We start from the raw sequence: 55769 nt of genomic DNA on the forward strand, positions 1-55769 counted from the left end.
GATGCCGTGAAAGGTGCCGATCCACAGGGGCGCGCTCGGCACGCCGAGCATGGTTTCGATGCGCGCACGCATCTCGCCGGCGGCCTTGTTGGTAAAGGTCACCGCCAGAATGCTGTGCGGGGAGGAGCCTTCGACCTGCACCAGCCAGGCGACGCGGTGGGTGAGCACCCGCGTTTTGCCGCTGCCGGCACCCGCCAGGACCAGAGTCGGCGCCAGCGGAGCCGCGACGGCGGAGCGCTGAGCGTCGTTAAGTCCTTCAAGTAAATCAGAAACGTCCAGAGCAAAACCTCATGACTGGCCGCCGCCCCAGAGTGGGGCAAGAGCCGTGAAACCGAGGCCGCGCATTCTAGCAGGCCGGCCGTTTCTATATGCTGTGCCACCAGGGTGGTTCGCCGGGAGGCGTGCATGCGTGTTTGGCGCGGGATGTTACTTTCCCATTGCGCGGTTTTGCTGACCTTGGCGGGATGCTCCCAGGCGCCGGAGCCCGTGGCTCCAGCTGCGGCGCCCGCGGCGGACACGGATACGTCCAGTTTTCCGTCTGACCCCTCCGCGACCTCCGAGGCACCCGCGGAATCGGGCCTCGCCATCAAGCGCGGCATCGTCACGCTGTCCGCCGACCGAAGCAGCTTCCGTCCGTGCGGCGAGCAGAGCGACTTGCTGTTGGTCGATCAGACCGACGGCGTGCTCAAGCGCGAGTTCGCCGGCGAGAAAAATGCAGAGGGCGCCGATGCGGCGTTGAAGCTGTACATCGAGGCGTACGGCGAACGTTCTATCGATCAACCCGCGCCTGCGGGCTTCGCGGGCAGCTTCATGTTGGAAGAAGCCCTGTACGCAGCACCCGACGGACAGACGCGCGGATGCGATGCGCCGGCGCAGGATTACATCGTCGCCGCCCGTGGCAACGAGCCGTTCTGGAGCGCCGAGGTCACCGAAGCGGCGTTGGTCTGGCGTCAGACCGACGAGCCCAAAGAGATCTCCATCGCCGCGCCGCAGACGCAGGATGCGGAAGGTGCCGTCAGTTACACGGCCGCCAACAACGATCATAAGATCGAATTGTTGATCGAAGCTCAGGCGTGTCGCGATGACATGTCGGGCGAGTACTTTGCGTACGCCGCCAAGGCGCTGCTGGACGGCAAGCAACATACCGGTTGCGCCCGCGTCGGCAGCCGGACCTTCTGATCTACCGTTCCCGCAAGGAAAGATCGTTGGTCGCGCCCGCGAAGCGTCGCGGGCGATGCCGTCGATATAACGAACGAAACACCAGGCCGATGGTCAGCGCGAGCAGCGGATCGGTGATGGACGCATGTTCGGCCGGCAGCCAGATTTGCAGCACCTCGACGACAGTGGCGATGGTGAGCATCACGCCGAATGCAAAGTCGGTGGATGCGCCCCACTCACGCACCACCCACAGCAAGGCGCCATAAAGAAACAATTTGCCGAACACCGGCACCCAGTCCACCGTGGTCAGGTCCCAGCCGGAGTCGACCAGCGCCAGGAACGGCCAGAAATCGAACTGCGCGGCGTGCGGCGAGAAGTTGAAGGGCGCCAGCTCTTCGATGATCAGTAATGCGACGACGGCCAGAACCAGCGACGCGCGCCTCGGCCGCGGCCGCAGGCGATGCATGAGCACGACCATCGGCAGCAACAACAACAGCGCCAGCAATTCGGCGGGCACGAACGCCTGATTCGCGACGATCAGTCGGCCGATCAGCACCGCGGCCATCAGCAACAACAATGTTTCCAAGCGCCGCGGACGGCTCACCATCGCCGCGACCGCCTGATTCACGACCAGCCAGCAGGTGAGAAAGATCAGTACGGTGACGAAGTCGAACGTGGGATTGAACAGCGGCCGGAGCGCCGCTTTCAATTTACCCAGATCGAACTGAGGCACGAACGGCGCGAAGCGCCACGCGAGCCACAAGCCGATCAACAGCATCGCGCCCGGATCGCGCGTTTGTTTCTCGACCCGCGAGGGTATGTGCATCAGATGACTGAGCGCAGTCCAGCCCATGCCGCCAATGGCGCCGAGCAACGTTCCGCCGGAATTCAACGCGAGATCGGTGAGGCTCGGCACGCGCTTCGAGACGTACACCTGCGCGACCTCGATCGCCAGCGACAACAGCGTGCCCAGTGCCCACGCGATCGTCACGGACGGGCCCCGCCGCAACCGTTCGCTCAGCCACAAATACAGACAGAAGCCGAGTGGCAGATACAGCAGCACATTGGAGATGCGATCGCCGCGTCCGGCGCGGGCCCATGACAACTGACCGAGCGCGCCGAGCAGGTCGCTCTGCACCTCGGGCTTGAGATTGAAGGGATACAGCGAGCCGTACAGGATCAGCGCGATGACCGCTGCCGTCAGCCAGGGAATCGAGCTTCGTGGTGTGCGCGCCGGAGCCACGATGCGAGGGTAGGACTAAGTCAGCCGGATAGTCACATAGTGATCGATCAGCAACGCAGCGAATAGCAGTGCCAGGTAGGTGATCGAATAACCGAAAGTCTGCATGGGCAGACGGGCGTCCTGACGCACCTTCAACTGCAAGGCGCGGAACAGGAACAATGCGCCGAGGATCAGCGCCGCCGCGAGATAGATCAGGCCGCTCATGCCGGTGAGGTAGGGCAGCAGCGTCACGATCACGAGCAGGATCGTGTACAGCAGAATATGCAGCCGCGTGAAGTCGCTGCTGTAGGCAACGGGCAGCATCGGAATGCCGGCCTTCGCATATTCATCGCGCCGTGCGATCGCCAGCGCCCAGAAGTGCGGCGGCGTCCAGGTAAAGATGATCAGGAACAACAGCAGCGCGTGCGGATCGACGGAGCCCGTGACAGCGGTCCAACCGAGCACCGGCGGAGCTGCACCGGCGGCGCCACCGATGACGATGTTCTGCGGAGTCGCGTGCTTGAGCCAGACCGTGTAGATCACCGCGTAGCCGATCAGCGAGCAGAACGTGAGCACGGCTGTCAGCGCATTCACACAGCCCCACAACAGGACCATCGACAGGACCGCGAGCACCAGCGCGTAGCTCAAGGCCTGACGTTCAGTGACATGGCCCGTGGGCAGCGGCCGATTACGGGTGCGTGCCATTTGTTCGTCGAAACGACGATCCAGCACATGATTGATCGCGGCCGCCGCGGACGCCGCCAGGGCAATGCCCAGCGTACCGAAAATCAGCGCACTGGCCGGCGGCCAGCTCGGTGCCGCCAGGAACATGCCGGCAATGGCCGTGAACATGATCAGCATCACCACGCGGGGCTTGCCCAGCTCGTAGTAATCGCGCCAGGAGGCGGCAGGCTGAAATGACGAGGTTTGCACGGCGGACATAGGCGAGACGGCGGTGACCAGCGGCCGATTCTACAGGCAACCGATCGGCTGTGCGTCGAGTGTGCTGGGCAGGATGCCGCTACCGTAACAATCTGTTCATGCGAACTGTCGCAAGCAGCAACAGCGCGGCCACACCGTTATGTGCAGTGGCCAGCGGCAGCGGCAACGCCCGCATGACCATGACCGGGCCGAGGATGAGCTGCGCGATCAGCACCAATCCAAGCAATAGGCCGCCAGTACGCACCGCCGGCGTGGTGCCCCGTCGCCAGGCGAGGAAGCTCAACCCACCCAGAATGATCGCCGCGGCAATCGCGCCCAGCCGATGCACGAAGTGGATAGCCACGCGCGCCGGGTGATCCAGCACACCGCCTTCGTAGTCGATGCCCAGCCCTCGCCACAGCACGAACGCGTCCTTCACGTCCATGTGGGGCCAGTAGCTGTTCTGGCAGGTCGGAAAATCCGGGCAGGCGAGGGCGGCGTAATTACTGCTCGTCCAGCCGCCGAGCATGATCTGCAGCGCCAGCACCGCCAGGCCGATGCCGGCCAGCTTGCGCAATCCGGCGCTGGCGGGGCTCCACCGCTCGGGCGCCGTGCTCGGCGACATCGCCAGCCACGCCAGCAGCGACAGCGTCGACAAGCCACCGATCAGATGGAGCACGACGATCAGCGGCTTGAGCAGCAGGGTCACCGTCCACATGCCGAGCAGCCCTTGGAAAATCACCAAAGCCACCAGCGCGAGCGGCAGTGCCACGGGTTGCTGAGGGTCCTTGCGATTGGCAATCGCGAGGCCGGCCAGCACCAGAATCAGAAAGCCCAGGCCCGAGGCGAAGTATCGGTGCACCATCTCCTTGATGGCCTTGTGATACTCGAGCGGCCGGTGCGGGAACGCCTCGTTGACGGTGTCGATGTTCTCGGCCGCGCTGCCGGCACTCCAGTGGCCGTAACAGCCCGGCCAGTCCGGGCAGCCGAGGCCCGCGGCACTCAGACGCACCCAGGCGCCGAGTACCACCACAACCAGCGCGAGCAGCACGCCGGCCAGCGCCAGGCGGCGAAACAGAAGCAAACGAGGAGTCATGAATCTGCTGAGATCCAGGCGTATTTGAGCGGGGCGCAATCATAAGCGAAACCATCGCTGGCGAGTGCCACCCCGGGTACAGGGATGTACCCCGCGCCGGAGGCGGCGAGCGAGCAGGCAAAAGTCGCGCCTTTTGCCTGCTCGCACGAGGGTCGTGGCAGGATGCCCGATCCCGAGTTAGTCGAGCATTACTTGACGAACGAGGCAAGCCTCGTGAGGAAAGTGTAGTCGCCTTCGATGGCCATCAACCCGATCAGGATCAGTAGCGCCAGGGGCGGGACCAGGATGGCCAGCTTCAATGCCAGTCGCTCCCAGGCCATGTGCATGAAGATCGCGACGATGAAGCTCGCCTTGATCAGCATGAACACGATGATCAATGTCCAGCGCAGCGCGCCCTGCAGCCGGAAGTAATCGACCATGTAGGAAAACGCGCTGAACACGAACAGCAGCGCCCAGATCCACAAATACAACTTGATGGGGTGCTGCTGACCTTCCGCATGGGTGCCCTGCGCAGCTGCGTGCGCAGGCGAATGATCCGCGGGTAGGTCCGCCGCCTGAATATCGTGCTGTCTTACCGCCATGCCGCTCTCCATCACCACAAGTAGAAGAACGCGAAAATGAATACCCACACCAGATCGACGAAGTGCCAGTACAGGCCGGCGATCTCGACGGTCTCGTAAGTGCCCTTGCGATCGTAGAAGCCGCTCAACACGCGGGACGCGACCACGCTGAGATAAATCACGCCGCCGGTCACGTGCATGCCGTGAAAGCCGGTGATCATGAAGAACGACGAGCCGAACTGCGCCGCGCCCATCGGGTTGGCCCAGGGCCGCACGCCTTCGTCGACGATCAGCTTGGTCCATTCGAAGGCCTGCATGCCGACGAAACACAGTCCCAGTGCCGCCGTTGCAAACATCAGTTGCGCCGTGCGTTTGCGATCGCGCCGATAGCCGAAGTTCACCGCCATCGCCATCGTGCCGCTGCTGGTGATCAGCACCATGGTCATGATGGCGATCAGCAGCAACGGAATGTCTTGACCGCCGACGTGGAGCGCGAACACTTCGCTGGGGTTCGGCCAGGTCGCGGTGGTCGACATGCGCACGTTCATGTACGACGTGAGGAAGCACGTGAAAATGAACGTGTCCGAGAGCAGGAAGATCCACATCATCGCCTTGCCCCAAGGCACCGGGAAGGCCTGCTTGTCCGCGGACCAGTCGGCGGTCACGCCTTTGAAGCCGGGTTCCAATGTGGCGGGCTCGTGGCTCATGCTTTTCTCTCGCTCACGTTGATAACAACACCGCGAACAATCCCAGCCAGACCAGCAACAGGTAGTGCCAGTAGACCGAGGTGAGCTCGACGCTCAAACGCACGTCGATCAGCTCCACGTCTTTACGCAACGAGCGCGTCAGGGTGCGCGCCCAGACAAACAATCCGCCCAGCAGGTGCAGGCCGTGCACGGCGGTGAGGACATAGAAAAATGCGACCGCTGGGTTCAGCGGCGAGAACAATGGCGAATAACGAATCTCTCGCCAGGCGAGGAATTGCCCGATGAGGAAGGCGAACGTCAGCAAGCCCGCTGCAAACAACCGCACTCGAGTTTGCTGGACCTGACTGCTAGCCACCGCTGAACGCGCCGATTGCATGGCGACGCTGCCGAAGATCAGCAGCACAGTGTTGAACCAGAGAATGGAGGGATCGCGAATCGACTGCCAATCGGCGGCAGCCAGCGTGCCGTGGCCTGCATGCTCGCCCATCCGCATGTAGTAGGCGGAGAGGAACAAACAGAACAGCGATGTAACGACCGCGAGGAAGATCCACAAGCCGATGCGCTTCGCCGAAACGTTGAAGCCCGTTCCACCAGCCGCCGTGGCGGCCGTCGCCTCCCACGGCTTCGCGCGCAACTTCATCACGAGCACCGCCCAAACAGCGATGCCCGTAGCGAGCGCGGCGTACGCGACGGTCAGACTCATGGCCGCAGCCTCCCAGAGTGCTGCCGCACTTGCGGGCTATCGCTTCGCGATGCCCGCGCTACACATGCGCCGCGGCTCGAGCGGGCGCCGGTCACGCCGGTAAGGCGGACGCGGCTCGCGTCGAGACTGGCGTGGATGCGGTTCACGTCGGCACCCCATGCTCACGACCGACCGGCGTCTTCTCCGAATGCGGCACGTTCTGCGGAATGAAGTCTTCCGGCGCCCCGGGCACGCTGTAGTCGTAGGCCCAGCGGTGCACTTCAGGCAGATCCTTGCCCCAGTTGCCGTGCTTCGGTGGCGTATCCGGTGTTTGCCATTCCAGCGTCGTTGCCTTCCACGGATTCGGATCGGCGACCGGGCCTTTGAAGTACGAGTGGATCAGGTTGTAGAGGAACACGAGCTGGGTGGCCGCGACGAGCATGGCCGAGATCGAGATCCATTCGTTGGCCTCATGCACCGACGGGGGGATGAACTGAATGGCATCGGTATAGCCGTAGTAACGACGCGGCACGCCGAGGATGCCCATGTAGTGCATCGGCAAGAAGATCGCGTACGCGCCGAGGAACGTCATCCAGAAGTGAAACTTGCCAAGCCGCTCATCGAACATGCGCCCGGTGATTTTCGGGTACCAGTGATAGATGGACCCGAACACCACCAGAATCGGCGACACACCCATCACCATATGGAAGTGCGCGACCACGAAGTACGTGCCCGACAGCGGCACGTCGACAGTCACATTGCCAAGAAACAATCCGGTCAGACCGCCATTGATGAACGTAAAGATGAACCCGATGGCGAACAGCATCGGCACGGTGAGATGCACGTCGCCGCGCCAGATGGTCAGCACCCAGTTGTAGACCTTGATGGCCGTCGGCACCGCGATGATCAGCGTCGTGGTCGCGAAGAAGAAGCCGAAGTACGGGTTCATGCCGCTCACATACATGTGGTGCGCCCACACGACGAAGCTCAGACAGCCGATGGCGAGAATCGCCCACACCATCATGCGATAGCCGAAGATGTTACGACGGGCATGCGTGCTGAGCAGATCGGACACGATGCCGAACGCCGGCAGCGCGACGATATAAACCTCGGGATGACCGAAGAACCAGAACAGATGCTGGAACAGCAGCGGGCTGCCGCCGGTGTGCACAGTGTTCTGGCCCATCGACGACACGGCGGGCATGAAGAAGCTGGTGCCGATCAGCGAGTCCAGCGCCATCATGATCGCGGAAACAAACAGCGCCGGGAACGCCAGCAAGCCGAGGATCGAGGCCATGAAGATGCCCCACACCGACAGCGGCATGCGCATGAACGTCATGCCTCGGCAGCGGGCTTGCAGCACCGTCGTCACATAGTTGAGGCCGCCCATGGTGAACGCGACGATGAAGATCGCGAGCGACGCGAGCATACAAATGATGCCCCAGCTGGCGCCCGGTGTACCTGGTAGCACCGCTTGCGGTGGATACAGCGTCCATCCTGCGCCGGTCGGACCGCCGGGCACGAAGAAGCCGGCGCATAACACGATCACCGCGAGCAGGTAGAACCAGAAGCTGAGCATGTTTAGATACGGGAACACCATGTCCCGCGCGCCCAGCATCAGCGGAATGAGATAGTTGCCGAAGCCGCCGAGGAACAGCGCCGTCAGCAGATAAATCACCATGATCATGCCGTGCATGGTGATGTACTGGTAATAGTCCTGCGGCGCGATGATATGAAACGTATCCGGAAAGCCCAGCTGCAGCCGCATCAGGATGGACATCGTCAGCGCCACCAGGCCGATGGAGATCGCCACCAGGGCGTACTGCACGGCGATGACTTTGTGGTCCTGGCTCCAGATGTACTTACGAATAAAACTCTGCGGATCGTGCAGGGCGTGCTCGTGATCGCGATCGGCGATTGCTACAAAGGCCATCGACACACACTCCTTCTACATGTTCTAGAGAGCCTTCTATAAGGTCCGTATGTAATCGAGAACGTCGGCGACGGCCTGATCGTCGGCGAGCACCTTGGCCATCGAGCGCATCTGTGCGCCGTGGAAGTCTTGTGGATGACCGCCGCGAATGCCGGCGCGGAAGTGCTCGAGCTGGCGCGCCATGTACCAGTCGCTCATGTTCGACAGGCGCGGCGCGTTGGTCGACCAGACGCCCTTTGCATTGGCGCCGTGGCAGGCCGTGCAGGTTTCATAAAGTTTCTTGCCGCGAACCGGATCGCCGACCACGCTGGCCGCCGGCCGGACTTCGGGCAGGGTCTTGATATAAGCAACGACGTTTCGAATGGCGGTGTCGTCGGCGAGCATGGACGCGAACGGAATCATCTGTTTCGCGAACGTGTCCTGGTCGTTCGAGCCGCGCACGCCGCCTTTGAAACTCTGGATCTGGCGCATCAGATACCAGTCGGACTGTCCGCTGAGCTTCGGTGCATTCAGCTCGCGATTGCCTTCGGCCTGCGCGCCGTGACAGGCGCTACATGCGGTGAACAACGCCTGGCCGGCAGCAGGATCGCCCTTAGTCGCGGCGAGCGTTTTCTCGAAAGTCGGCTGTGCGCTGAGCCACTTATCGAAGTCCTCTTGCGTATCGACCACGACGCGGCCGCGCATGGCGAAATGAGCGATGCCACACAGCTGCTCGCAAAGCACGTCGAACTCACCGGTGCGCGTGGGCGTGAGCCAGAAATGCGTGACCATGCCCGGCACCATGTCCATCTTCACGCGAAACTGCGGCACGGCGAATTGATGATTCACATCCTTCGCGCGCAATAACATCTTCACCGGCTTGTCGATGGGCAGATGCAGCTGTGGATTCTGAATCAGCACATCGTCCTGACCGACCGGATCGTTCGGGTCCATGCCGAACGGATTGTCGACGCTGATCAGATTGGCGGCGGACGCGCCGAGCTGACCGTCTTTACCGGGGAATCGATAAGCCCACGCCCATTGCTGGGCGAGCACTTCGACCGCCGAGGCATCGTCGGGCACGGTGACGAACTTGGCCCACACCGACAGGCCCGGTGCGAGCATCGCCGCGATGCCGACGGAGGTGATGCCCGTCAGCCACCATTCGAGCTTCTTGTTCTCCGGCTCGTAGTGAGCTTTATTGCCCTTGCGGTGCCGGTAACGAATGAGGCAGTAGGCCAGGAACAGATTCACTGCGACGAACACGATGCCCGTCACCCAAAACGTCACATCCACGGTCGAGTCGACCATGGTCCAGTTGGATGCGATGGGCGTGAACCACCACGGACTCAAGAAATGAAACAACACGGTGGCCACTACGAGCACGATTAGCGCGATCGCTATCACCATGGGCGAGTCCCCTCTTCGATTCCCTGAAGCGCACTTATTGTTGTTGTGACTTCAGGTTCTGGTTGCGGCTCTTTGTGCTACCCGGTCGACTCCGGTGAATGGGTTGACGCAATGGGAATCGATGGCGACCATGTCGGCGTCCGAATGACGCTCGTCCATCATCTTGCGCACCGTTGCTTCCTGGTTCTTACCGACATACACCAGGATGAGATATTTGCCCGCCGCGATATCGTCGTGGAACCGGGCCAGCTTTTTGTTCTCGGTGGCGATGCCGGTGAGGCCGCCTTCCCACGCACCGAACAAGGTCGCCGCTCCAACCAGCAGCGCGTACACCAGCGTGGGTATTTCGAAGTCGGCACCCAGGGGTTTGAAGTACATCAGCAGCGAGATGCCGATCAAGCCGGCCACGCATCCGATCGCGGCGCCGATGAAACCGTCGCGGACAATGTCCAGGGTTTCTAAATAGTTCGAGGAATGGATGTGCTGTTTCTTGAGGCCGCACTCGTCCTTGGAGATCACGTGCAGATAGAAATCTTCGACGCCCACTTCATGCAGATCATCGGACACGTCCTGAGTGCTCTTCAGCGTCGACGTCAGATAGTAGATGCATTTCATGGCAAATCCCCCGGGGGCTGCAGAACTAATCAACCGTTACGCAATACCTCTTTATTCAAATCCAGTCTGCATGCGATGAAATGCCGTGGCGCACTCCTTCGCTAGCGGCACGAGTGTGTCACAGTTAGCCGATATGCGACAGCTTCAGTAATTTCTTCAGGTCTTCGAATAATCCTTTCTGCGGCGCACCAGGCTCGTACTTCATCATCAGATTGCCCAGCGGATCGACCAGATAAATACGCCCGAGCCCGGCGGCCTGCGTTGTATCCGGAAATGTTTCTAATAATGTCTGGCCCGCGGGATTGTCGATGCGTCCGAGCAACAGGCCGTCGTGTTCAGCTTCCAGATAAGCCTGGTCACAGCAGTTGCCGGTGACTAGAAACACGCGCTGGACTCGTTCCATCTTGTCGCCGAGCGCCAGTCTCGTTTGACGCATCAACGTAAGGGCTTCCCGACATCGCGCATCGCAGGCGCCATCGCCGATGAACACCATGCTCCATTTGCCGCGGAGGGCATTGGCCGCAAGCGTTTGATCCGTCGCGCCGGGCAGCTCTACTTCAGGCAGCGGGACCGCGGGACTGATGAGATCGCCCTTATTGGTGGTGCCGGTCGGCCGAATGCCCATGCCGTAATAGAGCAGGAACGCTAACGCGAGCGGCGCGAAGAACGCGCCGATCAGAATCCAGATTTGTTTCCGCGACCGGGGGCCCTGGGATGTTTGTTCAACGGGGCGATTCATCTGTTGCCTTCCTGGTACGGAAACTGGTGATGACGAAAAGAATCACGGCAGCGACCGCGAACGCGAACCACTGCACGGCGTAGCCGATGTGTCGTTCCGGCATGAAGCCGAGATGAGCTTCCCAGACGCGCTCGTAACCGTCGGGTTGTGAAGCATCGAGTAACAACAATCCGGCAATGAGCGGGCGCCCCAACTGCTGTTCCAGGGCCGGCCGCTCCGGGAAACTGAGCACACGGGGCCAGGGCGTCTTCGGGTCGACGGGCGGTGTGGCCAACTGGATGCCGGCTCGAGGCAGCTCATCAATGGTGCCGGTGATCGTGCGCTCGTCATTTCCCACGGAGATGTCCGGCAACTGAGTGCGCGTGCTGCCCATGGGCAACCAGCCGCGGTCGACCAGCAACCAGCCGGCCGATGTTCCAAAAGGCGTGAGCACCCGATAGCCGGGCTGGCCCGCATGCGACGGCATGTTATCGAGCAATATCTGATGAGCCGGATCGAAGCGACCGGACACTGTGGCCCGTTGATAGCGCGGCAGGTTCGCGGCGTTCTGCGTGGTGATTTCTACCTGCGTCTGCTGCGCGGTGGCGTACTGGTCCAGCAGCGCCTGCTTTTGCTCGGCCCGACCCAGTTGCCAGAATCCGAGCCAGATAAAGAATGTCACGCCGAACACGGTCAGCGCGGCGCCGAACATGCTCGGGCGCCAAACGCGGGTTCGCGGCGTTGTCTGGGAAGGGCTCACGATATACTGCCTACGATCCGCGAGGCGCCGGATCAGGAGAGTCCCATGGTCAAATTCGTCATCATCGCTTGCCTGGTCGCCATCGTGCTCAGCATGGCGTCCGGTCTGTTCTATCTGGTCACCGACAAGGGCTCGTCGAAGAAGATGGTCAACGCGCTGTCCGTGCGCGTCGGTCTGTCCATCTTGTTGTTCGTGCTCCTGCTGCTGGCCTGGTCGCAGGGCTTGATCACGCCGAAGGGCATGTAAAGCAAAAGGGCCGCCGCTTCATCTGACGCGGCGGCCCCGGGAAGTCGCGGTACGACTGTCGATTGCTTACAGCCAGTACACGAACACGAACAGGCCCAGCCACACCACGTCGACGAAGTGCCAGTACCAGGCCACGCCTTCGAATGCGAAGTGATGCGTCGGCGTGAAGTGACCCTTCAAGCAGCGGAACCAGATCACCGCCAGCATGATGGCGCCCATGGTCACGTGGAAACCGTGGAAGCCGGTCAACATGAAGAAGGTCGAGCCGTAGATGCCCGAGGTCAGCTTCAAGTTGTAGTGCTGATACGCCTCGATGTACTCGTGCGCCTGCAGGTACACGAACAGGAAGCCCAGCAGGAAGGTCGCTGCCAGGAAGATGTTCAGGACGGCGCGATTGCCCGCCTTGATCGCGTGGTGCGCGATGGTGATGGTCACACCCGAGGTCAGCAGGATCGCGGTGTTGATGGCCGGCAGGCCGAACGCCGGAATCACGTCGAAATCGCCACCCACGTCGCCCGGGCCGTCGGTCGGCCACGCCGCTTCGTAGTTATCGCCACGGATGATCTTGGTCAGCGCGCGGGTGCCTTCGCCGCCCAGCCAGGGCACTGAGAAGTTACGTGCGTACCACAGCGCGCCGAAGAACGCCGCGAAGAACATGACTTCGGAGAAGATGAACCACATCATGCCCATGCGGAACGAGCGGTCCACCGCGTCGTTGTAGAAGCGCTCTTCGCTCTCCTTGATCACGGCGCCGAACCATCCGGCGAACATGAACAGCAGGATGCCGAAACCGACCGTCATCACCCACGGGCCGGACTGGGAATGGTTGAGCCACAGCGCCGCCCCGCCCACGGTGGTGAACAGCGCGATCGAGCCGACGAGCGGCCACGGGCTACTGTGTGGGACGTAATACTTCTCGGACGGCGCGTGCGTGGTCTGTGCGTGGGCCATAGTTATCTGCCACTCAGTTCGAAACAGTTCAGTTCAAATAAAATCAGCTGGTGCTCTTCGCGTCGTACATGACGTACGAGAGCGTCAAGCGATCGATGTTCACGGGCAGCTTCGGGTCGACGATGAAGCGCACCGTGAGCTCTCGCTCCTGTTGCGCGTCGAACGGCTGCGGCGTGAAACAGAAACATTCGGTCTTGTGGAAGTACTTGGTCGCTTGCAACGGAGCGATGCTGGGGATGGCCTGCGCCACCACCGCCTGCGTGCGCAAGTTGCGCGCGTAGAACTTCGCTTCGGTCAGCTTGCCGGGATGCACTTCGATCGATCCGACTTCGGGCCGGAACTCCCAATCGCCGATCGACGGCGCATCCCCCATCAGCTCGATGGTCACGACCCGGTTCACGTCTTCCGGCGCGGTGAAGTTGCTCGCCTGCACCAGCTTGGTCTTGTCGCCATAGCCGGTGACGTCGCAAATCACGTTGTACAGAGGCACCAGCGCGAAGCCGAACGCGAAGCTGCCGGCAGCAAAGATCCACAGCTGCCGGGTCAGCGAGCGATTCGCCTTCTTGAGGGTTGCCTCTTCCATATCAGTGCGAGCGCATCACCGCCATGGCGATGAAACCGAAATAGAACGTCGCGGCCAGCAGCACGCACCAGATGACGGTGCGTGTAATGCCGCGTTTACGGTCCGAATCCGAAATCTCGGTAGCCATTACTTCACTTCGGGAGCGGTTTCGAAGCTGTGATACGGCGGCGGCGAGCTCAGCGTCCATTCCAGGCCATGCGGACGGCCGCTGTCCCAAACCTTATCGGTCGCCTTCTCACCGCCACGGATGCAGGAGAACACGATGTAAGCGAACAGCAGCTGCGACAGACCGAAGCCGAAACCGCCGATCGAGGAAATCATGTTCCAGTCGGCGAACTGCGTGGAGTAGTCCGGGATACGACGCGGCATGCCGGCCAGACCCAGGAAGTGCTGCGGGAAGAACAGCACGTTCACGAAGATGGTCGACAGCCAGAAGTGCGCCTTGGCCAGCTTCATGTTGTACATGTGACCGGTCCACTTCGGCAGCCAGTAGTACGCGGCGGCCATCAGCGAGAACACGGCGCCCGGCACCAGCACGTAGTGGAAGTGCGCCACCACGAAGTAAGTGTCGTGATACTGGAAGTCCGCCGGCACGATCGCGAGCATCAGGCCCGAGAAACCGCCGAGGGTGAACAGGAACAGGAACGAGATCGCGAACAACATCGGCGGCTCGAAGCTGATCGAGCCCTTGAACATGGTCGCGGTCCAGTTGAACACCTTCACGCCGGTCGGCACCGCGATCAGCATGGTCGCGAGCATGAAGAACATCTGACCGGCCAGCGGCATGCCCACCGTGAACATGTGGTGCGCCCACACGATGAACGACAGGAAGGCGATCGAAGCGGTCGCGTACACCATCGCGTCATAACCGAACAGCGGCTTGCGCGAGAACGTCGGGATGATCTCCGAGACGATGCCGAAGGCCGGCAGAATCATGATGTACACCTCGGGATGACCGAAGAACCAGAAGATGTGCTGGAACATCACCGGGTCGCCACCGCCGGCCGCCTCGAAGAAGGTCGTGCCGAAGTAGTGGTCGGTCAGCAGCATGGTCACGGCGCCCGCGAGCACCGGCATCACCGCAATCAGCAGGTACGCCGTGATCAGCCAGGTCCACACGAAGATCGGCATCTTCAACAAGGACATGCCCGGGGCGCGCATGTTCATGATCGTCACGATCACGTTGATGGCGCCCATGATGGAAGAAGCACCCATCAAGTGAACGGCGAAGATCAGCATCGGGAACGCTTCGCCGGTCTGCTGCGACAACGGTGGATACATCGTCCAGCCGCCGGCGGGCGAGCCGCCCGGCACGAACAGCGTGCCGATCAGCATCGTGAACGCGAACGGCAGGATCCAGAAGCTGAAGTTGTTCATACGCGGCAGCGCCATGTCCGGCGCGCCGACCTGCAGCGGGATCATCCAGTTCGCCAGACCGACGAACGCCGGCATGACGGCGCCGAAGATCATGATCAGCGCGTGCATGGTGGTCATCTGATTGAAGAACATCGGATCGACCAGCTGCATGCCCGGCTTGAACAGCTCGGCGCGAATCACCATCGCCATCGCGCCGCCGATGAAGAACATCAGCAGGCTGAACAGCATGTACATCGTGCCGATGTCTTTATGATTGGTCGCGAACAGCCAGCGGCCAATACCCTTGGCCGGGCCGTGATCGTCGTGGTGATCGTGACCAGCGTGATCGTGAGCGTGTGCGTTTGCCATGGTCTCTTTACTCCGCGGCAGCGGCCGTTACCGGCGCTGCATTCTCAACTGGGGCGGCAGCGGCGGCGGGAGCACCGCCCCCTTGCTGCTCGGCGAGCCAAGTGTCGTACTCGGCCTGCGGCTTCACATGCACGACCACCGGCATGAAGCCGTGGTCGCGACCGCACAGCTCGGCGCACTGGCCGCGATAGATTCCGGGCTCATCGGCGCGGAACCACAATTCATTGACGAAGCCCGGGATGGCGTCCTTCTTCATGCCGAAGGCCGGCACCCACCAGGCATGGATTACGTCGTTCGAAGTGAGCAGCACGCGTACCTTCGCGCCGACCGGCACGACCAGCGGCTTGTCGACTTCGAGCAGGTAGTTGGGCACCGACTTCGGATCGATACCCGAACCGGTTTGACGGGCGGCGTTGCTGTCGTGAGCCAGCGTGGAGAAGAACTTCACCTTCTGATCGAGGTACTCGTACTCCCACTTCCACTGATAACCGGTGACCTTGATGGTCAGGTTGGAGTTGCGGGTGTCCTCGATCTTCACCAGCGTGGCGGCGGCCGGAATCGCCATGCCGACCAGGATCGCGACCGGAATGATGGTCCAGATGATCTCGGCCTTGGTGGAGTGATCGAAGGTGGCCGGCACCGCGCCCTGCGAGTGACGGAACTTCACGATCGAATAGATCATCATGCCGAATACCGCGAAGGCGATCGCCACGCAGATCCAGAAGATCATCATGTGCAGGCCGTGGATGTCGCGGCTCAGCTCCGTCACGCCGACGGGCATGTTCACTTCCCATGCCGCCAGCGCCGCCCCGGTGGGCAAAAACGCTGCCGCCGCTAATGAACCGGCTGCGGCGTATTTCACGATCTTCATTGGCCCTAATGCTCCCAAGTGCTTCGTTCTGCCCGCGACGCGCAGCGCGCCCGCAGTTCAACGCCGCGCTACCTCATAGCGCGGGCGTTTCATTCATATTCCCCACCAGCTGCTGTAGACGCACCGCGAGGCTGCGGCGCTCGTCCTCTGTGAGAAACCTGCCCACCTCGTAGGCGTGACCACGCGACTCCAACATGAGTCGGCTGGGATGTAGCGCCGCCGGCGGGGCGTGGAGTGTAACCCTCGACCAATGTCTAGGAAATACCGATGACTGCACGCCGCGCCGGTCCCAGTGTCTGATGATCACCGAGTCGAGCGTTACCGTAATGGTTTCCCGCTCCAGCCCTGAACGCATGGAGGCACGGACCGCCCAGGCCAGCAGGCCGATTTCCAGGCCGGCGAAGGGCAGGACTGGCCAGAACCCCTGAGCTGTAAACATAAGAGCGACGGCAAAAGTCGGGGCTGCCACCAACCCGACGAAGATGCGCGCGGTCTTGGGCGTGAGCGACCGGTGCGGCATGAGCTCGAGCACCCGTTCCGGGGGAGCGGCGTCCGGGGTCGGGCGAGGCGGCGGCAGATCGGCCCGAGCGTTCATCGTGTAGATACTGTTGTCAAAGCGATGGTTTATCTTTGTGACAGCTACCGAGCGATTTCTAAAAACTTAACGTTTCCGAACGGTCAGATTGGTCACCGGCACTCGCACTTCGCCGCCGGCCCGAGACCGGGGGCGGAGCTCGCCGGCCCAGGCATGACCGTAGACCACTTCCACCGAGACCGGTAGTACGGCCTGTCCCGCGGCCGGCCGGACGGCGTTTCGGAGCGTTTCGAACTGAGCTTTGGAGGTCAGGCCCCGGGCCCGGCCGTGAGCCAGATTGGTCGATCCGCTCGCCGCCAGCTCGGACAGCAACGCGTCGAGGTCCGGGTAAGTTACGGTCAGCCGCTCGGTATCCATCACCGGCTCGGCCAGCCCCGCGCGCATCAGCGCATCCCCCAGGTCGTGCATGTCGATAAAGCGATGAACATGGGGGTGGGCGTCGATTTTGCGCCAACCGTCGCGCAATTCGCGCAAAGTGTCCGGGCCGAGGGTGGCGAAGGTCAGCAGCCCGCCGGGCTGCAGGACCCGCCGGATTTCCTGGAACACGGCGTCGGGATCGTGGCACCACTCCAGCATCAGGTTGCTGAAGACCAGCTGGGTGCTGCCGTCTTTGATGGGGAGCCGATGCGCATCGGCCGCGATCCGGTGGAACCGTTTGAACCAGCTTTGCCGCTGGTTCGCCTCGACCAGCATGGCCGGCGACAAGTCGATCGCAACGATCTCGGCACTCTTGTAGCGCTGCTTGAGCGCCTTGCTCGCGTGCCCGGTGCCGGCGCCGAGATCCAGCACGACCTTGGGCTGGACCTTCACGAAGTCGAGCCGCTCAAGCAATCGATTACGGATTTCGGCCGCGACCCCGCTCGCGGCGTCGTAGGTTTTCGCGGCCTTGTCGAAAGAACGTCTTACACGGGCGGGGTCGAGGTAATACTCGTCGGGCATGCGCCAAGGATATCGCGATGCCCATAGCCGCGGCTCATTCCGGGCCGGGCGAGCAACGACAACTATTTATATGCGGTGTCGTTGAGCCCCTGGGCCCTCAGCTTGCGATGAGCTGCTCATCCTCATGCCGACGCGAGCAAGTCGGCGCACTGTGCTGCTGAGCCAGCGGCTCGGCCGTGATGCCAAGCTTCGCGAACAGCTGGCGGTCCTTATCTTCTTCGGGATTCTCGGTCGTGAGCAGCTTGTCGCCGTAGAAAATCGAGTTTGCGCCCGCGAGGAACGCCAGCGCCTGGGTTTCATCGCTCATGCCGGAGCGACCGGCCGACAAGCGCACATGCGCCTTCGGCATCAACAACCGCGCGATTGCAATCACGCGCACGAAATCCAGCGCGTCCGGTTTTTCCGCGCCGTACAGCGGCGTGCCCTGCACCTGCATGAGCTGATTGATTGGCACGCTGTCCGGATGTTGAGGCAGCGTCGCCAGCGTATGAAGGAGCTCGGCGCGATCCTGTTCCTTCTCGCCCAGACCGAGAATGCCGCCACAACACACATTGATACCCGCGTTGCGCACGGCTTCGAGCGTGTCGAGACGATCCTGATAGGTGCGCGTCGTGATCACCTTCTTATAGTGAGACTCGGACGTGTCGAGATTGTGGTTGTAGTAATCCAATCCCGCGTCCTTGAGCTGATGCGCCTGGTCCGGCGTCAGCATGCCGAGCGTCACGCACGTTTCCATTCCCATCGCGCGCACGCCCTTGATCATGTCGACGATCTGCGCGAGCTGCTTCGGCTTCGGGCTGCGATAGGCCGCGCCCATGCAGAAGCGAGTGGCGCCGTTCGCCTTGGCCGCGCGGGCCTTTTCCATCACGTCGCTGAGATCCATCAAGGGCTCGGACTTCAAACCGGTCTCGAAGCGGATGCTCTGCGAGCAATACGAGCAGTCTTCCGGGCACGCGCCGGTCTTGATCGACAGCAGCGTGCTGATCTGCACCTGGTTGGGATCGAAGTACAGCCGGTGCACGCGTTGCGCGTGGTACATGAGATCGGAGAACGGCAACGCGAACAGCTCGCGCACTTCGTCCAGCGTCCAGTCGGTGCGCACGGCACCCAGGCGATCGACCAGCGTAGCGTTGCGAACGGCTTCGGAACGGGTCATTTCCACGACAAACCTCACTTATTCGGGCCACTGCGCGCGGCCAGGGCGCTTCATGCTGCCGCTCACCGTCACGCAGGGTCGGCCCGCCGGGCCGAATGCTGGCGGGAAGTATTCGTGGCGGCCGGGAAGCCTGTCAACCGATGTTGGGAACCGCAGTCGACATTATCAGCCGATCCTGCGCAGCTCTGCGCTCCCGGCATTTGAGTATCGCGCCCGTTGCGCGGCTGGCCGGCGCCGCCGCGCGCTGTCTGTGGCCGCCCTTGTGCGCTCTTTGTGGGCAAAGTGGCCTCCGGCGAGACTTCTTCACTTCTTGGCTCGCACCGGGCCAGGAAGTTCTCGATCTCTGCGCCGGGTGCGAGGGCGACCTGCCGCTTAACGATAACGCCTGCGAGCATTGCGCTGAGCCGCTGCCGTTGAACCATTCCAAGATCGCGCTGTGTGGTCGCTGTCTGCAGCAGCCGCCGGTGTTTGACGCTTGCGTCGCGCCGTTTCGTTATGCGTTTCCGGTCGATCGCATGGTTCAGGGGCTGAAGTATCGACGTGAGCTTGTTTACGGCCGGGTTCTGGGGCAACTGCTGGCGCGCCATCTTTCGCGACGGGACACGCGGCCGGAGTTGGTCATTCCCGTGCCGCTCGGCCTGGCTCGCTATCGCGAGCGCGGATTCAATCAAGCGCGTGAGTTGGCGCTGCCGGTGTGTCAGTCGCTCGGCCTCACATTGAATAGTCATTTAGTGTCGCGCTGTCGCGAGACTCAGGAGCAAGCGTCGCTGGATCGAAAAGAACGGCTTAAGAATACACAGCATGCGTTCGTGTTGACTGCACCGCTGGTTGCACGACATGTCGCGATTGTTGACGACGTTGTTACGACCGGCAGTACTGTGAACGAGATTTCCAAGCTGCTGCGCGCGGCCGGTGCGGAGTGGATCGAAGTGTGGGCGGTGGCGAGGGCGGAGCGGAAGTAGCCCCAGTACCCTGATCGAACTTCCCCGCCGAAGGCGGGGAGTTCATCTCAACTAATCATCTGAATGTGTATTCGAGCAGGATGCCGATGAACACCGACATGCCGAAGTAATTGTTGTTCAGGAACGCCTTGAAACAATCCTCGGGCCGGCGCTTGCGAATCAACAGCTGCTCATACAGAGCAAACATCGCCGCGAACGCCAGGCCCAGTCCGTACCACAGGCCCAGCTCCAGCTCGCGTCCGATCAGCCACAAGCCTAGCAAGGTCATCAGCTGCATGATGCCGATGATGAATCGATCGGCGTCGCCGAACAGCAGGGCGCTCGAGCGGATGCCGAGCTTCTTGTCGTCCTCCCGATCCACCATTGCGTACATCGTGTCGTACGCCACGGTCCACAGCAGGCCCGCCATGAACATCACCCATGCCATGCGCGGCGGCCATTCGCCCGTTTGCGCCGTGAATGCCATCGGGACGGACCAGGTGAACGCGATGCCCAGATACATCTGAGGCAGCGGGAAGAAACGTTTGAAGAACGGATAGGTGAGCACGAGCACGCCGCCCGCGATTGTCAGCAGCTGCGTGCGCTGATTCAACGTCAGCGCCAGGCCCAACGCGATCAAGCCCAGCCCTGCGCACAGCGCGAGTGCTTCGATGGGGTCCACTGCGCCTGTGACTAACGGACGGTCTTTGGTTCGTTTCACGTGACCATCGAAGTTTCGATCCGCGTAGTCGTTGATGGCGCAGCCGGCGGAACGGGTGAGCACGGTGCCCAGTACGAAAACGGTGAACACGTGCGGATCCGGCTTACCCCCGGACGAGAGCCACAGTGCCCACAGCACCGGCCACAGCAGCAGCCAGATACCGATCGGCTTATTCAGCCTCGTCAGCGCAGCGTACGCATTCAACTTCTTCGCCGCGCCCGGCAGGACTTCGGCGACGAAAGCAGTGGTCGCGATCTTGTGACCCAACCAGCGAAACCGATCGCGCACCGGCGCCATTGGCTTACTGGGTTGAAGCTGCTCGATGTCCGGCGGCGCGACCGTCGCTGCTGTCGAGACCGACGACGGCGACGCTGCCATCATCGCCACCGTCTTCACGTAGTCCTTCGGCACTGCCGTCTTCGCCGCCTCAGCCTGCGCCGACTTCGTCGGCGTCGACGATGACATCGTGGCCGGCGCCTTCACCGGCTCGTTGTGAGACGCCGATGTCGCATGCGCCGTCGTCATTGCCTTCACCGGCTCGCTATGCGCCGACGATGCTGCGTGCGTCGGCGTCGTCGCTCCCGTCTTCGCCGCTTCGTTGTGAGACGCCGATGCCGCATGCACCGTCGTCGTTGACTTCACCGGCTCGCTATGCGCCGACGATGCTGCGTGCGCCGGCGGCGTCGCTCCCGCCTTCGCCGGTTCGTTGTGAGACGCCGCCGCCGGGTACGTTGGCGTTGCTGGCGCCTTCACCGGTTCGTTGTTAGATGCCGATGCCGCATGCGCCGGCGGTGTCGCTGCCGCCTTTGCGGCGTCGTTGTGAGATGACGGAGCCGCATGCGCCGGCGGTGTCGCTGCCGCCTTTGCGGCGTCGTTGTGAGATGACGAAGCCGTATGCGCCGGCGGCGTCGCTGCCGCCTTTGCGGCGTCGTTATGAGATGACGGAGCCGTATGCGCCGGCGGCGTCGCTGCCGCCTTCGCGGCGTCGTTATGAGATGACGGAGCCGTATGCGCCGGCGGCGTCGCTGCCGCCTTTGCGGCGTCGTTGTGAGATGACGGAGCCGTATGCGCCGGCGGTGCCGCCGCAGTCCTCGCGGCTTCGTTGTGCGATGACGAAGGCGTACTCGATGGCGGCGCCGGTGGTGGCGAGGCGGGCGGTCTCGTCAGCGGTCGAGAGGGCGTTGCGCTCGACGCCTTCGATGTTTTCGCAGACTCGACGCGCGTGGGCGCGGCGGGAGGCGTTGAGGGCTTCGCGCTCGGCTGAGTGGCCGACGGCGTGGAGACGGGCGGCGACTTGGCCGCTTCAACATGCGGAGCCGGCGATGTTGCGACAGGCGGCGAGGGTGATTTCGCTGCCTCGCTGTGAACTGGTGCTGGCTCGGTCGCAATCGGCGTTGCGGGCGGACGCGTTAGTTCGGAGGTTCGCTTAGGTTGAATCGGCGGCGTTGAAGGAGAGGGCTCTGGCACCTTCGCGGCGTCGTGCGCCGCCGAGGCCGGCGGCATCGCATGGATCGGCTGAGTCTTCTCCGGCTGATGCGCAGGTGTGACATCAACGGGCGGCGCTAACGACGTCGGCGGAATGATATGCAGCGGCTGTGTTTTCTCGTGGCTGTACTTGGGCTCATCAGGGGCCGGCTTCAGCATATCCATTTGCGCAGGCGGCTTCGGCGCGGCTGGCATCGCGTCCAGCGGCTGCGTCTTATCCGGGTGATGCGCGTTTTGTGAATCTGCCACGAACGTAACCGTTTAAACCTTCCCGAACCTTTCGCCCTGTCCAATCCAGCGACGTAACAGCGGCGCTATGTTGGCCTCATTTTCCCTGAGCATCAATTCCGCCACTTCCTGAACTTTCGGCAGCAAATCGGCATCGCGGACCAGTTCCGCAACCCGCATCTGCATCAGCCCGGTCTGCTTGGTCCCCAGCAGCTCGCCGGGCCCGCGAAGCTCCAGGTCGCGGCGGGAAATCTCGAAACCATCGTTAGTGGCCCGCATGACGGACAAACGCTCACGGGCCACTTCTGACAGCGGCGTTCGATACAGCAGCACACAGGTACTTTCCGCCGCCCCGCGGCCGACGCGGCCGCGCAGTTGGTGGAGCTGAGCCAAACCCATGCGTTCAGCATTCTCGATTACCATCAAGCTCGCATTCGGCACGTCGACGCCGACTTCGATGACCGTGGTCGCGACCAGCAAATCGATCGCGCCTTCCTTGAAGCGCGCCATGACCGCGTCTTTCTCTTTCGATGACATGCGGCCGTGAACCAGCCCGACCTTCAATTCCTGCAAGGCCTCCGCCAGCGCGGTGACCGTATCTTCGGCGGCCTGCGCCTCCAACTGATCCGACTCTTCGATGAGTGGACACACCCAATACGCCTGCCGCTTCTGTCGACACGCATCGCGGATTCTCAACACGACTTCATCGCGCCGATTCTCCGGCAGCGCGACCGTCTTCACCGGCGTGCGGCCCGGCGGCAGCTCGTCGATCACAGAGACATCCAAGTCCGCGTAAGCCGTCATCGCCAGCGTTCGTGGAATCGGCGTGGCGGTCATGATGAGCTGATGCGGATATCGACCCGACGCGAGGCCTTTTTCCCGTAGTAACAAACGTTGGTGCACGCCGAAGCGATGCTGCTCGTCGACGATGACCAGGCCGAGGCGTCGAAACTCCACTTCCTGTTGAAACAACGCATGCGTGCCGATCGCGACCTTCACTTCACCCGACGCCAGATCCGCCAACGACTTCGCCCGGGCCGCGGCCGTGCGCTTGCCGGTGATCAAGGCAGGATAGAGATCAAGGGGCTCCAGCCAGTTCGTGAAATTGCGAGCGTGTTGCTCGGCGAGCAATTCCGTCGGCGCCATCACCGCCACTTGGAAACCTGCTTCAACCGCTCGCAACGCCGCCATCGCCGCAACCAAAGTCTTGCCGCAACCCACGTCGCCTTGAACCAGGCGAAGCATCGGGCTCGATTGCGAAAGATCGCGCTCGATATCGCGCCACGCCCGCGTTTGCGCGCCCGTGGGTTTGAAGGGCAGCGTGCTGAGGAAACGATCGATCAGCGGTTCGCCGACGGTAAACTGCCAACCAGGATCGCGCTGAATCTCACGTCGCAACAGTCGCAGGCTCAGTTGATGGGCCAGCAGCTCTTCGAAGGCGAGACGACGTTGCATCGGATGCTGGCCGAGGGCCAGCAACTCCAGATCTGCATCCGGAGGCGGGCGATGCACGTATTGGAGCGCTTCTCTCAAGGGCGGCAGTTCCAATTGCGCGAGCACCGCCGGCGGCACCCAGTCCTGCACACTTCGATTCGCGAATTCGCGCAGAGCCATCGCGGTGAGTTGGCGGAGGCGGCCTTGTTGTACGCCTTCGGTCAACGGATAGATGGGCGTGAGCACATCTTCATTCGTCGCCACTGCATCGCTGGCGACGCGCCGGTATTCCGGATGAATGATCTCGAGCCCGCTCGGTCCGCGTTTCACTTCACCAAAGCATCGCAGTCGGGTGCCACGAGACATTTGCTCGTGTTGTGAGTTGCTGAAGTGGAAGAAACGGAGGGTGAGCCAGCCGGAGCCGTCACCGATTCGGCACAAGAGCTGCCGCCGCCCGCGGAAGGCAATTTCAGCGAGCTGCACTTCGCCTTCAACCACGGCGCGATCGCCGTGACTCAAAGAGCCGATAGGGATGACCTGAGTGCGGTCTTCGTACCGCAGCGGGAGCAGGAACAGCAGATCCTGAATCGTCGTGATGCCCAGCTTCGCCAGCTTGCCCGCCAGCGCATCGCCAACACCACGCAGCGCCGTGACCGGACGAATTTCCGGCGACGCCGCCGCGGCCGGCACATCAGTGCCTGGCGGGCGTTTGCTGTTGGAGGAGGAAGAGGTCATTCACAGCAAGTGTACGGCAGCTGACGCTTCTGACAGCCGCCGCGAGTCACTAACGCAAGCGCTTAGTCGAGCTCGACGATGCAATCGATCTCAACATTCGCATTCTTTGGCAGGGCCGCGACCTGCACAGTAACGCGAGACGGATAAGGCTCAGCGAAATACTCCGCCATGATCTTGTTCAACGTCGGAAAGATCCCGAAGTCGAGGATGAACACGGTCGCGCGGGTGACCTGCGAGAAATTACCGCCGGCCGCTGTGACGATCGCCTTCAGGTTGTCGAACACACGACGGATTTCCACGTCGATCGAGCTGTTCTGCAGCTCGCCGGTCTTCGGGTCGAGCGCGATCTGGCCCGACACGTAGACGGTCTTGCCGACCTTCACCGCCTGGGAATAGGTGCCGATGGCTTTGGGAGCGTTCGGGGTCGAAATGATTTCGCGCGCCATGATGAAACCAACCGTTGCTGACGAGGAGCGACGATGTTACGCGATGACGCGAGTCACGCGGAGCACTTCCGGCATCTTGCGCAGATTCTTGATCACGTGCGCCAGATGCTTACGGTTACGTACTTGCAGGTCGAAGATCAGCGTCGACGCGTCGCCGTCGCGCTCGTCGACCGCGACGTGCTCGATGTTGGTCTCGGTGGTGGCGATATTCGAGGCGATCGCCGCCAGCACGCCCATACGATTGGCCACATCGATGCGCACTTCGACGTTGAACAGCCGATCCACATCGGAGCGCCACGTGACCGTCAGCCACTTGTCCGGCTGTTTGCGATAGTTGCGCAGATTGCCGCACGCCTCGCGATGGATCACGACGCCGCGGCCGCTCGACAGATAGGCCATGATCGGATCGTTCGGGATCGGGAAGCAGCAGCGGGCGTAGCTGACCACCATGCCTTCGGTGCCCGCGATCGCGAGCGGTTCGGCTTGGGTCGTCGGTTCGATGGGTTGGCTGCCATCCGCGGGCAGCAAGCGGCGCGCGACCAGCGCGGCCAACCGTTCGCCGAGGCCGATCTTCTCGAACAACTCGTCGGGCGTCTTGAGATTGAGCTCCGCGGCCACCGCCTGCAGTCGATCCTCGGGAATCTTCTTCAGCACCAGCGACAAATCCTGCAGCGCCTGACTCAGCATGCGCTTGCCCAGCTCGATGGCCTCGCCGTGCTTCAAGCCCTTCAAGTAGTGACGAATGGCCGCGCGGGCCTTCGCGGTCACGACGAAGTTCACCCACGCGGGATTCGGCGTCGCGCCCTTCGCGGTGATGATCTCAACAGTCTGACCGTTACGCAGCGGCGTACGCAGCGGCACGAGGCGTCGATCGACTTTCGCGGCCACGCAGTGATTGCCGATGTCCGTGTGCACGGAATACGCGAAGTCGACCGCCGTAGCATTGCGCGGCAAGCGACGAATCTCGCCGCGCGGCGTGAACACGTACACCTTGTCCGGGAACAGGTCGAGCTTGACGCTCTCCATGAATTCCTCGGCCGAGTTGCCGCTGTGAGGCATCTCCATCAGGTGCTGTAGCCACTCGCTCGCACGGTCGCGATAGGCGCGACCCGCGTCGCCGCCATCCTCGCCCGATTTGTATTGCCAATGCGCGGCGATGCCCGACTCGGCGATGCGATGCATGTCTTCAGTGCGGATCTGCACTTCAATGGGCATGCCGTTCGGGCCGAACAGGGTCGTATGCAGCGACTGATAGCCGTTGATGCGCGGGATCGCGATGTAGTCCTTGAAGCGTCCCGGCATCGGTCGATACAAGCCGTGCACGACACCGAGCGCGCGATAACAGGTATCGATCGAGTCCACGACGATGCGGAAGCCGAACATATCGACGATGGACGTGAGCGGCACGCGCTTACGGCGCATCTTCTGATAGATGCTGTAGAGATGTTTCTCGCGGCCTTCGACGCGGCCCTTCACCTGCGCCTTCTCGAGCGCGGTGCGCACGTTGTCGGCAATCTTGCCGACGAACTGTTTCTGATTGCCGCGCGCTTTTTTCAGCGCCTTTTCGATGATGCGATGGCGGCCCGGGTACAACGCTTTGAAGCCGAGCTCTTCCAGCTCCGACTTCACGGTGTGAATGCCGAGGCGATTGGCGATCGGCGCGTAAATCTCAAGCGTCTCGCGCGCGACGGTGCGTCGTTTCGCCGGCGGCACGGAGCCGAGCGTGCGCATGTTGTGCGTGCGGTCGGCGAGCTTGACCATGATCACGCGAATGTCGCGGACCATGGCGAGCAGCATCTTGCGGAAGCTTTCGGCCTGAGCCTCGGCCCGCGAGCGGAACTGAATGTGATCCAGCTTCGAGACGCCATCGACCAGTTCCGCGACATCGGCGCCGAAGCGCTCGGCGATATCGTCTTTGGCGGTGGGCGTGTCCTCGATCACGTCGTGCAGGATGGCGGCGACGATGGTCGGCGCATCCATGTGCAGGTCGGCGAGGATGTGAGCGACAGCGACCGGATGCGCGATGTAAGGCTCGCCGCTCAGGCGCTTTTGGCCCTCGTGGGCCTCGGCGCCGAATTCGTAAGCGTCGCGGATCCGGTCGACCTGCGCGGGGGGCAGGTAGGTCTCCAGCTTATTGAGCAGCTGGTTGACCCCTATCGAGCGTCTTCCGGTAGGTAACAGGTTGAGGATGGAAGACGCGTAGTCCATAAGCTAAAGCTGGGGACTTTTCAGCGCGACGTCAATCTCCGAGGCCGAGATGAGGGGCGCGCAGCTCGCCCGACATACCGTTCATGTCCGGCTCGGGCATCAATTCCGGCTGCTGGCGCTGCTCGGCTTCCTCGAGGATCTCGGGACCAATGTGGCCGGCGGCGATTTCGCGCAGGGCGACCACCGTCGGTTTGTCGTTTTCCCACTCCACGGTCGCCTCGGCGCCATTGGCCAGCTTGCGGGCGCGGCGGGCGGCCACCAGCACCAGCTGGAACAGGTTCGGGATGTTGTGGAGCGAGTCTTCGACGGTAATACGGGCCATGAAAACCTCTGGCGAATACGCAAATCTGGGGGGATTGAGGGGCAGTATACCCGAGGCAGTGCCCGAAACAGTCCTTTCGGGTACCATACCGCGCCCCGCCGGCCGGGGTCCCTAAGATTTTCTGGCAACAGTACGCCGGTAAGAAGCGGAGAGAGTGGGTTATGACGTTTCGATTGAGCCCGGTAACGGTCATCGGTCTGGGCTTGCTTGCTGCTATGTCCGTGTCGACCGCGAGCGCGGCAGACGCCGCCAAAGGCAAAGTCCTGGCCTATACCTGCCATGGCTGCCACGGCGTGCCGGACTATAAGAACGCCTACCCCAACTACCGCGTGCCGAAACTGGGCGGCCAGAACGAGGCGTACCTGGTGAGTGCGCTGAACGCCTACGCCAAGGGCGAGCGTCCGCATCCCACCATGCACGCGCAGGCCGCGACGCTGACCGACGAAGAGAAGGCCGACATCGCCGCGTTCCTGCACGGGGACGGCGGCATTCCGAGCAAGGAAGTCGTCGGTACGCCGCCGCCGGCCACGCAGACCTGCGTCGCCTGCCACGGCGCGGACGGCAACAAGACGGTCGCTCCGGACTACCCGAAGCTGGCCAGCCAGCCGGCCGACTACATCGTGCATGCGCTCAAGGACTACAAGAGCGGCAAGCGCAAGAACCCGATCATGGCCGGCATCATCAGCGGCGTGGACGAGAAGGATTTCGAAGCGCTCGCCGAGTTCTTCTCCAAGCAGCAGGCGCTGTGCACGACCGATCAGATCCGCAAGACCGGCAAGTGCGAGACCGAGTAAGCGCGAGCTTGCTCAGCTGATAACTTCGATTTGACGAGCGCGCGGAGGCCGCCACTTATGCAGAGCTTTCGCGCGTTTCGCATTCATCAGGAAAGCGGCAAGATCGTCTCCCGAATGGAGACGCTCGGCCTAGAGCAGTTGTCTGCTGGCGAAGTGGTCGTCAAAGTCCGCTACTCCACCATCAACTACAAAGATGCGCTCGCCGCGACCGGCGCCGGCAAGATCCTGCGGCGTTATCCGCTGGTCGGCGGCATCGACCTGTCGGGTGAAGTGGTCTCCTCCAGCGATCCGCAGTTTCAGCCGGGCCAGAAAGTATTGGTCACGGGCAGCGAGCTGTCCGAAACGCGCGATGGCGGCTACGCTGAATACGCCCGGTTGAAGAGCGATTCGGTCGTGCCGATTCCCGCCGGATTGGATGAATTCCAGGCCATGGCGATTGGCACCGCCGGTTACACCGCCGCGCTCGCCATTCATCGCATGGAACAGAACGCACAGCAGCCCGAGGGCGGTGAGATCGTTGTAACAGGCGCGACCGGTGGCGTCGGCAGTATCGCCGTCGACATGCTCGCTGCGCGCGGATACAAGGTCGTTGCCGTTACAGGCAAGCAGGCTTCGGTCGATTATTTGCAACGGATCGGCGCCACGCGCGTGTTGCTTCGAGATCAGATCAACACCGGCTCGCGTCCGTTGGAAGAAGCGCAATTCGCCGGCGCCATCGATAACGTCGGTGGCGAGTTGCTCACCTGGCTGACACGCACCGTCAAGTTCTGGGGCAACATCGCCAGCATCGGTCTGGCCGCGAGCCCCGAGCTGAAGACCACTGTCATGCCGTTCATCTTGCGCGGCGTGAACTTGCTCGGAATCAACTCTGTATACACGCCGCGGCCCCTGCGCTTGCAGGTGTGGCAGCGGCTCGGCACCGATCTGAAGCCGCGCCATCTCGATAGCATCGTGACCAGCACGATCCCGTTCGAGCAGTTACCGGGCGCGTTCGACGCTTATCTGCAAGCGGGCGTGACTGGCCGCACTGTCGTGCGCATTGCCGGTTGAGCCGCGTATGAGCGATCCCACTCTCATTGCCGGTGCGGCTCAGCTGGGTATCGAGCTGAGCGGCGCCCAAGCGCAACAGCTGATCCGCCTGCTCGACGAGCTGGACGATTGGAATCAGCGCATGAATTTGACCGCGATCAAAGAGCGGAGCGCGCAGATCTCCAAGCATTTGCTGGACAGCCTGTCCGTGCAGCCGTTCGTGCAGGGCGAGCGGGTGCTCGACGTAGGCACCGGCGCGGGTTTTCCCGGTATGCCGCTGGCGATCGTGAATCCGTCGAAGCAATTCGTGTTGCTGGACTCGACTGCCAAGAAGCTCAAGTTCATTGATCACACCGCTCAGTTGCTGGAGTTGCCTAATGTGCAAACCGTGCATACTCGCGCGGAAAATTTCCGCCCGGCGCAGCGATTCGATATCGTGTTGTCGCGTGCGGTCGGCCCGGTAGAGCAATTCGTCAAATGGGCCGGTCATCTGGTTGTCGGCGGCGGGCGACTGCTGGCGATGAAGGGCCGGCACCCCGAGGCCGAGCTCGGCAAGCTGCCGAGCGGCTGGAAACTCGCGGCGGTCCATCGACTTAACGTGCCCACTCTGGACGAAGAGCGGCATCTTGTGGAAATCTGCCGCAGCCACGACCGGCTCTGACGCCCGCGGCCTGGCCTTCCTGCCCAAAGTTAAGTTGCAGATTCAGCGTTGTGCCGATTGCGTGACTCACTAACGGACTGGTCCCATTCAACTATCCATGCATCGCATTCTCGCCATCACCAACCAGAAAGGCGGCGTCGGCAAGACCACGACGAGCGTCAATCTGGCCGCATCGCTGGCGGCGACCAAGCGGCGCGTGCTGTTGATCGATATCGATCCGCAGGGCAATGCCACCATGGGCTGCGGCATCGACAAGCGCGCCGTGGAGCGGTCAACGACTGACGTGCTGCTCGGTGACAGCGACGCGGCCTCCGCGATGCTCCCGGTGGATTACGCGGATTTCAAAGTGATGCCCGCGAACCAGGATCTGGTCGCGGCCGACGTCGAGATGATGGGCAAGCCCGGTTGCGAGTCTCGCTTAAGGGACGCGCTGCAGCCGGTGATGGAGCAGTTCGATATTGTGCTGATCGATTGCCCGCCGGCGCTGAACATGCTGACGGTGAACGCGCTGGTCGCGGCCGAAGGCGTGCTGATTCCGATGCAATGTGAGTATTACGCGCTGGAGGGGCTCACCGCTTTGGTCAACACGATCGAACAGATCAAAGCCGGGCCCAATCCGAAACTCGAGATCGGCGGCATCCTGCGCACCATGTACGACCCGCGTAACAATCTGGCGAACGAAGTGTCGGCGCAGCTGATCGAGCACTTTGGCGACAAGGTGTTCCGCTCCATCATTCCCCGCAACGTGCGGCTCGCGGAAGCGCCCAGCTTCGGCAAACCGGCATTGCACTACGATAAAGAGTCGCGCGGCGCGCTCGCCTATCTGGCGCTGGCCGGCGAAATGATTCGTCGAGAGGAAGAAACATTCAACGTGGCGCCGCCCGCGGCCGACGCGGTCGCGTCATAGTGACGAACCATGACAACCATGGCGAATAAACAACCCCGTCTCAGCCGGGGGCTCGGTGCCCTGCTAGGGCAGCCCGCCGCTACCGCTTCTCCTGCCGCCGCGGCCGTGGTGACGGCGCTGCGTCCGGTCGACGAGGAGTTGCGCAAGCTGCCGGTGGACTTGTTACAGCGAGGCAAGTACCAGCCGCGTATCGATCTGCGGCAGGAAACATTGCAGGAGCTGGCCGACTCGATCAAAGCGCAGGGCGTGGTGCAGCCGATCGTCGTGCGCCCGATCAACGCCGATGGCTCATACGCAAGCAATCCGTCCGAGAACGCGGCCGAGCAGCACTACGAGATCATTGCTGGCGAGCGTCGCTGGCGCGCGGCGCAGCTCGCTGGCTTACATGAGATTCCGGCGGTCATTCGCCGGGTGCCCGATGAAGCCGCCATCGCCATGGCGCTCATCGAAAACATCCAGCGCGAAAACCTGAACCCGCTGGAAGAAGCCCGCGCCTTGCAGCGCCTGATCACTGAATTCGAGATGACGCATGCGACGGCGGCCGAGGCGGTCGGTCGTTCGCGCTCCGCGGTGAGCAATCTGTTGCGCCTGCTCGAACTGGGCGAAGACGCCAGCAGGCTGGTGGAGCATCGCGAGCTCGATATGGGACATGCCCGCGCGTTGCTCACCATCGAGAACAAACGTCAGCAGGCGGACCTGGCGGCGCAGGTCGCGAAACAGAAGCTCTCGGTCCGTGAGACCGAGGCGTTGGTGAAACGGCTGGCATCGCAGCCGTCGTCGGGCGCGCATGAGGCCGCGTCGCGACCCGATCCGAACATCCGCAAGCTCGAGGCGGACCTGAGCGAGAAGCTCGGGGCCAAGGTGCAGGTTCAGCACGCCTCATCCGGCAAAGGCAAGCTGGTGATCAGCTACCATACGCTGGAAGAGCTCGACGGCATTCTCGAGCACATCCGCTAGGCCGGCGCCTCGCACGCCCGCCATCGCAGTACCAGGTAAGGTTCATGATTCGGCGCTTCAGGGAAGTCTGTTCGCGGGAGGTCCGTTCAAAATGCGAACGGCGCCAGTGCTGAACAGCGCGGCGCCGCGCACCTCGACCGCTCCAATTTCGTGTGCGTTGCTGCTGCTGGCATTTATCACGATCTGTGGTACGACCGCGCACGCCGAGCTCGTCATCGACGGTCACATCGACGAGCCGGAGTGGCAGAGCGCGATCACGTGCAAGGACTGGCAACGCACCTTGCCGTTCGCGCGCGATGAGCCCCGCTACGGTAACGAGCTGCACATTCTTTCCACCGAGCGTGGCCTGGCCGCGGCCTTCATTCTCGATCAGCCGCCCAGCGAGCGACGGATCAAGCCGCGTACGCCGCGCGATTCGGAGCGCTTGATCGGCGACACCATCTCGCTGATGGTGGACTTCGATGCCAACGCGCAGATCGGCTACGAATTCACCGTCGGCCTGGGCGGCGGCATTCGCGACGGCCTGATCACCAATCAAAACAAGTTCGATCGCGACTGGGACGGCGCCTGGCAGCACGCCGTGTACGAAACCGATCAGCAATGGTTCGTCGAGATTTTCATTCCCTGGTCCAGTATCAGCATGCGCGATTCGCGGGCCGACACACGCACCATCGGTGTGTATGGCACGCGCTATCTGTTCGATCGCGGCGAGCGGTATTCCTGCCCCGGCATCACCAGCGACGCGGCGGTGTTTCTCTCCGACTTCCAGCGCATGAAGATCTCACAACACGCGTCGGTCACGAACCTGGATGTCGTGCCGTACGGAACCGCGATCTCCGATTTCATCGACGAGCACACGCGCTTCAAAGCCGGGGCCGACATCAATTGGAAAGCGTCGCCGAACCTGTGGCTGTCGGCGACGCTCAATCCCGACTTCGGCCAGGTCGAGAGCGACGAGCTGGTGGTGGATTTCTCCGCCGTCGAGACCGTGTTCACCGACAAGCGGCCGTTCTTCACCGAGAACCAGGGCATCTTCGATCTGCGCACGCCGGCGAACGGACAACTCGTTTACACGCGACGCATCGGTGCGGCCAGCGACGACGGTGTTACCGCTTCATCGGATATCGATGCGGCGCTGAAGCTCACCGGCACGGCGGGCCAAGCGGTCTATGGCGGATTCGTCGCGCAGGAAGACGAATATCGCAACGGCCCCGGTCGCCTGTTCGCGGCGACTCGCGTTGCTTTGCCAATGGAACATGCGCGCGTCGGCTATCTCGGCACCTGGGCGGATCGACCCGCTCTGGATCGCGACGCGCTGGTGAATGCCGTCGACTATGAGCTCGCGCCGAGCGAGGACTGGCGCATCAGCGGTCAAGTCATTCGCTCCGATATCGGCACGAGCGGTGTGAATCTCATGGACATGACTCTGGCGCGCGGCACCGAAGTGCGTCGCGCCGAAGTCAACACGCACGGTTATGAGTCGTGGCTGCAAGCGGACTTCAATCGCAGCTCGCCGCTGACACATACGTTGAAGCTGCTGTACATCGACGACACGTTCGACATGAACGATCTCGGTTACATGGAGCGCAACGCGCTCAAGCAGGTGGAGTGGGAAACGAACTATCGGGTGGCTAGCGATGGTGGCCGTGTGAGCGGTGAAACGCAGCGGCTCTACACGTTCTACCGTGAGAACACCGACGGGCAACGTTTGCAATCGCGCTTCGCGTTGTCGCGCGATGTGAGTTATGCGAGCTCGTGGAAGGCCTTCGAGGAATTGCGCTACGTCACCAGCGGCGTGGACGATTTGCTTTCACGCGGCAACGGACCGGTGCGTCTGGACGATCGCGTGTCCGCCTACATGGACATCACCACGCCGCGCTATGGCGACTGGCAATTCACATTGGGCCTGTATGCGTTCCAGCAGGGCGTCAAGGAATATTCAGGCTGGGTGCAATTCCTGGCCGCCTGGTATCCGACTGAGAAGCTGACCTTGCGCCTGGATCTGTTGCCGCAGTACTCCTCGGACTGGCTGCTGTGGGAAGAGGGCAATCTGTTCGGCTCCTATCGCGCCGAGCGACTCGACTATGACTTCCGCCTGGACTGGATTCCCGCGCCGCGCCACGAGTTGCGGGTGAAATGGCAATGGATCGGCATCGATGCCGAACTTCGGCGCGCATATCGCACAGATCCGGCCGGCAACCTGTTGGCCACGAGCGAGCCGGTCGCGCCCTTCACCGTCAACAATCTCGGTCTGCAGATCCGTTATCGGTACGAGATTGGTCCCATGTCCGAGCTGTTTCTGGTTTACGCGCGCGGCGGTTACAATTTCATCGACGATGATGAGCGCGGCGTGAGCGAGTTGTTTCGCGATATGACCGATGTGCGGGACGCGGATCAGTTCCTGATCAAGCTCCGATACAAGTTGTAAATCTGGCGTGACCTGTTCCGAGTGTGGCCGCTGAAGTCAAGACTTCAGTAACAAAAAGCACCACCGCACGGCGACAACGCAAGCCAATAGTCATAATTCGCGAAAAGACAGGCTGCATCTTCCTTGTAGCACTGCAAAACGCTGCGTATAATTCGGCGCCGTTTCCAGCCGGGCGGTAATCCAATACGTGTCTGATACCGTGCGCGTGCGCGGCAAGCGCCTGGCGTTGAAATTCGCCGCGATACAGCTGGCATGCACGGGTCTGGCAGCACTCGTGTTCTTGATGTCGAGTGGCTGGAACGCGGCCCGCTCGGCGGTCGTGGGCGGTCTGATCATCGCGTTGGGGACCCTCGTGTTCGCATGGCGCTTGTTCGCCACAAACTGGCCGGCGGCCAGCGCGGCGCGCGGGTTCTTCGCGGGTGAAGTGTTGAAGTGGATTTGGGTGGTCGGCGCATTTGCGCTGGCATTGACCCGCGGCGGCATGGAACCGCTGCCCCTGCTGATCGGCCTGGTGGCCAGTCAGTGCGGGTTCTGGGTTGCGATGGGAATCTTCAAATAGTCGTTTTAGGTGAGGTGGGGTTGATGGCTGAGCATGGTGGTCCGGAGACCATGACCGATTACATCAAGCACCATCTCCATCATTTGGAGATGCCGGTCGGTGAAGGCCGGTTCTGGGTGCTGCATCTGGACAGCATCTTCTTCAAGCTGCTGTGCGCGGCTATTTTCCTGTACCTGTTCCTGCGCGTGGCGCGTCGCGCGACCACCGGCGTTCCCGGCAAATTCCAATGCTTCATCGAGATGATCGTCGAGTTCGTCGACACCTCGGTGAAAGAAACCTTCCATGGCAAGAGCAAGCTGATCGCGCCGCTGGCGCTGACCATCTTCTGCCTGACGTTCCTGATGAACTTCCTGGACATGATCCCGGTGGACTGGCTGCCGGCCGCCGCTGGCGCCGCGCACATTCCTTACCTGCGCGTCGTGCCGACCGCCGATCTCAACACCACGCTGGCCATGTCGCTGACCGTGTTCCTGCTGATCCAGTATTTCGGCGTGAAGCACAAAGGCCTCGGCACGTTCTTCGGCGAGATGCTGACCGCGCCGTTCCACGCGCCGAACACCATCGGCAAGATCCTGCTGGCGCCGGCCAACCTGCTGCTGCGCCTGATCGAAGAAGCGGTGCGACCGATTTCGCTGGCACTGCGATTGTTCGGCAACATGTATGCTGGCGAACTGATCTTCATCCTGATCGCCTGCATGACGCTCGGTGCGAGCCTGTCCAGCGGCATGACCTATGTCATGGCCCCGCTGCAGTTCGTGGCCGGCTTCGTCTGGACCGCGTTCCATATCCTGATCATCACGCTGCAAGCATTCATCTTCATGATGCTGACCATCGTGTACCTCAGCATGGCCGCCGAGCATCACTGATTTCGTTTCGATCGTTCGATTAATAACTGACTGTTTTTCTGCACGCACCGGAGATTCAAATGGAGAACATCACTCAGATTGCCGACGTCATGAGCTTCACCGTGATTGCCGCGGGTCTGCTCATCGGCCTCGGCGCGCTCGGCACCGCGATCGGCTTCGCGTTGCTCGGCGGCAAGTTCCTGGAAGGCTCGGCTCGCCAGCCGGAGCTGACCGGCATGCTGCAGACGAAGATGTTCATCGTCGCCGGCTTGCTGGACGCGATTCCCATCATCGGCGTCGCTATCGCTCTGCTGTTGATCTTCGCGAACCCGTTCATCGGTCAGCTCGGCGGCTAATTCGCCGTTCAAGTCGATCGACGCCCAGGCAGTGTCACAGCTGCCGTAAGTGAATCGGAGTAAGCATGGATCCCACAATAACCATCGTCGTCCAGGGTATCGCGTTCTTCGCGGTGGCCTGGCTGGTCATGAAGTTCGGCTGGCCGAACATCATCGCGGCGATCGAGGATCGGCAGAAGAAGATTGCCGAGGGTCTCGCGGCTGCCGAGAAAGGCGAGAAGAGCTTGGCGGAAGCCAAGAACTCGGCCAACGACATCATCAAGGAAGCGCATGCGCGTGCCTCGAAGATCGTCGAACAGGCCAATCGCCGCTCGGTGGAAATGGCCGAGGAAGCCCGGGGCGTCGCATCGGCGGAAGCCGAGCGTCTGGTCGCGGGTGCCCGTCAGGAAGCCGCGTTGGAATCGACCCGCGCCCGCGAAGAGCTGCGCCGCGAAGCCGCCTCTCTGGCGGTGTTCGGTGCCAGCAAACTGCTCGGTCGTGAGATCGATGCCAAGGCCCACGCCGACTTGCTCGACAAGCTGGCGCTGGAGATCGAGCGCGGTTAACGCGCTCATCTAAAACGGAGCACTCATGGCCGAGAAAGCCACCATCGCCCGCCCGTACGCCAAAGCCGCGTTCGAATCGGCGCGTCAACACAACGCGCTGGAACGTTGGACCAAGGTGCTGGCAACCGCCTCGTCGGTGGTGCAGGACGAGCGCGTTGCCCGGCTGCTGTCGAGCCCGCGGGTCACGCCGGAGCAACTCTCCGGCTTGATCTCGGACATCGTCGGCGGCGATCTGGACGAGCAGACCCGCAGTTTTCTAGCCACGCTGGCCAGCAATCGCCGGCTGGCGTTTTTGCCGGAAATCGCCTCGATGTACGAGGCACTGCGGGCCGAAGCCGAGAACACCGCCGACGTGCAGGTGATTTCGGCGGTGGCACTGGACGAGGCGCAGAAACAGCGCCTCGCCTCAGCCCTGAAGAAACGTTTGCAGCGCGAAGTGCGCTTGCATGTCGAAGTCGACGCATCGCTGATCGGTGGCGCCATCGTGCGCGCGGGCGATTTCGTCATCGATGGATCGCTGAAGGCGCGCCTCGACCGGTTGGCGGTCGAGATGAGTCATTAACCGCGCCGGCCCAAACATAGAATTGACCGAGGATTGAGCATGGCCATCAAGGCATCTGAAATCAGCGATCTGATCAAGTCACGCATCGAGAAGTTCTCGAGCGCCACCGAAGAAGCGAACATCGGCACGGTCGTGACCGTGACCGACGGTATCGTGCGCGTGCACGGCCTCGCCGACGTGAAGTACGGCGAAATGTTGGAATTCCCCGGCGGCAGCTTCGGCCTCGCGCTGAACCTGGAGCAGGACTCGGTCGGCGCCGTGGTGCTGGGCGAGTACAAGCACATCGTCGAAGGCGACACGGTGAAGACCACCGGCCGCATTCTCGAAGTGCCGGTCGGCGAAGGCTTGCTGGGTCGCGTCGTCGACGCCCTCGGTAACCCGATCGACGGCAAGGGCCCGATCCAGGCTGTGCGCAACGCTCCGATCGAGCGCGTCGCGCCGGGCGTGTTCTTCCGTAAGTCCGTCAGCCAGCCGGTGCAGACCGGTTACAAGGCCATCGACTCGATGGTGCCGGTCGGTCGCGGTCAGCGCGAACTGATCATCGGCGACCGTCAGACCGGCAAGACCGCGTTGGCGATCGACACGATCATCAACCAAAAGAACTCCGGCATTAAGTGTATCTACGTCGCCATCGGCCAGAAGCAGAGCTCGATCGCGAACGTGGTGCGCAAGCTGGAAGAACACGACGCGATGAAGCACACGATCATCGTGGCCGCTTCCGCTTCGACGCCTGCCTCGATGCAGTACCTCGCGCCATACTCCGGTTGCGCCATGGGCGAGTACTTTATGGACCAGGGCGAAGACGCGCTGATCATTTATGACGACTTGACCAAGCAGGCCTGGGCCTATCGCCAGATCTCCCTGCTGCTGCGTCGTCCGCCGGGCCGCGAAGCGTATCCTGGCGACGTGTTCTACCTGCACTCGCGTCTGCTCGAGCGTTCCGCCCGCGTCAACGAAGAGTACGTGGAGAAGGCGACCAACGGCCGCGTGAAAGGCAAGACCGGCTCGCTGACGGGTCTGCCCGTCATCGAAACCCAGGCCGGTGACGTGACGGCGTTCGTGCCGACCAACGTGATTTCGATCACCGATGGCCAGATCTTCCTGGAAGGCGACTTGTTCAACGCCGGCATTCGTCCCGCCATGAACGCGGGTGTGTCCGTGTCGCGCGTCGGTGGCGCCGCGCAGACCAAGATCATCTCCAAGCTGGGCGGCGGTATTCGTCTGGCCCTTGCGCAGTATCGCGAGCTGGCGGCGTTCTCGCAGTTCGCCTCCGACCTCGACGAGTCGACCCGCCGCTCGCTGGAACGCGGTCAGCGCGTCACCGAGCTGATGAAACAGAAGCAGTACGCGCCGATGTCGGTCGCCGAAATGGCGCTGTCCATCTACGCCGTGAACAACGGCTTCATGGACAAGGTCGAGCTGAAGAAGATCGGCGCGTTCGAAGCGGGTCTGCAGGCGTTTGCCAAGACCAACTACAAGGCGGCCATCGACGGCATCAACTCCAATCCGGTGTTGTCGCCCGAGAACGAAGCCGCGTTGAAGAAGATCTGCTCTGAGTTCGCCCAGTCTGGCACTTACTGAGCCGAGCACTTACTGATTGCTACGCAGTGAGAAATAAATGCCAGGCGTAAAAGAGATCCGGGTCAAGATTGCGAGCTTCAAGAGCACGCAAAAGATCACCAAGGCCATGGAAATGGTGGCCGCGAGCAAGATGCGTAAGGCGCAGGAACGCATGCGCGCGACGCGTCCGTACGCGGAAAAGATCCGCACGGTGATCGGTCACTTGCGCCTGGCGAATCCGGATTACAAACATCCGTTCATGATCGAGCGCGACGTGAATAGCGTCGGCTTCATCATCATCACCACCGATCGCGGTCTGTGCGGCGGCCTGAACGTCAACCTGTTCAAGGCCACGCTGGCCGCGATTCGCGACTGGCAGAAGCAGGGCAAGAAAGTCTCGGTGTGCCTGATCGGTTCGAAGGGCGTGCAGTTCTTCCGCCGCCTGGGGGGTGTCGAGACGCTCGCGACGGTGACGCACCTGGGCGATCGTCCGCACGTCGCCGACCTGATCGGCACTGTGAAAGTGATGTTGGATCAGTACAAGGAAGGCAAGCTCGACCGCCTGTTCCTGGTCAACAACGAATTCGTCAACACGATGAGCCAGAAGCCCGTCGTGCGCCAGCTGCTGCCGGTCGTCACCGAAGACGAAGACAAGCTGCAGAAGCTGTGGGATTACATCTACGAGCCGTCCGCGAGCGAGCTGCTCGAAGGCGTGTTGATGCGCTACATCGAATCGCAGGTCTATCAGGGCGCGGTGGAAAACGTCGCTTCCGAGATGGCCGCGCGCATGGTCGCGATGAAGAGCGCGACCGACAACGCCGGCAAGCTCATCGAGGAATTGCAGCTGATCTACAACAAGGCTCGCCAGGCGGCGATCACCAAAGAGATCAGCGAAATCGTCGGCGGCGCGGCCGCCGTCTAACCAGACGGCTACGACGAGCTCTAAAGAATTTTTGAGGAACCAAACATGGCAAGCGGCAAAATTGTCCAGATCATCGGTGCGGTCATCGACGTGGAATTCCCGCGCGACCAGATCCCGAAGGTGTATGAAGCGCTGAAGCTCGCCGACGTCGATCTGACGCTCGAAGTTCAGCAGCAGCTCGGCGACGGCGTCGTGCGCACCATCGCCATGGGCGTGTCGGAAGGTCTGAAGCGCGGCTTGAAGGTTAACGCCACGGGCGCGCCCATCTCCGTGCCGGTCGGCAAGGGCACGCTCGGTCGCATCATGGACGTGTTGGGCACCCCGCAAGACGAACAGGGCCCGGTGCAGACCAAGGAATTGATGCCGATTCACCGCGCCGCGCCGTCGTACGACGAACAGTCGGGCGGTCAGGACCTGCTGGTCACGGGCATCAAAGTCATCGACCTGCTCATTCCGTTCGCCAAGGGCGGTAAAGTCGGTCTGTTCGGCGGCGCCGGCGTGGGCAAGACCGTCAACATGCTCGAGCTGATCAATAACATCGCCAAACAGCACTCGGGTCTGTCCGTGTTCGCGGGCGTCGGCGAGCGTACTCGCGAAGGTAACGACTTCTATCACGAGATGATCGAGTCGGGCGTCATCGACACCAACGACCTGTCGAATTCGAAAGTGGCGATGGTGTACGGTCAGATGAACGAGCCGCCGGGCAACCGCCTGCGCGTCGCGCTGACCGGCCTGACCATGGCCGAATATTTCCGCGACGAAAAGAACGAAGCCGGCAAGGGCCGCGACGTGCTGCTGTTCGTCGACAACATCTACCGTTACACGCTGGCCGGCACCGAAGTGTCCGCGCTGCTCGGCCGTATGCCTTCGGCCGTGGGTTACCAGCCGACGCTGGCCGAGGAAATGGGCGTGCTCCAGGAGCGCATCACTTCCACGAAGACCGGCTCGATCACGTCGATTCAGGCCGTGTACGTGCCTGCCGACGACTTGACCGACCCGTCGCCGGCCACCACGTTCGCGCACCTGGACGCGACCGTCGTGTTGTCCCGTCAGATCGCGTCGCTGGGTATCTACCCGGCCGTGGATCCGCTGGACTCCACCAGCCGTCAGCTCGATCCGCTGGTCATCGGCGAAGAGCACTACAACGTCGCCCGCGGCGTGCAGGCGGTGTTGCAGCGTTATAAGGAACTGCAGGACATCATCGCGATCCTGGGCATGGACGAGCTGTCGGAAGAGGACAAGCGCACCGTGACCCGCGCTCGTAAGATCCAGCGCTTCCTGTCGCAGCCGTTCAACGTCGCCAAAGTGTTCACCGGTCAGGACGGCAAGATCGTCCCGCTCAAGGACACCATCCGCGGCTTCAAGGGCATTCTCGACGGCGAGTACGACAACCTGCCCGAGCAGGCGTTCTACATGGTCGGCGCCATCGAGGAAGCCGTCGCCAAGGCGAAGACCCTGCAGTAAGAAACATTCGGTTTGCGGGCGCCGCCTTCTCGGCGGCGCTTGCGATCCAAAGCAACTGATTCGGAAGCGGACATGGCCACAATTCACGTCGATATCGTCAGCGCCGAAGGCCAGATCTTCTCGGGCGAAGCCGCTATGGTTTTCGCACCGGCCGCCATGGGCGAGATCGGTATCGCGCCTCGTCACGCCCCGTTGCTGACGACGCTCAAGCCGGGCGAAGTGCGCGTGCAAATGCCGGGCGGTGAAGAACAGTTCTTCTTCGTCGGCGGTGGCGCCATCGAAATCCAGCCCCACCTCGTCACCGTGCTCGCCGACACCGCTCTGCGCGCCAAAGACATCGACGAAGCCGCCGCTCTGCAAGCCAAGCAGCGCGCCGAAGAAGCATTGAAAGATCGTGGCGACAAAATCGACGTCGCCAAGGCACAGATCGAGCTCGCTCAGGCCGTCGCTCAGATCAAGGCCATCGAGAAGCTGCGGAAGATCAAGCAGTAAGTTGATGCTGCGGCCCGCCTCTCAATGAGCAGGGGCGGGTAACGACATGTCCACTCTCGAGCGTGCAATTGCTCTCGCCGCTGAAGGTCACGCCGGACAGTTCGATAAGGCGGGCCAGCCCTACATCCTTCATCCGATACGCGTGATGCTCCGAGTAAATGGGGCGAACGAACGAATCGCGGCCATCCTGCACGATGTCGTCGAGGACACTCCCGTTACGCTCGATCAGCTCGCCGCCGAGGGATTTAGCAAGGATGTAGTGGATGCCGTCGACGCACTCACCAAGCGCCCTGGCGAGACGAGAATAGATGCGGCCCAGCGCGCCGCTGCCAATCCCATCGCTCGCGTAGTGAAGCTTGCTGACAACGCCGAGAACATGGACCTCTCGCGAATCAGCAATCCCACGCAGAAAGATTACGATCGTTTGGAAGAATACAAACGAGTCCGCGAGATTCTGCTCGCCTCGCTGCCTACGTCGGCTCCGCCGGGCACGTGAACGCGCCTGTCGCCAGAAAGGCCAATGTTTGCTCGATCGCGAGCCGGTTTTTCATGATGAAGGGATGACTGGCCGGCACCACACAAAACCCCGCCATCCCGGTCAGCTTCGCGCTTTCGATCGACACCTTGCCGTCGTCGGGCCCGGGGATCAGTAGCGACAGGATCAGATTGATGGTGCGATCGCCGGTGATGATGCCGACCTGAAACGGCGGCGCGCCCAGGCTTTGCGGTACCGACGCCTGGCCGGTGCCGAGCTCCAGCCCCGCCGGCCCGTTGATGAACTTGAACAACGCCAGCTCGCCCAGCTTGTCCACGACCTCACTGCCATGATTGGGCGGACTCAACATGACCACGCGCCCGAACTTCAGCTCCGGCGCCGACTTCGCGAGCTGTCGCACGACGATGCCGCCCAGCGAGTGAGTTACAAAGTGAACTTCGTCCGTTGGGTTTGTCAGGCATGCTCGAACCGCGGGCAATACAAAATCCCTGGTGAGCACTTCGATGGGATGTTCGCGCGACGGATAGGAAACGTTGCACACGTGATATCCCGCCGCCCCGAGCGCCCGATTCATCTTCGCCATCGAGTCGGATGATCGAGCCAACCCATGCAGCAGCACGACCGAGGCGGCTTCGGCTCGAGGCAGGACGGCGAAGAGAGCGACCAGCAGGGCGGCGAGCTTTCTCATTTTCAAATGCACGCTCGCCGGCGCACCGTCAGAACCAGCTGCTCGACTAGAAAATAAACAGCGCACGCGACGGGGCCGAGCAGCAGCACCGTCAGGGCCAGGAAAAAGCCGCCATCCTCGAGTGCATCCAAGGCGGATCCGTACAGATAGGGCAGGGCGACCAGCAAGCCGCACAGAATGAGCGGAATGACGATGGCGTTGGGCAGAGCACGTTCCTGCTCATTTCGAAACGCCGCTCCCCACAGCCCGACGACCCCCAGCAGCGCCAGCGCTGCCACCACCGCGAACCAAATAACCAGCTCCGCAAAGAAGCTCGAGAGCGGCATGGCCACGAGAGTCAACAGAAGAAACAGCAGGATCGCCGGTATCACGCCGACAAAAAACATTACAGCGGCACGCAGCGCCCAGCGATGACGACGAAGGTCCATGCAGCCTGGATGCTACGACGGCAAAGGTGACGAGTCCATGTTACGTAAGCTTTCGCTCAGTTCGCAGGCTTCATCCCGGTCACTGCTTGGTGTAAGTATCCAACCCGGATGCAGACAGCTAGCGGCTCGCAAAAAGCGCAGCCACCAACACGATCAAAACAAAATTAACAGCGTGAAGCAAAACCGACGCCACGAGCATCGGCGCTCGTATCGTGAAACTTGGCTTTCGAAACAAGGCGGACACGCCGGTTTGCAGTAGCAGGACCGGCACGTGCCAGGCGGCCCAGATTCGAAAAAAGACGACGCTCCACCACGGCCCGTGATCGAAGGGGTTGCCGCTGAAACCCTGGCGCGCCAGCATCCAGAAGCGGGCTTGCCAGAGAATCAGAAAGAACACCTCCGCAGCAGCGAGTCGCGGCGCCATCTCCGAGGCGCTGGTCATCATTGAGTTCAAATCGATCCCCGCCGCCGGACCGCGGTTTCGCCGCGACCGGATGCATCGAGTCAAACACACCGCTGAATCTTGTTATGCGCCGACTATACCGGCGAGCGTCTCGCCGGGTGCCGTATTTGAGCTATACGCCGGGATTATTCTAGGAATATGTCAGCTGCGCTACTTGAAGCCGTGATCCCGCGCCAGCACCGCCGCCTGCGTGCGCGATTCAACGTCGAGCTTCTCGAAAATCCGCGACACGATGTTTCGAATGGTCTTCTCGCTGAGATGCAGATGAGTCGCGATCTGTGCGTTGCTCTGGCCGGCCGCCAGACCGCCTAGCACGTCGCGTTCCCGAGGCGAGAGCTCGCCGAAACGATCGCCGTTATTTTCCAAGGGCCGGCCATTGCCGCCGCGCCCGGTGAATTCCAGCACGGTTTGTTTGAATGCCGTCCAGGCCGGCTCGTGCTCGAGCAACACATGGTTGCGCGATTCAAGCTGCACGAATTCCGCATTGGGGATTTCAGCCGCCAGTTCGCGGCTGGCGCTCATCGGCGTGACCTGATCCTCGACCGGATGAATGACCAGCGTCGGCACCTGCAATTGCGGCAGTAACTCGCGAACGTCGACTTCCGAACGGGCCAGCATCAAATGCGCGGCGATGTCAGGTGTGGTCGTCCGACGGCAAAGCTCGTTGAACCAATCCAGCTGCTCCACACTGGCGCCCGGGGCGAAGCGCGCAGTAAACACCTGACGAAAGGCGACGGTGTCCGTGCCCCAGCCGAGGCGGATCAATTCAACAATCGCTTGAAAGCGCCGCAAGCCCTCCGGATCGCCCCGCTTCGCCCACCCAGTCGCGTAACCGCCATACAGAATCAGATGAGATACGCGCTCCGGATGCCGGACGGCATACGCGATACAAGCGGACGCGCCTTGGGAAATCCCAAGTAACGTCATCGGCTCCTCGCATTGGGCGCCATCGATGACCGCTTCGAGATCGTCGATCCAACGCGGCAGCGACACCTCCGGCACTTCCCACTGCGACATGCCGCAGCCGCGCTCGTCGTAGCGGATGAACCGGAAGTGCTCGGCGAAGAACTCAATCCAGTGACGCCAGACGGGACTTTCCAGATCGTATTGGAGGTGGGTGAGCCAGTTCGCCGCCTTGACCAGGGGCGCGCCGCTACCGGTCGAGGCCCATGCGAGACGAGCGCCGTCACTGGACGTCACGTAGCGGATGGACTGACGAATCGTGTGTTGCCCCATACGCGCCTTCTTGCCGGCCGGGACAAATGTCCCCGCCGCTGATCGGATCATGCCCGTGATCGGGACATCCTTCATCTGTTTCGCGGCGACCGGCCGGCCGATGCTACCCGCCATCGAAACAACCCTCGGAGGTCTTATGAAACGGACCCTGGTTCTGCTGTACGGCGTGGTGTGTTACGCCGTGTTCTTCGCAACGTTCCTGTATGCAGTTGCCTTCCTGGGCAATTTCGCCATCGGCAATCCGATCGACGCGGTGCCTGCGACCGGCGTCGGCCGAGCCATCGCCATAAACATCGCATTGCTCGCCGTCTTCGCGCTTCAACACAGCATCATGGCGCGTCCGGCGTTCAAGCGATGGTGGACGCAATTCGTGCCCGCCGCAGCTGAACGAAGTACCTATGTGCTGTTCTCCAGCCTGGCCCTGATTCTGTTGTTCTGGCTGTGGCAGCCCATTGGGGCCGTGATCTGGCAGGTCAACAGCCCGCTCGGTCAGACCGTGCTGTATGCCGGGTTTGCAGCCGGCTGGATTCTGCTGTTGCTCTCGACGTTTCTAATCAACCATTTCGATCTGTTCGGATTGCGTCAGTCCTGGCTGTATTTTCGCGGCCGTCCGTACACGGAGATCGCGTTTCGCACGCCCAGTCTCTATAAGGTCGTGCGTCATCCGCTGTATGTGGGCTGGTTGCTCACGTTCTGGTGCACGCCGACGATGACGGCGGCTCATTTGTTGTTTGCTGTGATGACGACCGCATACATCTTGATCGCGATTCAGTTCGAAGAGCGCGATCTCACGCGTGCCTTCCCCGAATACGAGAGCTATCGACGCAAAGTGCCGGCGCTCATTCCGTTCACCAAGGGGCGCCGGGCGGCCGGTCTCGCGGGCAGCGTCAGACACTCGTGAGTTCCCATGAGATGCAGGCGCACGAAGCGTCATTCGCACGAGCCTGGATCGAGGCGATCGGCGATCCAGGTCTTGGCGATCAACGGCGGGTCACCACGACCACCAGCGATCCCACGACTTCTTCTTCGCTACCACCGACTGACGGCCGAAATCGGTGAAGGGAAAAATCGATCTCGCCTTCAGGTGCTGCACGATCTCCGCCGACTGGCCGCGCAGGCACCACTTCAATTCCTCTTCCGTGATTCCAATGCAGAGCAGGACGCCTGCTTTCCGGCCCTCGATCTCGAACCGACCGTATTCTTCGAATAGTAGGGCCGCAATGCCCGAGCCGTCCGGTGCGATGGGACCGATGTCCATCGTCTCGCCCGGCTCGAGCGGCGTTTCGAGCGTGTGATACGCGAGGCGACTGATCAGATTCGATCCCCAGGTTTCGGCGCTTCGATGGCAGATCGCCAACTCATAGTTGCCCAGGCTCGACCGGGCCTGGCCGTCGGTGCCGATCAATTCCGCCGTGACGCTGAGGACGCCGGGCGCATGATTGCGAAAGTACAGGACGTCAGCCGCGCCCCCCTCGTCGGCACCGAAAGAAAACGGCACGGGCGAGTGGCCGACGGCGCTGTCCGCCTTGCCATACATTCTCTCGAGTGCACGCAAGCGCGCATTCCACCAGTACTGGTGCTCGTCCATGTCCCGAGAAGTCACGGTGTTCATCAGCAGTGCGCCCGCTCGCGCCGTTATCGGCGTTTGTTCTTGGGGCGAAGTGTAACGCGAATGAACGCCGATTCAGTCAGAGGCCGTCGCGTACTCGCATGAGCGCGAAGCCCAGCAGATTGAGGCCGAGCCACGAGTTCGGGTTCTTTGCCCGCTCGTCGTCCTGGGCCAGGCCGATGCCCCAGATCCTGTCGACTGGACTGGCTTCGACCAGGACGCGAGAACCGGTGTTCTTTAGAAACTGCCGCAGCTCGAGATTCTGCGAGAACTTCGCTTCGTTGGCACGCACGACGATGTCGAACCGTTTCTCCATCCACACGGTTTCATCGAAGCCTCGCACTTGCCGGCCAAGCGCCTTGGCGGCGCCGGGATTCGACGCGCGGAGTACCTTTGCTCTGGTTGCCTGATCGCCGAAGAGGGCGGCTTTCTCCGCCATCATGAAATGCTCTGCCGTCGGATAGCGCTGGCCGTCGACGGTGAATGCAGCTTCGTACCATTGGCTGAAGCAGGTGGCCGTCACTTCCTTCTTGCTGGTCTTGTGGCCCCAGAAGAAAAGAAACTTCATTTCCTCGCCCGCGCTGAAACGGGACCGCAGGTTTTCGACGTGCTGCGTATCGCTGGCCACGATCTATGCTTCCGCAAGTAAGCGATCGGTGGTGGTGACCGTCGCGTATTCGCCGTCGAGGTTGGCGAGCGCCATCGCGTGCACCTCGTCCGCGGTTCGCTTCGTCCCGTGATAGTCGATCTTATCGAACGCAAAGGTCGCATCAGCCACCACCTGCGTTTGAAACCCAAGATTGCCCGCGGTTCGCGCTGTCGCCTCAACCGAATTGTTCGTGCTCACGCCAACGATCACCAGCTGGCTAATCCCTCGCACGCGAAGCCATCGCTCAAGTCCGGTGTTGATGAGCGCATCCGGCACATTCTTCTCCACGACATGCTCGCTCGGCAGCGGCGCCAACTGCTCCTGAAACTCCACGCCCGCCTGCCCCGGCCAGAACGGCGAGCCCACGCTTCTGGAAATATGCCGAACAAACACCACCGTCCCGCCCGCCTTGCGCCAGGCATTCAGCAAACTCGCAATATTCCGCTCGGCATTCGGATTGTTACGCGGCCCCGCCGCCGGACTCGCCATGCCTTTCTGCATGTCGATGATGAGGAGCGTTGGTAGCGTCGTATTCATGGACTGGTGGCCGCGAGCGTCGAGATTGGACTCTTGAGACTGGCACAAAGAGTGTAGATCATCTTTTACCTCCCCAAGGAACAAGTCCATGATCGATGAGCTGCTTCCCCACGTTGAGACTGTCCAGGCGGAAGGTGCGGTCGTGCTTCTCAAATGGGATGGGCAGCGACTGACGAATCGATATACCGTACTGATTTCCCGACATTCGAGTGACTTTGTATTTCATCGTGATACCGATGATATGGCAGCGACGCTGCGAGAAGCCTTACTCGTCTACCGGGAGGCACACCCTACGAGCTAGGATGCGCCCATGAAACTCGGCTTCGAACACACCTACGCCACACTCCCGCCTCGATTTTACGCACGCGTTGAGCCGGCGAAGGTTACGGCGCCGGAGACGGTGATATTCAATCGTGAGCTGGCCGCTGAGCTGCGATTCGACCCCAACATGGACGATCGCCAGGTCGCGGCATTGTTCTCCGGCAACGAGCTGGCGGAGGATTCGACGCCGATTGCAATGGCGTACGCCGGCCATCAGTTCGGAGGGTTCGTGCCCCAGCTGGGGGACGGGCGAGCCATTCTTCTCGGGGAGATTCGCGACAACCGCGGCATTCTTCGCGACGTTCAACTGAAAGGCTCAGGGCGCACGCCGTTCTCGCGCGGCGGCGATGGTCGGGCGGCGATCGGGCCGATGCTTCGAGAGTATTTGATCAGCGAGGCAATGCACGCCTTACGAATTCCCACCACGCGATCGCTCGCCGTCGTGACGACGGGTGAGCAGGTGTATCGAACAGAAATATTGCCCGGCGCAGTGCTAACGCGCGTCGCCGCCAGCCACCTCCGAGTCGGAACGTTTCAATACTTCGCCGCGCGCGGGGATCAGGAAGCTCTGAAAGAACTGTTGGACTATGTGATCAATCGTCACTATCCAGAGGCGCGAAACGCCGACGTACCCGCACTGGCGGTCCTCAAAGCCATCACCGCGCGCCAAGCAGCGCTGATCGCCGATTGGATGCGTGTGGGTTTCATTCATGGTGTCATGAACACAGACAACATGGCGCTGTCAGGCGAAACCATTGACTATGGCCCGTGCGCCTTCATGGATCGATACGATCCACAAACCGTCTTCAGCTCCATCGACCTCGGCGGTCGATATTCCTATACGAACCAGCCCGGCATCGCGCAATGGAATCTGGCGCGACTGGCCGAAACATTACTTCCGCTGATCGACACCGACGAAGCGAAGTCCGTCGAGCTGGCGACCGGAGTCATCGAAGGCTTCGTGGAACAGTTCGAAACGGCATTCCTCGCTCACATGCGAAGGAAGATCGGGCTCGTGTCCGCAGAAGACGGCGACGCCGATCTGATATCGCTGCTCCTGGCAGCCATGCAAAAGGCCCAGGCCGATTTCACCCTGACCTTCAGCGCACTCTCGAGAGCCGCTGAAACCCAGAGCGCAGACGCCGCCCTCCACGAATTGTTCGCGACGTCCGCCGATGTAGATGGCTGGCTCCAAGCCTGGCGCGCACGATTGGTTCTAGATCCGCAGTCCCCAGCGGAGCGCGCGGAAACAATGCGCCTCGCCAACCCAGAATTCGTTCCTCGCAACCATCGCGTCGAGGCAGCGTTACAAGCGGCAACGGCGGGCGACATGCAACCGTTCAATCGATTGCTGGCAATTATCCAGCGCCCGTACGATCGGCAGCCGGACGCCGCCGAGTACACTCAGCCGGCGCCAGCGTCAGACGAGAAATACAAAACCTTCTGCGGGACTTGAGACGCGGTCAGGCCGCGTCTTGCGCCGGAACCGATTCCGAGCTCGAGCGAGCGGCGGCCGACTTCGACATCGCATCGTTGCTCCGACGGCTGCGCTCAGCCTGGCCAAGGAGTTCGAGAGCCGCGGGGGCGTCTTCGTCGCCGGCAAAGGATGCCAGACCAAGGTTGAGGCGAATGCCGCTGGCGGCCGAGCTCAGGCCCCAATGGACGAACGCATTACGAATCGTTTGTTCCATCGCGCTGACTTCGTTCGGTCCGCTCTCGGGCATGACGACCACGAGGCGACAGGTATTCGCAGGAGCGGGCAGGCGCACGACCCAATCGAGCTTTGGCCGCATGGCATCGTGTGAAGCGGCGAGCAGCGTGTCCGAAACCGTTCCGGTCGTGCTGTGTTGATGGAACGCGGCGGCGTCGGCCGCGTCGAGGCCGATGCTCAGCAACTGCAATGTTTTCTTGGAGCGTCCCGCCTGGACGATCTCCGCACGCAACCGGCCCACCAGATGACGTGCAGTGTGCGCGCCATTCTCCAGATCGACCGTAGCAGGCTCATGCGCGCGGCCCGTCTTTGAAGACTGGCGACGGCGAATCGCGGTCACGCCCGCTTGCACCCGACCGACCAGCTCGCTGAGCGAGTTCTGGCGCATCAGATACTGATCCACGCCCATGCAATAGCCCTGCTCTTGAAACCGGACGTCGGCGACGTCGGTGAGCATGATGATGTAGACAGGTGCCAGCGACAGAATGCGCAGGCGAGCCACGAATTCGATTCCGTCGACCGCCGGCACCGCGCTGTCGGTGACCACGACGGGGAACCACTCGCGAGCAAACATCGTGAGCGCTTCGACGCCGTCGGCAGCAGCCGCGACTTCGAAGCCTTGCAGCTTCAGCAGCGCGGACGCCGACTCGCGCATGCCTTCATCGGCATCCACGATCAGGACGCGGCGCGGCGGCGAAAAATCAGGCGAGGCGCTCATGTTGACGACGTTGTTATGTGAGATGAGGGTACGGTACTCCCCCGGGCCGTCCGAGCGTTAATTCGCTTGCCGTTTCTGTGAGACGGCTCCCGCTCCGGGTGCGAAGTAGCGCACAAATCGCGCTCGCCGCAACGCTCAGGCCGCGAGCGAAGGGCGATGCTCAAATGTTTGTTCCGTCTCGAAGGCTGTTGCATGTCCGTGCACCGGTTGATTGCCCACGTCGAATACGCCAACGGCGGCGCTCAGCTCCTCGCCGCGTTCCTTGAGGTTGCCGGCGGTGGCGGCCATGGAGCGCACCAGCTCGCCGTTGCTCTGGGTCATTGCGTCCATCTTCTGCAATGACTGATCGACCTGTTGCAGCCCGCCCGTTTCGTGAGCGAACGAAGCCTGCAGCTTGTCCATGATGCTCGCGATGCCCCGCACGCCCGCGACCAGCTCGGTCATCGTCGCGCCAGCCTCGTCGACCAGCGTGCTGCCGGCGTTGACGTTGTCGACGGAGTTTTCGATGAGCTGCTTGATCTCTTTCGCGGCGGTGGCGCTGCGCTGAGCGAGACTGCGCACTTCCGAAGCCACGACAGCGAAGCCGCGGCCATGTTCGCCGGCACGCGCCGCTTCGACCGCCGCGTTCAACGCGAGCAGGTTGGTTTGGAAGGCGATCTCGTCGATGACACTGATGATGTCCACGATCTTGCGCGACGAGCCGCTGATCTCGCCCATGGTCGTCACGACGCGTGACACGACATCGCCGCCTTTGGCTGCGACTGTGACCGCCGAATCCACCAGCCGATTCGCCTCGCGAGCCTGCTCCGCGTTACGAGCGACGATGTCGCCCAGCTGTCGCACGGCGTTGCCCGTTTCGGACAACGCTTCGATCTGAGTTCGGTTGCGATCGGCGAGTTCTTCGCTGTCGCTCGCGCTTTCACGCGCGGCAGTGGCGACGAGCTGCGTGCCATTGGTCAGTGCAGCGATGGTGTCGCGCAAACGAGTGATCACGTCGGTCAACGCACGGCCAGCAGTGCTGACGGCCACGTCGTCGGCCTCACGCAGATCGATCGTTCCCTGACGATCCATGCCTTCCACGAGCCGCTGCAGTTCCGCCGCTTGCAGACTTTCGGCGCGTAACAAATGCGCGAGGTAGGAAAGGACCACAGTCTCCGCAATCACGTACGACGCATGCGTCAACACGATGCCGAAGCTCGGCTTGGTGAAGCACATCACGCCGTAGCCCAGCTCCTGAAAATAATAGAACGACACGTGATGGACCGCCGCGACGCCAGCCGCCATGACGATGGGCCGCCAGTCGCGATAGCAGAGCAGGAACGCGAGCAGCACGAAGATGCTGAAGTGCAGTTCGGTCAAGCCATAGGCCTGATGAATATTCAGCGCGGCGAACACCATCAGCGAGATCGCCACGCTCATGCGGGTCAGCACCGAGCCGGGATAGATAAAGGCGAACGCGGCCGGGATCAGCGCGGCGGGCACACCGACCAGGAATGCCCAGTGCCAGGTGTCGTACTTGGAAGCCAGCGCGAAGGTGAGGATCAACAAACCGGCGAGCACGCCGACCATCAGGCGGTCGGCGCGGACGTGAGTGTCATGCATCGCGGAGCGGGGCGGGACGGCTGTCATCGCGGATACGCAGACCAACAAATGTTAATCCCTATGTCGGTCCGGCCCGAGCCAGGTTGAGGGTCAAACCTGCGGGTTTTCCCCAGTCGATCACGACGTGCTTCTCAGAACTCACCGTTGAGGCCACTGCCTAGGGGCCCGGATGACTGCGCAACGCCGGTGCATGCTGCCGCACTCATATCCTTATAACTTGATCCAGTTCACAGTAAACCTACTCTGCGGCATGGCGCGGCTGGTCCCGCGCTGACCTGGCCTTCCCCTCAAGAGGAGTCAATCCCATGCCGGCCCGCCGTTCCCTGCTGCTCACGAGCAGCGTTGTTGCCTGCCTGATCGCTGCGCAAACCGTCTCCGCCCAGACCGCCGAGCCGGCCAAGTCGGCGGGCGATGAAATTCTGGATTACGTGATCGTCACGGGCTCGCAAGTGTCGCTGCCGCCCGATTACGCCGGCGGCCAGGTGGCGCGCGGCGGACGCGTCGGTTTGTTCGGCAACCTCGACGTCATGGATACGCCATTCAACAGCACCAACTTTACCGCCGAATTCATGCGCAACCTGCAGGCGCGCAGCGTCGCGGACGTCGTGCAGAGCGATCCCGGCGTGCGAGTCGCTCGTGGCTTCGGCAACTTCCAGGAGCTCTATGTCGTCCGCGGTTTCCCCGTGTACTCCGACGACATGGGCTACAACGGCTTGTATGGCTTGCTGCCGCGTCAGTATGTCGCTGCTGAATTTCTGGAGCGCGTCGAAGTATTCCGGGGCGCCAACAGCTTCCTCAACGGTGCCGCGCCGAACGGCAGCGGCGTCGGCGGCTCGTTCAATCTCGTGCCGAAGCGCGCCCCCGATCAGGATCTGAATCGCGTGACCTTGGGCTATGAGAACGCCGGCCAGGGCTATGCCGCTGCCGATTTCGGTCGCCGCTTCGGGGGCGACGACAGCTTCGGTATTCGCGCCAACGCCGTGCGTCGCGACGGTGAAATGTCGGTCGAAGATCAGGAGCGTCAGCTCACGATGTTCTCGCTGGGCATGGACTATCGTGGCGAGAAGGCGCGCTTCTCGGCCGACTTCGGCTGGCAGGATCACAACATCGATGCGCCTCGCCCGAGCGTGACGCCGTCGACCACCGCCATTCCACGCGTGCCGGATGCGTCGAAGAACTATGCGCAGAACTGGACGTACAGCGGCGAGAAGGATTTCTTCGGCGTAGCGCGTGGCGAATTCGACATCACTGACAACATCGATGTTTGGGCCGCCGTGGGTCTGCGCGACAGCGAAGAGCACAACGCGCTCGCGAACCCGACGTTCAGCCCGACGGCCGCCTTGCCGAATCGCATCACCACGTACCTGTTCGAGAACTATCGCGAAGATCTGGTGCTCACGGGCGATACCGGCATTCGTTTCGAATTCGATACCGGTCCGGTCGGTCATCGCATCAGCGTGTCCGGCTCGTACTTCGATCTGGATTCGAAGAATGCCTATGTCATGGCGCTGCCGACCACCAGCATCGTCACCGATCTGGTCAATCCGGTGCAGGTCCCGCTCCCGGCCGGCACGTTCTTCGGCGGCACGATCTCCAATCCGCGCACGACTACTGAGATCACGACGAAGAGCATCGCGGCTGCCGACACGCTGTCGTTCGCCGACGATCGCCTGTTGGTGACGCTGGGTGCGCGCTACCAGGTCATGGAGCAGCACACCTTCAACTACAACACCGGCGCCGAGAATTGCTCGACGCCGCCGCCGGGCGGCACGCCCACTTGCGGCTATGACAAGAATGTCGTGACACCGGTCGGTGCGGTCGTGTTCAAGATCGCGGATCAATTCTCGCTGTACGCGAACTACGCCGAAGGCCTGCTGCAGGGAACGCAGGTGTCGACCACCATCAGCACGCCGAGCGGTGTGGTGACGCCCATCAACGGTGGCCAGGCGCTGGATCCGTTCGTATCGACCCAGTACGAAGTGGGCGCCAAATACGATGGCGGTACGATCGGCGGCACGTTGTCACTGTTCCGCGTGAATCAGCCGAGTGCGATTCTTGCCGGCAATGTGGTGCGCGATGATGGTGAGCAGCTCAATCAAGGCATTGAGTTCAGCGTGTACGGCCAGGCGGCGGACAGCGTGCGTGTGCTCGGCGGCGTGACCTATCTCGACACCGAGTACCGCAAGACTCAGTTCGGCGTGAACGAAGGCAACACCGTCATCGGCGTGCCCGAAGTTCAGGCGAATGCCGGGGTCGAGTGGGATGTGCCGAAGCTGACCGGCCTGAGCGTCGACGGTCGCGTCGTCTACACCAGTTCGCAGGAAGCGAATGCGGCGAACACGCTGAGCATCCCGTCGTGGACTCGTCTTGATCTGGGGGCGCGCTACCAGTGGATGCTGGATACCACCAAGACGCTGACGTTCCGCGCCCGCGTCGATAACGTCACCGACAAGAATTTCTGGGCCTCGGTAGGTGGCTCGGCCGGGTCCAACTACCTGGTGCTCAGCTCGCCGCGCACGTTCGTGATCTCGGCGTCGCTCGACTTCTAACTTCGATGCCCCGCGGCCGCCGTGCCTGGCGGCGGCCGCTTCTCTCCCGGCGCGAGCGCGCCCACAATACGGCTCGGTTTATTCGCTAGCGGACGTTGCGCATGAAAGAGCCTGTGAAGGCTGCAGCCCTGGGTTTCTGCCTGGCATTGCTGGCGCTCGCGGCGCCGGCGCATGAAGATGAAATGATGTTTCCCATGCTCGCCCGGGGCATGGTGTCCGAAGCGGGCGCCGCATCCAATCTGGTCCGCCCGCGACAGCCAGCAGGTCAAACGTTGCCGCTGAAGTCGACGCGGCAAATCAAATTCGATACCGATGAAGGCACGTGGTTGTCCGTCGATGTGGCGCCGGTCAGCAATCGTATCGTGTTCGATCTGCTCGGTGACATTTACACCTTGGATGCCGCCGGCGGCAAAGCCACCGCGATCTCGCGCGGCATGGCATTCGACACTCAACCGACTTATTCACCCGATGGCGCGTGGATCGCGTTCGTCAGTGACCGCTCGGGCGCAGAAAATGTTTGGGTCATGCGACCGGACGGCTCCGATGCTCGCCAGATCAGTCTGGGCGGCGACGATAGCGTGCTCGTATCACCGGCATGGAGTGCCGATGGCAAGTCGATCTATGTGAGTCGTTTCTTGTGGAGCGCTGACAGCTATCAGCTGTGGCGCTATGACCTGGACGGCACCGAAACATTGATCGTGCCGATCAAGGCGCCGGGCCAGCCGCGCGATAAAGGCCAGAGCTCACTCGGCGTCGCGGCCTCACCGGACGGAAAATACATTTACTTCGCTCGCCGCAACGGGACCTCGGACGATCACAAGGTCAGCGACTGGTCGCTGGTTCGTCGTGAGATCGAGAGCGGCACCGAAACGGTCCTCGTGCCGACAGCGGCGGGGCGCGGTCGTGCAACCGGCGCGTATTTCCGACCGGCACTCTCTCCGGACGGAAAGCTGTTGGCCTACGCCACGCGCTTCGAAGGTCAGACCGGTCTGCGCTTGCGCAATCTGGAAACCAACGAAGATCGCTGGCTGGCCTTCCCGATCGAGCACGATCAGATTCATGCGCAGAGCTGGCAGGACCTCGTGCCGCGCTATGCGTTCACTCGCGACGGTCGCGCGGTCATTCTCAGCCGCAACGGCAAGCTGGAGAAACGACCGATCGATGGCGGCGCGGGCACGGCGATTCCATTCACTGCGACCGTGGATGTCGAGCTGGGCCCGTTGACGCGCGTCGCCGTGAAACAAGAAACCGGCCCGGTGCGTGCGCGACTGATACAAACGCCGGAGCAATCGCCCGACGGTCAGCAGCTGGCGTTCTCGTCGCTCGGACATGTG

The 55769-nt window shown here is 62.0% G+C and carries 57 protein-coding genes (2 of these 57 only partly in view); 23 read left to right on the forward strand and 34 right to left on the reverse strand.

Annotated elements, in window-relative coordinates; genetic code table 11:
* Positions 1-279, reverse strand: the start of a protein-coding gene (uvrD, locus tag ACFPN2_RS14220) for a DNA helicase II (protein WP_380600126.1). It extends 1893 nt beyond the left edge of the window; 279 of the gene's 2172 nt are visible here — the first part of the coding sequence; it begins with the start codon at positions 277-279; its stop codon lies beyond the left edge, outside the window.
* Positions 280-486: 207 nt separating this feature from the next.
* Between uvrD and ACFPN2_RS14225 the strand changes: the two genes are divergently transcribed.
* The gene (locus tag ACFPN2_RS14225; RefSeq protein ID WP_380597581.1) at positions 487-1179 is read left to right on the forward strand and encodes a COG3650 family protein; all 693 of its coding nucleotides are present in this window, start codon (positions 487-489) and stop codon (positions 1177-1179) included.
* A gap of 1 nt (position 1180) precedes the next feature.
* Here ACFPN2_RS14225 and ACFPN2_RS14230 read toward each other — a convergent pair whose 3' ends face one another.
* The 11 genes from ACFPN2_RS14230 to ACFPN2_RS14280 form a co-directional block, all read right to left on the reverse strand.
* Positions 1181-2401, reverse strand: a complete 1221-nt coding sequence (locus ACFPN2_RS14230) for a VanZ family protein (protein WP_380597583.1) — start codon at positions 2399-2401, stop codon at positions 1181-1183.
* Positions 2402-2416: 15 nt separating this feature from the next.
* Positions 2417-3322, reverse strand: coding sequence for a heme o synthase (gene cyoE, locus ACFPN2_RS14235; RefSeq protein ID WP_380597585.1), 906 nt, complete (start codon positions 3320-3322; stop codon positions 2417-2419).
* Positions 3323-3401: 79 nt separating this feature from the next.
* Positions 3402-4397: a COX15/CtaA family protein gene (locus tag ACFPN2_RS14240; RefSeq protein ID WP_380597586.1), complete on the reverse strand. Its 996-nt coding sequence runs from the start codon at positions 4395-4397 to the stop codon at positions 3402-3404.
* Positions 4398-4585: 188 nt separating this feature from the next.
* Positions 4586-4978 carry a cytochrome C oxidase subunit IV family protein gene (locus ACFPN2_RS14245; RefSeq protein ID WP_380597588.1) on the reverse strand — a complete coding sequence of 131 codons (393 nt, stop codon included), beginning with the start codon at positions 4976-4978 and terminating at the stop codon, positions 4586-4588.
* An 11-nt stretch (positions 4979-4989) separates the two neighbouring features.
* Positions 4990-5664: a heme-copper oxidase subunit III family protein gene (locus ACFPN2_RS14250; RefSeq protein WP_380597589.1), complete on the reverse strand. Its 675-nt coding sequence runs from the start codon at positions 5662-5664 to the stop codon at positions 4990-4992.
* Between the two features lie 13 nt (positions 5665-5677).
* Positions 5678-6367, reverse strand: coding sequence for a cytochrome c oxidase subunit 3 (locus ACFPN2_RS14255; RefSeq protein WP_380597591.1), 690 nt, complete (start codon positions 6365-6367; stop codon positions 5678-5680).
* Between the two features lie 142 nt (positions 6368-6509).
* A complete protein-coding gene (locus tag ACFPN2_RS14260) occupies positions 6510-8279 on the reverse strand; it encodes a cbb3-type cytochrome c oxidase subunit I (protein WP_380597593.1) in 1770 nt (589 codons plus the stop codon).
* A gap of 36 nt (positions 8280-8315) precedes the next feature.
* Positions 8316-9668, reverse strand: a complete 1353-nt coding sequence (locus tag ACFPN2_RS14265; RefSeq protein ID WP_380597595.1) for a c-type cytochrome — start codon at positions 9666-9668, stop codon at positions 8316-8318.
* Positions 9669-9719: 51 nt separating this feature from the next.
* Positions 9720-10283: a hypothetical protein gene (locus ACFPN2_RS14270; protein ID WP_380597597.1), complete on the reverse strand. Its 564-nt coding sequence runs from the start codon at positions 10281-10283 to the stop codon at positions 9720-9722.
* 124 nt (positions 10284-10407) lie between these two features.
* Complete coding sequence (locus tag ACFPN2_RS14275) at positions 10408-11022, reverse strand: SCO family protein (protein WP_380597599.1); 615 nt, start codon at positions 11020-11022, stop codon at positions 10408-10410.
* Entirely contained in the window at positions 11006-11713 is a 708-nt protein-coding gene (locus ACFPN2_RS14280) for an SURF1 family protein (RefSeq protein WP_380597601.1), read from the reverse strand. Before ACFPN2_RS14280 ends, ACFPN2_RS14275 begins: the two co-directional genes overlap by 17 nt.
* Positions 11714-11806: 93 nt before the next feature.
* On the opposite strand from ACFPN2_RS14280, the gene ACFPN2_RS14285 reads away from it, so the two are divergent.
* Positions 11807-12007: a twin transmembrane helix small protein gene (locus ACFPN2_RS14285; RefSeq protein ID WP_380597603.1), complete on the forward strand. Its 201-nt coding sequence runs from the start codon at positions 11807-11809 to the stop codon at positions 12005-12007.
* A gap of 66 nt (positions 12008-12073) precedes the next feature.
* Here ACFPN2_RS14285 and ACFPN2_RS14290 read toward each other — a convergent pair whose 3' ends face one another.
* The 8 genes from ACFPN2_RS14290 to bioB all read right to left on the reverse strand — a co-directional run bounded on the left by ACFPN2_RS14290 (position 12074) and on the right by bioB (position 18827).
* Complete coding sequence (locus ACFPN2_RS14290; protein ID WP_380597605.1) at positions 12074-12958, reverse strand: cytochrome c oxidase subunit 3; 885 nt, start codon at positions 12956-12958, stop codon at positions 12074-12076.
* Between the two features lie 43 nt (positions 12959-13001).
* Positions 13002-13541, reverse strand: a complete 540-nt coding sequence (locus ACFPN2_RS14295; RefSeq protein ID WP_380597607.1) for a cytochrome c oxidase assembly protein — start codon at positions 13539-13541, stop codon at positions 13002-13004.
* Between the two features lies 1 nt (position 13542).
* On the reverse strand, positions 13543-13668 hold the full coding sequence (locus ACFPN2_RS14300; RefSeq protein WP_380597609.1) for a hypothetical protein: 126 nt from the start codon (positions 13666-13668) through the stop codon (positions 13543-13545).
* On the reverse strand, positions 13668-15266 hold the full coding sequence (gene ctaD / locus ACFPN2_RS14305; protein WP_380597611.1) for a cytochrome c oxidase subunit I: 1599 nt from the start codon (positions 15264-15266) through the stop codon (positions 13668-13670). Before ctaD ends, ACFPN2_RS14300 begins: the two co-directional genes overlap by 1 nt.
* Before the next feature lie 7 nt (positions 15267-15273).
* Positions 15274-16137 (reverse strand): cytochrome c oxidase subunit II, encoded by an 864-nt coding sequence (coxB, locus tag ACFPN2_RS14310; protein ID WP_380597613.1) that lies wholly within the window; start codon positions 16135-16137, stop codon positions 15274-15276.
* Between the two features lie 73 nt (positions 16138-16210).
* A complete protein-coding gene (locus tag ACFPN2_RS14315) occupies positions 16211-16732 on the reverse strand; it encodes a DUF2244 domain-containing protein (protein ID WP_380597615.1) in 522 nt (173 codons plus the stop codon).
* A 66-nt stretch (positions 16733-16798) separates the two neighbouring features.
* Complete coding sequence (bioC, locus tag ACFPN2_RS14320) at positions 16799-17671, reverse strand: malonyl-ACP O-methyltransferase BioC (RefSeq protein ID WP_380597617.1); 873 nt, start codon at positions 17669-17671, stop codon at positions 16799-16801.
* Positions 17672-17768: 97 nt separating this feature from the next.
* Positions 17769-18827, reverse strand: a complete 1059-nt coding sequence (bioB, locus tag ACFPN2_RS14325; protein WP_380597619.1) for a biotin synthase BioB — start codon at positions 18825-18827, stop codon at positions 17769-17771.
* A 140-nt stretch (positions 18828-18967) separates the two neighbouring features.
* On the opposite strand from bioB, the gene ACFPN2_RS14330 reads away from it, so the two are divergent.
* Positions 18968-19789, forward strand: coding sequence for a ComF family protein (locus ACFPN2_RS14330; RefSeq protein WP_380597620.1), 822 nt, complete (start codon positions 18968-18970; stop codon positions 19787-19789).
* Positions 19790-19844: 55 nt separating this feature from the next.
* Here ACFPN2_RS14330 and ubiA read toward each other — a convergent pair whose 3' ends face one another.
* The 5 genes from ubiA to rpoZ all read right to left on the reverse strand — a co-directional run bounded on the left by ubiA (position 19845) and on the right by rpoZ (position 27347).
* A complete protein-coding gene (ubiA, locus tag ACFPN2_RS14335) occupies positions 19845-20714 on the reverse strand; it encodes a 4-hydroxybenzoate octaprenyltransferase (protein ID WP_380600128.1) in 870 nt (289 codons plus the stop codon).
* A gap of 1521 nt (positions 20715-22235) precedes the next feature.
* Positions 22236-24371: an ATP-dependent DNA helicase RecG gene (gene recG / locus ACFPN2_RS14340; RefSeq protein WP_380597622.1), complete on the reverse strand. Its 2136-nt coding sequence runs from the start codon at positions 24369-24371 to the stop codon at positions 22236-22238.
* A gap of 62 nt (positions 24372-24433) precedes the next feature.
* Entirely contained in the window at positions 24434-24817 is a 384-nt protein-coding gene (locus tag ACFPN2_RS14345; protein WP_380597624.1) for a Rid family detoxifying hydrolase, read from the reverse strand.
* A gap of 36 nt (positions 24818-24853) precedes the next feature.
* Positions 24854-27025 (reverse strand): bifunctional GTP diphosphokinase/guanosine-3',5'-bis pyrophosphate 3'-pyrophosphohydrolase, encoded by a 2172-nt coding sequence (gene spoT, locus ACFPN2_RS14350; protein ID WP_380597626.1) that lies wholly within the window; start codon positions 27023-27025, stop codon positions 24854-24856.
* A 31-nt stretch (positions 27026-27056) separates the two neighbouring features.
* Positions 27057-27347, reverse strand: coding sequence for a DNA-directed RNA polymerase subunit omega (gene rpoZ, locus ACFPN2_RS14355; protein ID WP_380597628.1), 291 nt, complete (start codon positions 27345-27347; stop codon positions 27057-27059).
* 161 nt (positions 27348-27508) lie between these two features.
* Between rpoZ and ACFPN2_RS14360 the strand changes: the two genes are divergently transcribed.
* From ACFPN2_RS14360 to ACFPN2_RS14435, 16 genes are all read left to right on the forward strand, one after another.
* Positions 27509-28141: a c-type cytochrome gene (locus ACFPN2_RS14360; protein WP_380597630.1), complete on the forward strand. Its 633-nt coding sequence runs from the start codon at positions 27509-27511 to the stop codon at positions 28139-28141.
* 57 nt (positions 28142-28198) lie between these two features.
* Positions 28199-29191 (forward strand): oxidoreductase, encoded by a 993-nt coding sequence (locus tag ACFPN2_RS14365; RefSeq protein WP_380597632.1) that lies wholly within the window; start codon positions 28199-28201, stop codon positions 29189-29191.
* A 7-nt stretch (positions 29192-29198) separates the two neighbouring features.
* Positions 29199-29831 (forward strand): 16S rRNA (guanine(527)-N(7))-methyltransferase RsmG, encoded by a 633-nt coding sequence (gene rsmG, locus ACFPN2_RS14370; RefSeq protein ID WP_380597634.1) that lies wholly within the window; start codon positions 29199-29201, stop codon positions 29829-29831.
* Between the two features lie 97 nt (positions 29832-29928).
* Complete coding sequence (locus tag ACFPN2_RS14375; protein WP_380597636.1) at positions 29929-30738, forward strand: ParA family protein; 810 nt, start codon at positions 29929-29931, stop codon at positions 30736-30738.
* An 18-nt stretch (positions 30739-30756) separates the two neighbouring features.
* Positions 30757-31695, forward strand: a complete 939-nt coding sequence (locus ACFPN2_RS14380) for a ParB/RepB/Spo0J family partition protein (RefSeq protein WP_380597638.1) — start codon at positions 30757-30759, stop codon at positions 31693-31695.
* A 91-nt stretch (positions 31696-31786) separates the two neighbouring features.
* Positions 31787-34123 (forward strand): DUF5916 domain-containing protein, encoded by a 2337-nt coding sequence (locus ACFPN2_RS14385; protein WP_380597640.1) that lies wholly within the window; start codon positions 31787-31789, stop codon positions 34121-34123.
* 187 nt (positions 34124-34310) lie between these two features.
* Positions 34311-34682 (forward strand): ATP synthase subunit I, encoded by a 372-nt coding sequence (locus ACFPN2_RS14390; protein ID WP_380597642.1) that lies wholly within the window; start codon positions 34311-34313, stop codon positions 34680-34682.
* 23 nt (positions 34683-34705) lie between these two features.
* Positions 34706-35548, forward strand: coding sequence for a F0F1 ATP synthase subunit A (atpB, locus tag ACFPN2_RS14395; protein ID WP_380597644.1), 843 nt, complete (start codon positions 34706-34708; stop codon positions 35546-35548).
* Positions 35549-35607: 59 nt separating this feature from the next.
* A complete protein-coding gene (atpE, locus tag ACFPN2_RS14400; protein ID WP_116808431.1) occupies positions 35608-35883 on the forward strand; it encodes a F0F1 ATP synthase subunit C in 276 nt (91 codons plus the stop codon).
* A 65-nt stretch (positions 35884-35948) separates the two neighbouring features.
* Positions 35949-36428 (forward strand): F0F1 ATP synthase subunit B, encoded by a 480-nt coding sequence (locus ACFPN2_RS14405; RefSeq protein WP_380597646.1) that lies wholly within the window; start codon positions 35949-35951, stop codon positions 36426-36428.
* 25 nt (positions 36429-36453) lie between these two features.
* Positions 36454-36990: a F0F1 ATP synthase subunit delta gene (locus tag ACFPN2_RS14410; protein ID WP_380597648.1), complete on the forward strand. Its 537-nt coding sequence runs from the start codon at positions 36454-36456 to the stop codon at positions 36988-36990.
* Positions 36991-37029: 39 nt separating this feature from the next.
* Positions 37030-38571: a F0F1 ATP synthase subunit alpha gene (gene atpA / locus ACFPN2_RS14415; RefSeq protein ID WP_380597649.1), complete on the forward strand. Its 1542-nt coding sequence runs from the start codon at positions 37030-37032 to the stop codon at positions 38569-38571.
* Positions 38572-38608: 37 nt separating this feature from the next.
* Positions 38609-39472, forward strand: coding sequence for a F0F1 ATP synthase subunit gamma (gene atpG, locus ACFPN2_RS14420; protein ID WP_380597651.1), 864 nt, complete (start codon positions 38609-38611; stop codon positions 39470-39472).
* Positions 39473-39517: 45 nt separating this feature from the next.
* On the forward strand, positions 39518-40936 hold the full coding sequence (gene atpD, locus ACFPN2_RS14425; RefSeq protein WP_380597653.1) for a F0F1 ATP synthase subunit beta: 1419 nt from the start codon (positions 39518-39520) through the stop codon (positions 40934-40936).
* 72 nt (positions 40937-41008) lie between these two features.
* The gene (locus ACFPN2_RS14430; protein ID WP_380597655.1) at positions 41009-41428 is read left to right on the forward strand and encodes a F0F1 ATP synthase subunit epsilon; all 420 of its coding nucleotides are present in this window, start codon (positions 41009-41011) and stop codon (positions 41426-41428) included.
* A gap of 46 nt (positions 41429-41474) precedes the next feature.
* A complete protein-coding gene (locus tag ACFPN2_RS14435) occupies positions 41475-41924 on the forward strand; it encodes an HD domain-containing protein (protein WP_380597657.1) in 450 nt (149 codons plus the stop codon).
* Here ACFPN2_RS14435 and ACFPN2_RS14440 read toward each other — a convergent pair.
* The 4 genes from ACFPN2_RS14440 to ACFPN2_RS14455 all read right to left on the reverse strand — a co-directional run bounded on the left by ACFPN2_RS14440 (position 41899) and on the right by ACFPN2_RS14455 (position 44853).
* Positions 41899-42612 carry an esterase/lipase family protein gene (locus ACFPN2_RS14440; RefSeq protein ID WP_380597659.1) on the reverse strand — a complete coding sequence of 238 codons (714 nt, stop codon included), beginning with the start codon at positions 42610-42612 and terminating at the stop codon, positions 41899-41901. The genes ACFPN2_RS14435 and ACFPN2_RS14440 overlap by 26 nt on opposite strands.
* A 2-nt stretch (positions 42613-42614) precedes the next feature.
* The gene (locus ACFPN2_RS14445; protein WP_380597661.1) at positions 42615-43040 is read right to left on the reverse strand and encodes a hypothetical protein; all 426 of its coding nucleotides are present in this window, start codon (positions 43038-43040) and stop codon (positions 42615-42617) included.
* Between the two features lie 118 nt (positions 43041-43158).
* Entirely contained in the window at positions 43159-43485 is a 327-nt protein-coding gene (locus ACFPN2_RS14450) for a hypothetical protein (protein WP_380597662.1), read from the reverse strand.
* A gap of 168 nt (positions 43486-43653) precedes the next feature.
* Complete coding sequence (locus ACFPN2_RS14455) at positions 43654-44853, reverse strand: alpha/beta fold hydrolase (protein ID WP_380597664.1); 1200 nt, start codon at positions 44851-44853, stop codon at positions 43654-43656.
* A 22-nt stretch (positions 44854-44875) separates the two neighbouring features.
* Here ACFPN2_RS14455 and mddA point away from each other — a divergent pair, with 22 nt between their 5' ends.
* Positions 44876-45640 (forward strand): methanethiol S-methyltransferase, encoded by a 765-nt coding sequence (mddA, locus tag ACFPN2_RS14460; protein WP_380597666.1) that lies wholly within the window; start codon positions 44876-44878, stop codon positions 45638-45640.
* Positions 45641-45730: 90 nt separating this feature from the next.
* Here mddA and ACFPN2_RS14465 read toward each other — a convergent pair whose 3' ends face one another.
* The 3 genes from ACFPN2_RS14465 to ACFPN2_RS14475 all read right to left on the reverse strand — a co-directional run bounded on the left by ACFPN2_RS14465 (position 45731) and on the right by ACFPN2_RS14475 (position 47534).
* Complete coding sequence (locus ACFPN2_RS14465) at positions 45731-46351, reverse strand: suppressor of fused domain protein (RefSeq protein ID WP_380597668.1); 621 nt, start codon at positions 46349-46351, stop codon at positions 45731-45733.
* Positions 46352-46427: 76 nt separating this feature from the next.
* Positions 46428-46916 (reverse strand): NADAR family protein, encoded by a 489-nt coding sequence (locus tag ACFPN2_RS14470; RefSeq protein ID WP_380600129.1) that lies wholly within the window; start codon positions 46914-46916, stop codon positions 46428-46430.
* Between the two features lie 63 nt (positions 46917-46979).
* Positions 46980-47534, reverse strand: coding sequence for a cysteine hydrolase family protein (locus ACFPN2_RS14475; RefSeq protein ID WP_380600131.1), 555 nt, complete (start codon positions 47532-47534; stop codon positions 46980-46982).
* 310 nt (positions 47535-47844) lie between these two features.
* Here ACFPN2_RS14475 and ACFPN2_RS14480 point away from each other — a divergent pair, with 310 nt between their 5' ends.
* Positions 47845-49311, forward strand: coding sequence for a protein adenylyltransferase SelO (locus ACFPN2_RS14480; RefSeq protein ID WP_380597670.1), 1467 nt, complete (start codon positions 47845-47847; stop codon positions 49309-49311).
* Between the two features lie 7 nt (positions 49312-49318).
* On the opposite strand, the gene ACFPN2_RS14485 is transcribed toward ACFPN2_RS14480, so the two are convergent.
* Together ACFPN2_RS14485 and ACFPN2_RS14490 are read right to left on the reverse strand one after the other, a co-directional pair.
* Positions 49319-50284 (reverse strand): PleD family two-component system response regulator, encoded by a 966-nt coding sequence (locus ACFPN2_RS14485; RefSeq protein ID WP_380597672.1) that lies wholly within the window; start codon positions 50282-50284, stop codon positions 49319-49321.
* 135 nt (positions 50285-50419) lie between these two features.
* The gene (locus tag ACFPN2_RS14490) at positions 50420-51913 is read right to left on the reverse strand and encodes a methyl-accepting chemotaxis protein (RefSeq protein WP_380597674.1); all 1494 of its coding nucleotides are present in this window, start codon (positions 51911-51913) and stop codon (positions 50420-50422) included.
* Positions 51914-52191: 278 nt separating this feature from the next.
* On the opposite strand from ACFPN2_RS14490, the gene ACFPN2_RS14495 reads away from it, so the two are divergent.
* Together ACFPN2_RS14495 and ACFPN2_RS14500 are read left to right on the forward strand one after the other, a co-directional pair.
* Entirely contained in the window at positions 52192-54435 is a 2244-nt protein-coding gene (locus ACFPN2_RS14495; protein ID WP_380597676.1) for a TonB-dependent receptor, read from the forward strand.
* 101 nt (positions 54436-54536) lie between these two features.
* Positions 54537-55769 carry the 5' end (the start) of an amidohydrolase family protein gene (locus tag ACFPN2_RS14500; protein WP_380597678.1) on the forward strand. It continues 2094 nt past the right edge of the window, so the window shows 1233 of its 3327 coding nt (coding positions 1-1233); it begins with the start codon at positions 54537-54539; its stop codon lies off the right edge, out of view.

It is taken from the genome of Steroidobacter flavus, from assembly GCF_042651805.1.
GTDB lineage: Bacteria > Pseudomonadota > Gammaproteobacteria > Steroidobacterales > Steroidobacteraceae > Steroidobacter > Steroidobacter flavus.

What these genes read in the sequence shown, in the direction of transcription:
- ACFPN2_RS14360 (WP_380597630.1), top strand. Translation starts at nt 27,509, where the DNA reads ATGACGTTTCGATTGAGCCCGGTAACGGTCATCGGTCTGGGCTTGCTT.
- ACFPN2_RS14440 (WP_380597659.1), bottom strand. Translation starts at nt 42,612, where the DNA reads ATGAGAAAGCTCGCCGCCCTGCTGGTCGCTCTCTTCGCCGTCCTGCCT.
- ACFPN2_RS14375 (WP_380597636.1), top strand. Translation starts at nt 29,929, where the DNA reads ATGCATCGCATTCTCGCCATCACCAACCAGAAAGGCGGCGTCGGCAAG.
- atpD (WP_380597653.1), top strand. Translation starts at nt 39,518, where the DNA reads ATGGCAAGCGGCAAAATTGTCCAGATCATCGGTGCGGTCATCGACGTG.
- ACFPN2_RS14380 (WP_380597638.1), top strand. Translation starts at nt 30,757, where the DNA reads ATGGCGAATAAACAACCCCGTCTCAGCCGGGGGCTCGGTGCCCTGCTA.
- coxB (WP_380597613.1), bottom strand. Translation starts at nt 16,137, where the DNA reads ATGAAGATCGTGAAATACGCCGCAGCCGGTTCATTAGCGGCGGCAGCG.
- spoT (WP_380597626.1), bottom strand. Translation starts at nt 27,025, where the DNA reads ATGGACTACGCGTCTTCCATCCTCAACCTGTTACCTACCGGAAGACGC.
- ACFPN2_RS14455 (WP_380597664.1), bottom strand. Translation starts at nt 44,853, where the DNA reads ATGGCGGGTAGCATCGGCCGGCCGGTCGCCGCGAAACAGATGAAGGAT.
- atpB (WP_380597644.1), top strand. Translation starts at nt 34,706, where the DNA reads ATGGCTGAGCATGGTGGTCCGGAGACCATGACCGATTACATCAAGCAC.
- ACFPN2_RS14405 (WP_380597646.1), top strand. Translation starts at nt 35,949, where the DNA reads ATGGATCCCACAATAACCATCGTCGTCCAGGGTATCGCGTTCTTCGCG.
- ACFPN2_RS14240 (WP_380597586.1), bottom strand. Translation starts at nt 4,397, where the DNA reads ATGACTCCTCGTTTGCTTCTGTTTCGCCGCCTGGCGCTGGCCGGCGTG.
- ACFPN2_RS14345 (WP_380597624.1), bottom strand. Translation starts at nt 24,817, where the DNA reads ATGGCGCGCGAAATCATTTCGACCCCGAACGCTCCCAAAGCCATCGGC.
- ACFPN2_RS14365 (WP_380597632.1), top strand. Translation starts at nt 28,199, where the DNA reads ATGCAGAGCTTTCGCGCGTTTCGCATTCATCAGGAAAGCGGCAAGATC.
- ACFPN2_RS14490 (WP_380597674.1), bottom strand. Translation starts at nt 51,913, where the DNA reads ATGACAGCCGTCCCGCCCCGCTCCGCGATGCATGACACTCACGTCCGC.
- ACFPN2_RS14485 (WP_380597672.1), bottom strand. Translation starts at nt 50,284, where the DNA reads ATGAGCGCCTCGCCTGATTTTTCGCCGCCGCGCCGCGTCCTGATCGTG.
- ACFPN2_RS14385 (WP_380597640.1), top strand. Translation starts at nt 31,787, where the DNA reads ATGCGAACGGCGCCAGTGCTGAACAGCGCGGCGCCGCGCACCTCGACC.
- atpG (WP_380597651.1), top strand. Translation starts at nt 38,609, where the DNA reads ATGCCAGGCGTAAAAGAGATCCGGGTCAAGATTGCGAGCTTCAAGAGC.
- ACFPN2_RS14475 (WP_380600131.1), bottom strand. Translation starts at nt 47,534, where the DNA reads ATGAATACGACGCTACCAACGCTCCTCATCATCGACATGCAGAAAGGC.
- ACFPN2_RS14330 (WP_380597620.1), top strand. Translation starts at nt 18,968, where the DNA reads ATGTTGGGAACCGCAGTCGACATTATCAGCCGATCCTGCGCAGCTCTG.
- ACFPN2_RS14270 (WP_380597597.1), bottom strand. Translation starts at nt 10,283, where the DNA reads ATGAAATGCATCTACTATCTGACGTCGACGCTGAAGAGCACTCAGGAC.
- atpE (WP_116808431.1), top strand. Translation starts at nt 35,608, where the DNA reads ATGGAGAACATCACTCAGATTGCCGACGTCATGAGCTTCACCGTGATT.
- ACFPN2_RS14245 (WP_380597588.1), bottom strand. Translation starts at nt 4,978, where the DNA reads ATGGCGGTAAGACAGCACGATATTCAGGCGGCGGACCTACCCGCGGAT.
- ACFPN2_RS14265 (WP_380597595.1), bottom strand. Translation starts at nt 9,668, where the DNA reads ATGGTGATAGCGATCGCGCTAATCGTGCTCGTAGTGGCCACCGTGTTG.
- ACFPN2_RS14315 (WP_380597615.1), bottom strand. Translation starts at nt 16,732, where the DNA reads ATGAACGCTCGGGCCGATCTGCCGCCGCCTCGCCCGACCCCGGACGCC.
- ACFPN2_RS14275 (WP_380597599.1), bottom strand. Translation starts at nt 11,022, where the DNA reads ATGAATCGCCCCGTTGAACAAACATCCCAGGGCCCCCGGTCGCGGAAA.
- ACFPN2_RS14295 (WP_380597607.1), bottom strand. Translation starts at nt 13,541, where the DNA reads ATGGAAGAGGCAACCCTCAAGAAGGCGAATCGCTCGCTGACCCGGCAG.
- ACFPN2_RS14255 (WP_380597591.1), bottom strand. Translation starts at nt 6,367, where the DNA reads ATGAGTCTGACCGTCGCGTACGCCGCGCTCGCTACGGGCATCGCTGTT.
- bioB (WP_380597619.1), bottom strand. Translation starts at nt 18,827, where the DNA reads ATGACCCGTTCCGAAGCCGTTCGCAACGCTACGCTGGTCGATCGCCTG.
- mddA (WP_380597666.1), top strand. Translation starts at nt 44,876, where the DNA reads ATGAAACGGACCCTGGTTCTGCTGTACGGCGTGGTGTGTTACGCCGTG.
- ACFPN2_RS14445 (WP_380597661.1), bottom strand. Translation starts at nt 43,040, where the DNA reads ATGGACCTTCGTCGTCATCGCTGGGCGCTGCGTGCCGCTGTAATGTTT.
- ACFPN2_RS14250 (WP_380597589.1), bottom strand. Translation starts at nt 5,664, where the DNA reads ATGAGCCACGAGCCCGCCACATTGGAACCCGGCTTCAAAGGCGTGACC.
- ACFPN2_RS14280 (WP_380597601.1), bottom strand. Translation starts at nt 11,713, where the DNA reads ATGTTCGGCGCCGCGCTGACCGTGTTCGGCGTGACATTCTTTATCTGG.
- ACFPN2_RS14260 (WP_380597593.1), bottom strand. Translation starts at nt 8,279, where the DNA reads ATGGCCTTTGTAGCAATCGCCGATCGCGATCACGAGCACGCCCTGCAC.
- ACFPN2_RS14470 (WP_380600129.1), bottom strand. Translation starts at nt 46,916, where the DNA reads ATGAAGTTTCTTTTCTTCTGGGGCCACAAGACCAGCAAGAAGGAAGTG.
- ACFPN2_RS14495 (WP_380597676.1), top strand. Translation starts at nt 52,192, where the DNA reads ATGCCGGCCCGCCGTTCCCTGCTGCTCACGAGCAGCGTTGTTGCCTGC.
- cyoE (WP_380597585.1), bottom strand. Translation starts at nt 3,322, where the DNA reads ATGTCCGCCGTGCAAACCTCGTCATTTCAGCCTGCCGCCTCCTGGCGC.
- ACFPN2_RS14285 (WP_380597603.1), top strand. Translation starts at nt 11,807, where the DNA reads ATGGTCAAATTCGTCATCATCGCTTGCCTGGTCGCCATCGTGCTCAGC.
- ACFPN2_RS14480 (WP_380597670.1), top strand. Translation starts at nt 47,845, where the DNA reads ATGAAACTCGGCTTCGAACACACCTACGCCACACTCCCGCCTCGATTT.
- ACFPN2_RS14300 (WP_380597609.1), bottom strand. Translation starts at nt 13,668, where the DNA reads ATGGCTACCGAGATTTCGGATTCGGACCGTAAACGCGGCATTACACGC.
- ctaD (WP_380597611.1), bottom strand. Translation starts at nt 15,266, where the DNA reads ATGGCAAACGCACACGCTCACGATCACGCTGGTCACGATCACCACGAC.
- ACFPN2_RS14465 (WP_380597668.1), bottom strand. Translation starts at nt 46,351, where the DNA reads ATGAACACCGTGACTTCTCGGGACATGGACGAGCACCAGTACTGGTGG.
- ACFPN2_RS14435 (WP_380597657.1), top strand. Translation starts at nt 41,475, where the DNA reads ATGTCCACTCTCGAGCGTGCAATTGCTCTCGCCGCTGAAGGTCACGCC.
- ACFPN2_RS14290 (WP_380597605.1), bottom strand. Translation starts at nt 12,958, where the DNA reads ATGGCCCACGCACAGACCACGCACGCGCCGTCCGAGAAGTATTACGTC.
- atpA (WP_380597649.1), top strand. Translation starts at nt 37,030, where the DNA reads ATGGCCATCAAGGCATCTGAAATCAGCGATCTGATCAAGTCACGCATC.
- recG (WP_380597622.1), bottom strand. Translation starts at nt 24,371, where the DNA reads ATGACCTCTTCCTCCTCCAACAGCAAACGCCCGCCAGGCACTGATGTG.
- bioC (WP_380597617.1), bottom strand. Translation starts at nt 17,671, where the DNA reads ATGCCCGACGAGTATTACCTCGACCCCGCCCGTGTAAGACGTTCTTTC.
- rpoZ (WP_380597628.1), bottom strand. Translation starts at nt 27,347, where the DNA reads ATGGCCCGTATTACCGTCGAAGACTCGCTCCACAACATCCCGAACCTG.
- rsmG (WP_380597634.1), top strand. Translation starts at nt 29,199, where the DNA reads ATGAGCGATCCCACTCTCATTGCCGGTGCGGCTCAGCTGGGTATCGAG.
- ACFPN2_RS14450 (WP_380597662.1), bottom strand. Translation starts at nt 43,485, where the DNA reads ATGATGACCAGCGCCTCGGAGATGGCGCCGCGACTCGCTGCTGCGGAG.
- ACFPN2_RS14430 (WP_380597655.1), top strand. Translation starts at nt 41,009, where the DNA reads ATGGCCACAATTCACGTCGATATCGTCAGCGCCGAAGGCCAGATCTTC.
- ACFPN2_RS14410 (WP_380597648.1), top strand. Translation starts at nt 36,454, where the DNA reads ATGGCCGAGAAAGCCACCATCGCCCGCCCGTACGCCAAAGCCGCGTTC.